Genomic DNA, 57,671 nt, shown 5'->3' on the forward strand with positions numbered 1-57,671 from the left:
CACTGATCGTGGGTGAGCCGACGTTTGGTAAAGGCACCGTACAGCAGTATCGCTCGCTGAATCGGATTTACGATCAGATGCTGCGCCCTGACTGGCCTGCGCTGGGTTCCGTGCAATACACGATTCAGAAGTTCTATCGCATTGACGGCGGCAGTACTCAGATGAAAGGCGTGACGCCTGACGTGATGATGCCAACGGGCACCGAGACGGTAGATACCGGCGAGAAGTTCGAAGATAACGCGTTACCGTGGGACAGCATCAAAGCGGCCAACTACATCAAGAGCGGCGATCTGAAAGCGCTGATTAGCAAACTGAATGAGCATCATCAGGAGCGTATCGCCAAAGATCCTGAGTTCCAGTTTGTTGCGCAGGACATTGCCCGCTACAACGCGATGAAGGATAAACGCAACCTCGTGTCGCTCAATCTTGCTCAGCGTGAGAAAGAGAATGACGACGATGAGGCGATGCGTCTGAATCGGATTAACGATCGACTGGCGAGAGAAGGTAAGAAACCGCTCAAATCGCTGGAAGATTTGCCGAAAGATTATCAGGCTCCCGATCCTTATCTGGATGAAACGGTGAAAATCGCTAACGATTTGGCGCAAGACCAGAAAGAGTAATACGCCACGTTGTTATGATCATCTTTTGACCGTCCTCAAGCGCCCTGTTGGTTTATCTGACAGGGCGCTTTGTTTTATACCCAATAGATTTCGAGTCGCAGGAAGGCGGCAACCGCAGGAATCCCCAGGAACTTACTCAAGTAAGTGACTGGGGTGAGTAAGGGAAGCCAACACACCTGCAGCTTGAAAGATGACGGGTATAGATATTGCAGGATGGTGGCGCTACTCCGCCAAGAGTGGATTAACGAATCTTGGTAGGTGAACAGCCAAAACGGGTTTTAAATCGTTCGGAAAAACGAGCCGAGGATTTATACCCACAGGCCTCAGCCAGACGTTGCATATTCCATGACGTCGTCTGTACCAACATCATGGCGTGCTGCATTCGCGTCTCCAACAGTAGCAATTCAAAACGCGTTTGCTCAGCGGATAACCTCCGGCGTAGCGTGGCTTCGCTCATCGCCAGCAAACGGCCTGCAGACTGTGCGGTCCAGTGGCGTTCCGGTTCCTCACTGATCAGCGCACGTAGCTGGGTGGAAACGCCAGGCTGTGGCGGTGCGCCAAAGCGATATCCGCGTTCTGATAGCACCAGCAGCATATCCATCAGCCGGAGTTCGAGACGTGATTCATTGAGCTCGTTGCCTGTAATCCCTTCAACCAAATACTGCAATGTGCTGGTGAGTGCGCTATCCAGCGTGAGGGTAGTGAAGGGTTGAGGATGATGCGCTGATGAGGATTCATCAGGATAGCGGAGATAAAAACGCGCCAGAAGCGTGGGTGAAAACGTCAGGAAGATTGATCGAAAAACGGAGTCATAACCGCTGGGTATTTTCGTCAGATCGGCATTCGCATCAGGTGTAATCAGGCAAAGCTGAGACGGCGTGTCGACAGTCGTTGTTTTATTCTGTTCGATAATGGTCAATTGACCCGAAAGAACCAGCAGAAGCGTGGCCTCATAAAAATGAAAACGCGTTGTTTGCTGTGGTGTGCGCAGGTGAGGCTGTGCCAATGCGCACAGACCATACCGCTGTAGCGGCTGGCCTGATGGCAAACGCCAGTCCGCCTCTTCAATGAGAGACGGAGAAGCAGGGCGTAAAGCGGTCACGCTCATAACAATTGAGGATTCAGCGTATACAGTCCGGTAAGTTTCGCTTCTGCCAATACTGGCGCGTTAGCCAGCGCGGCATGGACATTCGCCCCGTTAATCTCACCCTCTATCGCTAAAGACGGCGTCGCGAGAGCGTACAGTGTGAAAATGTAGTGATGGACGAGCGCATCGTTCCACGGCGGGCACGGGCCATCATAGCCATAGTAGGTGCCTTTCATCTGTTCGTCGGTGGCGAACCAAACGGTGTAATCGTTGACGCCGTGTCGGAGCTCTGTTGGGGCATCTGGACCTGCTTTTCCGCGCGGAGTAATGCTATCGGAATGCGAAGCGGCGGCGATCTCGCTGACGCTGGCTGGAATATCCAGCAACAGCCAATGGTAGAAATCAACACGGGGCAGAGAGGCGCTAACCTCGCGGCCTTCCTGATTCACATCATCACCGCGGCTGGGTACATCTGGGTCGTGACAGATCAACACGAAAGACTGTGTCCCTTCGGGAGCGCCGTGCCAGGCAAGGTGGGGATTGTGGTTAGAGGACAGCGAAATGTGATTGGTTGCATCCGGAATGGCAAAAGCAAATTCGCCTGGGATATTTTCGCCGTCCTGAAAACTATGGCTGGAGAGGTGTAGCATGGTGGTGATCCTTATCGTAATCCTTATGAGTGTTGGATCATTATAGAAGAAGCTGCGCGTAATTATTTTCCTAATACCGTCAGGATAATGCTTTTAGCTGTCAATATGATGGTTTTAGGTGCGAAAACTTGCCAGGTGATGTTAAAGAAATGACGTCAGATAGGGACAAACAGGGGGCTGACAAAACCCGTCGAGCGGTCATACGGATACGCTAAACGAGCGTTCAAGCCGCCTGTACACGTTAGCGCATGAACTACGTCACTTATCACTGTGAGTGTCAGACAACCCTGAAAAACAGGAAGGAGTCTGACCCGTCACTGTGCGAAATGCGGCAACGAAAGAAGATGGGCATGAAAAACCCAGTTTATAGGCCACATGTTTGACTGGCATACCGTTAGAAAGCAGGTCCATGGACACAAAAATCCGCGCCCGCTGCTTCCAGATACGAAAACTGCATCCGGTATCCGATGCTAAAAGAAAATTTCACGCTGTCATACGCACAAATCGGCATGATTGCGCTGGTTTACCAAATCACGGCCTCCCTTCTTCAACCCTGGGTTGGTTTATATACTGACAAACGTCCTAAACCCTATCTTTTACCGGCAGGGATGGTTGTTACGTTTCTGGGTATCGGCTTGTTGGCAATAGCTGACAGCTTTACCTTGTTACTCATCTCTGCGGCGTTAGTTGGTGTGGGTTCATCCACATTTCACCCTGAGGCTTCACGGGTTGCCCGAATGGCTTCCGGTGGGAAGTTTGGCACAGCTCAGTCAGTTTTTCAGGTTGGGGGAAATGCTGGCACCGCATTCGGTCCTTTGATCGCCGCACTATTGATACTTCCCCACGGGCAAATGTCAGTCGCGTGGTTGATGATCATTGCGCTCATTGCCATCGTTATTTTGACTCGCATAAGCCGTTGGACTATCGCTCACGGACATGCGCAGAGCAAAAAACACGATAGCCTCAGTGGTGAAAAGTTACCCCGAGACAAAGTCATTCTTGCCGTTGCGATTGTCAGTATTTTGATGCTGACGAAGTTCACCTATATCGCCTCCATCAGCAATTACTATACATTTTACCTGATTCAACGCTTTGATATTACCTTACGCGACGCACAGTTCTGCCTGTTTGCTTTCCTTGCAGCCGTAGCTATTGGAACGTTTGCGGGTGGACCGGTTGGCGATCGTATTGGTCGCAAGGCGGTGATCTGGATATCATTTTTAGGGGTTATTCCGTTCGCTCCGATCCTGCCGCATGCAAATTTTTTCTGGACCGTCACGCTAACACTCATCATTGGTTTTGTACTGTCTTCTGCGTTTGCTGCACTTGTGGTATACGCACAAGAAGTTGTGCCAGGAAGAACGGGCGTGGTGGCTGGAATTATGTTCGGCACCATGTTTGGTGTGGGCGGAATTGCCGCCGCCGGTTTAGGTAAGTTGGCAGATATCTATGGAATTGTGTCTGTTTATGATGCCTGTGGTTATCTTCCGTTGCTTGGACTAGCCACTTTGTTGATGCCGGATTCGCGCAAAAAATCAAAATCGCTGCCGCTGAACAATCTGTCTTGATATTTATAAGTCATTTATTGTAAGGGTGATTCGCTTTTGCATGACTGGTGAGTGCATCAGTGTTGTTAGATCTGTCACTATTTCATCACAGAAAGTCTTTGCGTTGTTTCTACCCAAAGTCACAGATAGCCAATACTTAGGATATTTGTTAAGACATTTCACCCAACAAAAAGGGGCACAATATGTTTTTCAGTCAGTATGATTCTCCAATGGGGGAAATTACGATAGCCGCCGATGGGAAAAACTTGACCGGACTCTGGTTTGTCGGTCAAAAATATTATGCCCAGTCCCTTCAAGTCGAACTGTCGATAGGCTCCGAACTTCCGCTTTTTTCTGCCATTAGACGATGGTTAGATGCTTATTTCTCTGGCCATAACCCTTCCCTCGATGCTCTGCCATTGGCACCAAGCGGCAGTGATTTTCGACTGGCTGTTTGGCAACGATTATGTCAGATCCCGTATGGTGAATATGTTACATACGGAACCGTAGCCAAAGATGTTGCGGCTGTTATGGGTAAAACCAGCATGTCAGCGCAGGCTACCGGTGGGGCGGTTGGTCACAACCCAATATCTATTATCATTCCTTGCCACCGGGTCATAGGCACCAATAACAGCTTGACCGGGTATGCTGGAGGTATCGCAAAAAAAATTCAGCTACTTGAACTAGAAGGTGTTAACACCGTGAATATGAGCGTCCCTATCAAAGGGACGGCTTTATGATAATAATCGTCTCTAGCCGATCGGATAAAGAAGCAGCATTGCTATCGCGTGACACGGTATCTCGCGATTAACGCCCGGCTTTTAGCTGCTGAAAATAGGTTTCATACAACGTGCTGGCGCTGCCAACGTCGTTCTGCCATTCGCCTTTGGCGATGGTTTCATCATCTGGGTACAGTGTTTTGTCACTTGAAACCTCCGGTGGCAGTAATTTTTTCGCCGCCAGATTCGGCGTCGGATAGCCGATGGTTTCTGCAACCTGCGCTGCCACTTCTGGGCGCAGTAGGAAGTCGATCAGCTTCATCGCACCGTCAACGTTTTTGGCGTTGGCCGGAATAGCCAGGCTGTCCATCCAGAAGATACCGCCTTCTTTTGGCCAGATGACATCCAGCGGTGTGCCGGCCTGACGTGCCACGTAGGCAGAACCGTTCCACACCATACCCAGATTAACCTCACCCTCAATGAACGGGTTACCAGGGTTATCCGAATTGAACGTCAGCACGTTCGGCATCAAGGTTTGTAGCGCTTTATAGGCCGCCTCAATCTCTTTGGGGTCGGTGGTGTTCGCTGAGTAACCCAACTTACGCAGGGCAATTTGGAACACTTCACGTGCATCGTCCGTCAGCAGGAGACTGTCTTTGTATTTCTTGTCCCACAGATTGGCCCAACCGGTGACGCTAGCAGGGTCAATCACTTCATGATTAATGCCAATCGCCGTTGCGCCCCAGATATAGGGAATCGAGTAATCGTTGTTCGGATCGAAAGATTTGTGCAGCAGGTTCGGATCGAGATTATGGAAGTTGCTGAGCTTGCTGGTATCAATCTTTTGCAGCATGCCTTCTTTGCTCATCTTGGAGATGAAATAGGTCGACGGCACGACTAAATCGTAGGCACTGTCTTTATAGGTTTTCAGCTTGGCGTACATGCTCTCGTTGGATTCATAGGTGGAGTAAATCACCTTGATTCCCGTTTCTTTAGTGAACTGCTCCAACAGGCCCGGCGGCACGTATTCGGTCCAGTTATAGAAATAGAGCGTTTTCCCGTCGTTGGCATTGGCGGTACTGATACCAAACATCATCGCGCAGGCTGCCAGTAGGTGTGGCCACTTTTTCATTATGTTTACCTCCTTATTAGTCCCAAAGAAAATACCTGCCTGATGCCGACAGGTATGAAAATAACGGTATTTATCGTGCGAGCTGCAATCTTATTTTCCGGTGCGGTCGCGTAAAATTAGCTGGCTACTGAGCACCAACACGAGCGACAGAATCAGCAGGATCGTCGCCAGCGCATTGACTTCCGGAGATACGCCGACCTTTACCATCGAGTAAATCTTCAAGGGCAGAATTTCATACGCGGGCCCGGTGACAAACGAAGAAACCACCACGTCATCCATCGACAGCGTAAAGCTGAGCAACCAACTGGCCGCTACCGCTGGCATCGCCAGTGGCAGAATGATCTTGCGCAGAATAATCACTTCGCTGGCACCCAAATCGCGCGCGGCTTCCAGCATCCGTACGTCAAACCCTTTCAGACGCGAGTAGACGGTCACCACCACAAACGGCAGGCAGAACGTGATGTGGGAAAACAGCAGCGACCAGAACCCGAGCGATATGCCCAGCAGCATGAAGAGCACCAGCAGGGAGATTGCCATCACGATATCCGGCGACATCATCACCACGAACAGCATGCCGCCGACAAAAGGCTTGCCGCGAAAGCGGTAGCGATACAGTGCGACAGCCGTCAGGGAGCCAATCAGCGTGGCAAACGTCGCGGAAAACACAGCCATCGTCAGCGAGTGCTGTGCGGCCTGAAGCAAGCTGTCGTTATTCATCAACAGCCGATACCAATCCAGCGTAAATCCTTGCCAATTGATACCGAAACGCGCCTGATTAAACGAATTCACGATCAGAATAATGATCGGAATGTACAGGTAAGCGTAAATGATGGACATAAATCCACCGCGGATTAAGCGTCCAGTCATTCCAGCTCTCCCTTTTTATTCAGCAGGCGGGCCGTGCGGTAGTAGATAAACAGCAGTATACCCATGACCAACGTCAGGCAGATGCTGGTGGCGGCACCAAACGGCCAATCGCGGATATTAAGAAACTGGCTTTTGATGACGTTACCGATCAGCAAATTCTTGGCACCGCCCATCAGGTCGGCCACGAAGAACAGCCCCATTGCGGGCAGCAGCACCAGTAGACATCCAGCGATAATCCCCGGCATGGTCAGCGGGATCACCACACGAATAAAGGTTTGCCATTTATTGGCACCCAGATCGCGGGCGGCTTCAAGGTAGGCTTTATCGAGCTTTTCAATACTGGAGTAGAGTGGCAGCACCATGAAAGGCAGCAGGATATAAATCAGACCGAGAATCACTGCCTCTGAGGTGTACATAATCCGCAACGGCGTATCGATAAGGCCGATCCAGAGCAGGAATTCATTCAGATGGCCGCGTGTACTGAGGAAAATTTTCAGCCCGTAAATGCGGATCAGTGAGTTAGTCCAAAACGGCACAATCAGCAGAAACAGCATCAGTGGCTGAATTTTTTTCGGTAAGCGCGCCAGAATAAAGGCAAACGGATAGCCTAGCAGCAGACAGCAGAGCGTGGCGATAACGGCCATATTCAGCGAATGCAGTAGGACTGAAGCATAAAGTGGATCGGCCAGTCGCGTATAGTTTTCGAGCGTAAAGACCAGACTGACGAAATGGGTGTCATCGCGCGTCAGAAAACTGGTTCCGATGATCATCAGATTGGGCAGGAAAACAAACAACACCAGCCAGGCAACGATGAGTGTGATAATGATATTTTGAAAGCGTTTACGCGACGTCTTCATCGTGCAGGACTACCTCCCAACTTTCCACCCAGGTAACGTCCACTTTCTGGTTGAGTGAATGATCGAAGTCGGGATCGTCTTCGTTAAAGAACTCGCTGACCATGACCATTTTGCCGTTTTCCAACTCGATATTGGATTCCAGCGTCATACCTTTATAGTTGCGCTCGCGCACGTAGCCAACCATCCCTTCTGCCTGCATGCCATCGCCAAGCTCTTCAACGCGTAAATCTTCCGGCCGCAGCAGCACGTTGAGGTGTTGGCCGATGTTGACCAAAAAGCTGACGGTGATAACACATTCGTGGCCTTCGACCAGAGCGCGCACTCGCTGTGCGTCCAACTGTTCCAGTACGATGGCATCAAAAATATTGATTTCACCGATAAAACTGGCGACGAATAGATTTTTCGGTTCTTCGTAGATTTCACGCGGCGTGCCGTCTTGCTCGATGCGGCCATCACGCATCACCACGATGCGGTCGGACATGGTCAGGGCTTCTTCCTGATCGTGCGTGACGAAAATAAAGGTAATGCCCAGCTTACGTTGCAGCGCTTTCAACTCGTTCTGCATCTGTTTACGCAGCTTATAATCGAGTGCGGACAGAGACTCATCCAGCAGCAGAACCTTTGGCTGGTTGACGACGGCGCGGGCGATAGCGACGCGTTGTTGCTGGCCGCCGGATAATTGGTGTGGGCGCCGTTGCGCCAGCTCGTCCAACTGCACCATTTTTAGCGCTTCAATCACGCGCGGAGTCATTTCTGCGGCGGGTGTTTTCTGCATACGCAGACCAAATGCTACGTTTTCAAACACGCTGAGATGAGGGAACAATGCGTAACTTTGGAATACGGTATTAACGTGCCGCTGCTCGGCGGGCTGGTGGGTAATATCCTGCTTTTCCAGCATGATATTGCCGCTATCGACTGTTTCCAGACCGGCAATCAGACGCAGTACGGTGGTTTTTCCGCAGCCGGATGGCCCGAGGATCGTCAGGAACTCACCGTTATTAATAGTGAGATTAAAATGCGAAATGATGTCTTTGCCATCAAAGCCTTTATGGACGTTGAGCAATTCAACGACCGGCACAGTCAGGGAGTTTTCTTTCATTAAGGTATAGCTCTGCTTCCTGATTTGGCAGATCAACGGCATCTCCGTTGCGATCGTGCCAAGGGTTATCACCTTTCAGCTAGCGTGTGCGGTTAAGGGCTGCATTTTACGGGAAACGCTGCCTAACGCCAACTTGTGTGGCCCGACTTCCCGTAAATGGATTCGTGAATGGCGGTGACTAGGTCAATGAATTAGCGCACATGTTTCCTGATTGTTACCTGATTTGGGCACACTTCGTGACGCTGTCGCCGCTTTTTGCTCTGAATTCTGGTCCTATGGTTTGTTAAATCGGGAAAAAACTGACCTGACGCAATATCTGCCGTGGTAGCCCTATCCATAATGCCTTTCAGGGTTCAGGGGGCATAAGATGGATAAATTACTCGACAGATTTTTAAACTACGTTTCGTTTGATACACAATCTAAATCCGGTGTTCGGCAGGTGCCGAGTACCGACGGCCAGTTGAAACTGGCGCGTGTGTTGCAGCAGGAACTGCTCGAACTGGGATTTGAACAGATAGTACTAAGCAAGCAGGGTTGCTTGACGGCGACGCTTCCGTCGAACGTTGCCTGGTCAGTACCCGCCATCGGTTTTATTTCACATATGGATACATCGCCGGACTTTAGCGGCAAAAATGTTAATCCACAGATTTTGGAAAACTATCGCGGCGGCGACATTGCCTTGGGCGTGGGAGATGAAGTGCTGTCGCCTGTGATGTTCCCGGTGCTGCACCAGCTACTGGGGCACACGCTGATTACGACAGACGGCAAAACGCTGCTGGGGGCGGATGATAAAGCAGGGATCGCGGAAATTATTACCGCACTGGTGCGCCTGAAAAAGAGTCAACTGCCGCACGGGGATGTTCGCATTGCCTTTACGCCTGATGAAGAAATTGGCAAGGGCGCGCAGTTTTTTGATGTCAAAGCGTTTAACGCCCAGTGGGCTTACACCGTAGACGGCGGTGGCGTCGGCGAACTGGAGTATGAGAATTTTAATGCCGCGTCGGTTCAGGTGAAAATTGTCGGTAACAATGTACATCCTGGTAGCGCCAAAGGCGTGATGGTGAACGCGTTGACGCTGGCCTCTCGCTATCATCAGCATGTACCGGAGAGTGAATCACCGGAGCAGACGGAAGGCTATCAGGGTTTTTACCATCTTCACAGCATGAAAGGCTCTGTGGAGCGGGCTGACCTGCACTATATCGTCCGGGATTTTGACCGCAACGGCTTTGAACAGCGTAAACAGACAATGCTGGATATAGCAGAAAAGGTCGGCGCGGGGCTGCATCCGGATTGCTACATTGAAGTCACGATTACCGATACCTACTACAACATGCGTGAGCAGGTTGAGCAGCATCCGCACATTATCGCGTTGGCACAGCAGGCGATGCGGGATTGCAACATTGAACCAAACATGAAACCGATTCGCGGTGGTACTGACGGCGCGCACCTGTCATTTCAGGGATTACCGTGCCCGAATCTGTTTACCGGTGGCTACAACTATCATGGTAAACATGAATTTGTCACGCTGGAAGGGATGGAAAAGGCTGTGTCTGTGATTATGCGGATTGCAGAGTTGACGGCGCTGCGTGCGAAGCCGTAAGCGAGTCCATTTTGCAGATATGAGTAAGGCGGGAAATTCCCGCCTTATCTTTGTGCGAACGATTAGCTTGGTCTGTTTTTAATCTGCGAAATACCAGTAACCGCTGTTAATCAGTATCGTGAGCTGTGCGAGGAAAGAAGGATCTTCTAACGCGTCACCCAGTCGCTCTGCATCAATGGCGGGGTGCTCAGCCAACGCAAACAGCGCAGCCTTGTGCGTACTGTTCACTTTCTCCCCGTTAACAAAGCAGCCATCCCCAACGCAGATGACACGCAGCCCGCCTAAACGGCGCAGTGGTTCACCCTGTTGCAGATACTCATACACTTCGCCAGCCTGATAAGGCGGTTCCGGCGGAGAGAGGTCAAGCTCATGACGAGACTGGGAAATAAATTCACCAAACCAGTTCTGGAAATGTTCCGGTTGCTGCACCAGCTCCAGCATCATTTTTTGCAACGCATCCAGCTCTTGCGGTAGCACGCTGGCAATATGCTCACGGGATGGGATATTGGGATCGCTGTAGCGATAGCTGCCGAGTTCGCGGGAAAGCACATAATCCGCAAAGCCGCTAACCAGTTCGCGAGCGTTTGGTGCCCGGAAACCCACTGAGTAGTTCAGCGAATTCTCTAGCGAATAGCCTTCGTGTGGGAAGCCCGGTGGAATATACACGATATCACCCGGTTCCAGCTCTTCATCAATAATGGCTTCAAACGGGTCGACTTGAAGCAGGTCTGGATGCGGACAGTGCTGCTTCATTGGTATTTTTTCACCGACACGCCAGCGGCGACGTCCCGTTCCCTGAATGATGAAAACATCATACTGATCCAGATGTGGCCCTACGCCACCACCGGGAACGGAAAACGAAATCATCAAATCATCAGTACGCCAGTCTGGCAACTGTCGAAACGGCTGCATCAAGGCGGAAGAGGGTTCATGCCAGTGATCGACTGCCTGTACTAACAGCGACCAGTTGCTTTCACCCAGATGGTCGTAGCTCTCGAAAGGACCATGGCTCACCTGCCAGCGTCCGTTCTGATGGCTGACTAGTCGGCTATCAACCTCGTTTTCCAACGCCAAACCCGCAAGTTCGTCGGGCGAAATCGGATCGATAAAATGAGTGAAGCCGCCTTTAATCAGGAGCGGACGTTTTTGCCAGTAGTTCGCTAAAAAATCCTGCCAGTCGAGATTAAGCTGATAGTCCATACTGTTTTCCAGAAATTAGTTTTTTGAGGAAATGACTGTTCTTGAAGACATGAATTTTCTTAAAGTAATCCGTATTTTAAAACAATCCGCATTTTGGCACTAAGTATAGCGGAAGCATCGCTCGCTGTACGGCCTTTCACCCCTCGTTCTGGCTAAGGTTCTGGCGGGAGAAAATGGCTTCGACTCGGGCTCCACCCAGTGCGCTGTCGCTGATGAGTATCTCACCCTGATACTGCTCGATAATTTCGACGGCAACGGCGAGGCCAATACCTTGTCCGGGGCGCATTCGGTCGGCGCGTTGCCCACGCAGGAAGATCATTTCGCGCTTGCTTTCGAGAATGCCGGGGCCGTCGTCATCGATAATCAGATGCAGCTTGTGATCGGAATATTGCACGCTGATTTCGACAAATTCCAGGCAGTACTTGCAGGCGTTATCAAGGATATTGCCCAGTACTTCCATGAAATCATTCTTCTCGCCCACGAAGGTCAGCTCGGGCGGAATATCGAGCGTCAATACCACGCCCTTGCGCTGATACACCTTATTTAATGCTGAACACAGGCCATCCAGCAGCGCTGGAACCGAGTGTACTTCACGTATCAGAAGGTTATGTTCTGAGCGCACGCTGGCGCGATGCAGGTAATAGCCAATCTGCTGTGAGATGCGGCTGATCTGCGCCAGCATGATCGGCTCAGCCTGATCGATAGTGATCTCTTTGCCGGTACGCAGCGCGCGTAATGTGGTCTGCAAGACCGCCAACGGCGTTTTCAGGCTGTGGGTGAGGTCGGTGAGCGTCGTGCGGTACTTATGGTAGCGCTGGCGTTCGTTATTCAGCAGAATATTCAGGTTTTTCACCAGGCTAAATAATTCACGCGGCGGATTTTCATCCAATTGATCGCGAGTGCCTTTCTCTAGTTCAGCAATTTGTTTTACCAGATGCTGAATAGGGCGCAGGCTCCAGTGAGCGCCAAGCCAAAGTAAGGGAAGCACCAGAAGAAGGTTGGCGATCAAAACATAGCTGAACCATTCCCACACCACGTCCTCCTGTTGCAATTCCTGCGGGATACGGTCGACGACGACAATGGTGATGGAGGGAAGATGCTCGGTCTTCGGATAAACGTTCACGGCGATGGAATGAGTTAGCGCATTGCTATGCGCGCCATTCAGAGCCCGTAGGCTGCTCAGTAATAAGGTGTTGCCCGTTAATACCGCGCTGCTGGTATCGGTGTCGGTATCCAATTCGTGATAGGCGGTCTTGCTCAGCCACTCTGGTTTTATCAGTGCTTCCAGCTCGGGAACGTGCTTTTCGCGCCAGAGTACGTTGCCATTCTCATCGTATATCAACACCAGCGTGGGGAAATTGATGTCAACATCGGGAGGGGTGACGATATTCAGCTGATTATCGCGCCACTGCGCAAGGCTGTAGTAAAGGTTACTTTCGCCACGCAGTAGGCGGAATGAGGTTTTATCAAAGTTGACGCTGTAGCCGATAATAGCGACAACGCCATAGGCCAACGACAGCGCTAACACGATGGCCGCTGTCGCGAGTAGAAAACGAATGCGAAGCGAGAAGGGCAGCTTCTTATCACTCATGCCGGGCCTGAGGGCGTATCAATATCAAAGCGATATCCTTGTCCGCGTACGGTAGTAATCACATCCGGCGCTTCAGCCTGTTGGATTTTCTTGCGTAACCGTCCCATTAGTACATCAATGGTGTGGCTTTCCCGCAGCTCCGCATCCGGGTACAGCTGTAGCATCAGCGACTCTTTGCTGACGACTTTACCTTTGTTGCGAATTAACGTCTCGATAATCGTGTATTCAAACGCTGTCAGCTTGATCGGAGTGCTATTGATCATCAGTTCGCGGCGTGACAAATCGATCTCGAAGGGCGGTAGGCTGATAATTTGCGACGCCAAACCACTGTTGCGTCGCATCAGCGCCTGCAAGCGCGCCACAACTTCTTCCATATGGAATGGTTTGGTCACGTAATCGTCCGCACCCGCTTCCAGTACGGCCACTTTGTCCTGCCAGCCTTCACGGGCAGTCAGCACCAGAATAGGAAGTTTGACCTGATGCGCGCGCCAGCGACGAATCATGCTCATGCCGTCTTCATCGGGCAATCCGAGGTCGACAATCGCGATGTCCGGCATATTCTCATGCAGGAAATAATCCGCTTCTTTAGCGTCAGACGCCGCGTCAACCTGATGTCCCATTTCGTTCATCTGAACGGTTAAATGATGGCGTAGTAATACATTATCTTCAACGACCAGAATCCGCATCGTTATACCCTCTGTCGAATAGAAATGGTTATTGCAACGAACTTATGCACCATGTCTTTCACGTATTTCGCCTCCGCGTATCATAATTGTACACGGGACAAATAGTTTATTTTATTTGCTAAATTATCCACAGGAAGGGTAAACCGAGTGTAAACAGGCTGGAAATGGTCATACTCGTCATACTTCGAGTTACATGCGTGTTGAGTGAGCGAGAAAACTGGCGGGCAGGGCGCCCGCCAGAGGGAGTACGAAATTTGTTTGAGAACGCTTATTTCAAGTCATCAACCATGGCGATAGCGCGGCCAATATAGTTGGCTGGCGTCATCGCCTTCAGACGCGTTTTTTCCGCTTCAGGTAATTCAAGACCATCGATGAATGCCTGAATGCCTGCCGCGTCAATGCGTTTGCCGCGCGTCAGTTCTTTCAGTTTTTCGTAAGGTTTTTCAATCCCGTAGCGGCGCATCACGGTCTGGATCGGTTCTGCTAACACTTCCCAGTTATGATCCAGTTCATCAGCCAGACGATCGCGGTTCACTTCCAGTTTGCTGATGCCTTTCATTGTGGCCTGATACGCAATCAGCGCATAGCCCACACCCACGCCCAGATTACGCAGCACGGTAGAGTCGGTGAGGTCGCGCTGCCAGCGAGAAACCGGCAGTTTGCTAGCCAGATGTGCCAGCACGGCGTTCGCCAGCCCCAGATTGCCTTCCGAGTTTTCGAAGTCAATTGGGTTAACTTTATGTGGCATGGTGGAGGAACCGATTTCGCCCGCAATGGTTTTTTGTTTGAAGTGATTCAGTGCGATGTAGCCCCAAATATCACGGTCAAAGTCGATCAAAATGGTGTTGAAACGCGCGATGCAGTCGAACAGTTCGGCGATGTAGTCGTGCGGTTCGATCTGTGTGGTGTACGGGTTCCAGTTGATGCCCAGCGAGGTGACAAAGTTTTCGCTGAACTGGTGCCAGTCCACTTCTGGGTAGGCAGCCAGATGGGCATTATAGTTGCCGACGGCACCATTAATTTTACCCAGAATTTCAACCTGTTGCAGTTGACGATATTGGCGCTCCATACGGTAAGCCACGTTGGCGAATTCTTTACCGATGGTGGATGGTGTAGCGGGCTGACCGTGTGTACGGGAAAGCAGCGGGATATCGCGATATTCCTGTGCCCGCGTTTTCAGGGCATCAATAATTTGACGCCAGTGGGGCAGAATGACGTCGCGGCGAGCAGTATCCAGCATCAGCGCGTGAGACAGGTTGTTGATGTCTTCTGAAGTACAGGCGAAGTGAATGAATTCGTTAACAGCATGCAATGCTGGAATAGCGGCGACTTTCTCTTTCAGAAAATATTCAACGGCTTTCACATCGTGGTTGGTCGTACGCTCGATAGTTTTAATGCGTGCCGCATCTTCTTCGCTGAATTCGGCGACAATTTTATCAAGGAAAGCGTTTGCGTCAGCGTCAAATACAGGAACTTCCTGGATCTCTGCACAGGCTGCCAATTTTTGCAGCCAACGTACTTCAACCTGCACACGGAATTTCAGCAAACCGAATTCGCTGAAAATGGTGCGCAATGTGCTGACTTTATCGCCGTAGCGTCCATCAATAGGGGAAACGGCGGTCAGTGAGGATAATTCCATCGCAAGCAACTCCTGAGATTGGTTTCAATAACAATTATTTTCAAGAATAATTAGTTTCAATAACAACTAGTTTCGATAGTAACTCGTTTCAACAACTGACTTATTTCGATACAGCCAGTTTTAATACGGAATCGATTATCGCAACGCTGGCGTTAATCACACTAGCGTCAGCCGTAATGGCAAGAATACCATCAAACGGATTGGCAACGCGCCAATATCTGTTTCGCTTCTTTGACCAGTTGGCTGCGTGAGAACATCAGTTGCAAGCGTCCGCCGCCAATCTGTTGCCAAAGCACCGTAGAGCGGATACCGGCCAGCAGCGCGGCGCGTACTTTCGCCTGCACCTGACTGTTTTTTAGCACTTCCGGTGAACCGGTAACTTGAATACGTGGCCCCAACGTACTTATGACATCCACGTAAATTGCGGCCAGCGCGCTTACAATCGTTTCGGAAAGCAGCTCAAAATGCTCTAGTTGGCGTTCCAACTGCCCGATGCGCTTACCCAATTCGTCCAGCGCGGCAGATTTCGCATTTAGCTTACGTTCTAACGCAATCATGCTAAATGCATAACGTGAGAGTTCCGCGCCAGGGCCTTTGGTGCTGGTGTTCAGAATGCCCAGCAGCGTTTCCAGCCCAACTTTCAGGTTCTGCTCGTCATTGCCGTAAACGGCCAACGTGGATGCTGGGTTGAGGTTCAATACGCTGTTCAGCGAGGTATGCAGCACATCGTTATTACAGTTCCCCGTGTGGGCCAACTGCTGGACTAAATGCGCCGATTGGCAAACGCCCGCTAGCGCCAGCGTGATTTCATAATAATTCTTAGCCACGGTTACTCCTGTAAGCGTTCTTCGATGATGCCGCCGCCAAGGCAAACGTCGTCCAGATAAAAGACGGCGGATTGACCCGGAGTTACGGCTGCGAAGGGCTCATCAAAACGCACGGTAATGCGATCGTCGCCAAGTGGGGTGACAGTGCAGGAAATATCCGCCTGACGGTAACGGGTTTTCACCGTGCAGCGTAATTCAGCGGTCAGCGGTTGGCGATCGACCCAGTGTAACTGCTGTGCGATTAAGCCGTACGACATCAGGCGAGGGTGTTCGTGACCCTGCGCGACATACAGAATATTGTTGGCGACGTCTTTATCCACCACGTACCAAGGATCTTCGCCGCCGTCCTTGACGCCGCCAATCCCCAGTCCTTTGCGCTGCCCCAGCGTGTGGTACATCAGTCCCTGATGTTGTCCCATCGGTTTATTGTCGTCGACGGACAGAATTGGGCCGGGCTGTGCGGGAAGGTAACGCGCCAGAAAATCGGTGAATTTGCGTTCGCCGATGAAGCAAATACCCGTAGAGTCTTTCTTCTTCGCGGTAGCCAGTTCAAGTTCTTCGGCGATCTTGCGCACCTGTGGCTTTTCCAGTTCGCCGACGGGGAACAGACTTTGTGCAATCTGTTCATGGCTCAGCGTATAAAGAAAATAGCTCTGGTCTTTGTTGCCGTCCATGCCGCGCAGCAAACGGCTTTTGCCGTCAACGTCGTGACGACGGACGTAGTGGCCTGTCGCGATATAGTCCGCCCCGAGATCCTCGGCAGCGAACTCCAGGAAGGCTTTGAATTTGATTTCTTTATTGCACAGGATATCGGGATTGGGGGTGCGGCCCGCTTTATATTCTTCAAGGAAGAGTTCAAAAACGTTATCCCAATATTCCGCGGCAAAATTGACGGTATGTAATTCGATACCCAGTTTGTCGCAAACGGCCTGTGCATCAGCAAGGTCAGTGGCCGCTGAGCAATATTCCGTGTCGTCATCCTCTTCCCAGTTCTTCATGAACAGGCCTTCAACATGATAGCCCTGTTGCTGTAACAGGTAAGCGGAAACGGAGGAATCAACACCGCCGGACATACCGACAATCACTTTTTTCTGGCTGTTATCTGACATGGGAGTCTCACGAACTGAAATTTACTGGCGCATTGATGCGAAAAACAAGCGGCATATTTTAGCATGTTGAACCGAGGGCTGCATCGCTATTCCTGCCGCGTGGTGGTTAGCTCACGCGTGGCAGGAATGGCAAGATGTCTAAAAAGGCCAGTTAAACGCGCCCAATACGGTTAACGGATAGCGTTCTGGCTGCTGATAGCAGCGAATACTTTCGGCCACTAGCGGTGAACGAAGCTGACGAGAATGCAGAATTTCTTCGGCGGTCACCCAGCGACAGCATTCGATGTCGCTGTCGTGCGGTTGGGTGTCGGCCCGCTGAGGCAGATCGAGCGCGAAGCAAAAGCGTAAAAACGGTGTGTTATCTGGGGCAATCCATTGATGCAGACGCAAGAAACTGTGTGGCGCTGCCTGAATGCCGGTCTCTTCCCATAGCTCACGGCTCGCCGCCTGAATCAGCGTCTCGTCGGCTTCCAAATGGCCCGCGGGTTGGTTCCACAATAATTTGTCGTTAATTAACTCTTCGACGACCAGAAAATGGTTCTCGGCCTGTACCACACAGGCAACCGTTACATGGGGTTTAAACATCCGCTATCTCCTTCCATTCTCCGGGTAACAGGTTTTCTACGGTTTGATTGGCCATGCTGTATCGAATCAGACGCAGGGTAGGATACCCGATATTCGCCGTCATACGACGGACTTGCCGATTACGACCTTCATACAGCGTAATTTTTAGCCAGCAGTCAGGAATGCTTTTACGTTCGCGTATTGGAGGATTACGCGGCCACAGCCAGTCAGGTTCCGGCACGATCTCCGCGCCCGCGGGCTGCGTTTTGCCGTCATTCAGCTCCAGACCAGTACGAAAGCGCGTCAATATGGCGTCATCAGGAATGCCTTCAACTTGCACATAGTAAATTTTGGCCGTTTTTTTCGTTGGCTGAGTTAGCTGTGCTTGAAGTTTGCCGTCATTGGTGAGAATCATCAGGCCTTCGCTGTCGCGATCCAGACGCCCGGCGGCATAAATACCGCTAATCGGAATGTAATCTTTCAGCGTGCTACGTCCGGCTTCATCAGTGAATTGTGGCAAGACATCAAAGGGCTTATTGAACAGAACAATCCGGCGCGGCGTATTGTCAGGCTGCCTTTTTCTGGCTGGCTGTGAGCTGAATCGTTTAACTTTGTGATTTTTAACAGGGAATTTATTCATCATCTTTATAGTCGCGGGTAACAAAAGCATTATACTCGAAATGGTTTGCGATTGGCGCGGGCTAAATATTCAAGTAGTATTGACACGCATCTTACAAGTCATTAACAAAATTGCGCTCGAAGGAGAGGTTAATGGAAAGCAAAGTAGTGGTACCGACAGAAGGTCAGAAAATCACGGTTGATGCTCAAGGTAAACTGGTTGTTCCAAACAATCCGGTTATCCCGTTTATCGAAGGTGATGGCATTGGTATCGATGTAACGCCAGCCATGATCAACGTAGTGGACGCCGCCGTGAAGAAAGCCTATCAGGGCAAGCGCGCGATCTCCTGGATGGAGATCTACACCGGTGAGAAATCCACGCAAGTTTACGGTAAAGATGTCTGGCTGCCAGACGAAACGCTGGATCTGATCCGTGAATATCGTGTGGCGATTAAGGGCCCGCTGACAACGCCAGTCGGTGGTGGTATTCGTTCTCTGAACGTTGCACTGCGCCAACAGTTGGACCTGTATGTTTGCCTGCGTCCGGTACGCTACTACGAAGGTACACCTAGCCCGGTTAAACAACCTGAACTGACCGACATGGTGATCTTCCGCGAAAACGCCGAAGACATCTATGCAGGTATTGAGTGGAAAGCGGGTTCTGCTGAAGCAGACAAAGTGATCAAATTCCTGCGTGAAGAAATGGGTGTTAGCAAAATCCGTTTCCCTGAGCAGTGTGGTATCGGCGTGAAGCCGTGTTCCGAAGAAGGTACCAAACGTCTGGTTCGCGCTGCGATCGAATACGCGATTACCAACGACCGTGATTCCCTCACGTTGGTACACAAAGGCAATATCATGAAATTCACCGAAGGCGCGTTTAAAGACTGGGGCTACCAGTTGGCGCGTGAAGAATTCGGCGGTGAGCTGATCGATGGCGGCCCGTGGGTGAAAATCAAGAACCCGAACACAGGCAAAGAGATCGTTGTAAAAGACGTCATCGCCGATGCATTCCTGCAACAAATCCTGCTGCGTCCTGCTGAATATGACGTAATCGCCTGTATGAACCTGAACGGTGACTACATTTCTGATGCGCTGGCAGCACAGGTTGGCGGTATCGGTATTGCTCCGGGTGCGAACATCGGTGACGAATGTGCACTGTTTGAAGCCACGCACGGTACGGCACCTAAATATGCTGGTCAGGATAAAGTGAACCCAGGTTCCGTTATTCTGTCCGCTGAAATGATGCTGCGTCACATGCAATGGTTCGAAGCGGCTGACCTGATTGTTAAGGGCGTTGAAGGCGCGATCAAGAACAAGACCGTGACTTACGATTTCGAACGTCTGATGGAAGGCGCTACGCTACGGAAATGTAGCGAGTTTGCGCAGGACATTATTGATAATATGTAATCTGCTATTTAGTGCAGATGAATGATAGGGGCCGATTTGGCCCCTTAATTTTTCCCTCAGATTCCTTTCCCCAAAGCCATCCTATTTTGTATTAACCACCGTTGACCTCATTCTCTCTTACGGGTGACCAATGCTCTGTGACCCGGGGATGAGTCGGAAGTACATCTGTTCGGGAATCGGACTGTCCCAGCCGCCGATGTACATTGCGAAGCCGATCATGCCGAAAAGGATGCCGAGTACCAGTACAGTCATCGCAATACCGGATAGTGCGGTTTGTCGCCATAGCGGTTTGGCTGCCTCACTCCCTTTTTCCTGAGATCCTGAAGGTTGAATCAATGAGAAATGGAGTGTCGATGCCACCGGACAGGATTCGACGCAGGTCATGCAGGCTGTGCATTCTGCGGTTCTCACCTGAATCAGCTTATCCACCGGAATGTTAGATGGACAGGCCTTGGCGCACTTGCCGCAATCGATACAGCTGGTGGCATTTCGGCGGATTTTGAAGGGTGACAGCAGTGAAAACATTCCCAAGAGCGCACCGTAAGGACATAGATAACGACACCAAAAGTGGCGGACGAACAGGCTGGCAAGCATAAAGAGAAAAACGCAGACCAGCGTGATGGTGCCGATATTACGGAAGAAACCGAGCATTTTGACGTCGGCGATTAGACCGTAAGGTGACATCAAAAACATATAAATGCTCTGTGCTGGCATTGATAAGGCGATGTAGAGGAAAAAGCTCAATAACAGGTATTTCAGACTACGCAACGGAATATCCAGCCACCTCGGAAGAATGAAGTGGCGGCCAAACATTTTTCCCCCCAATGCACCCACCCACTCGGAAATCGTGCCTACAGGGCACAGCCAGGAGCAGAATGATTTCTTCAGCAACAGGCTGGTGAGAATAAATGCGAGAAGTAATAGCATTGACGCAAGATGGATTGGAGGAAAACTGCCCGTTTCCCACGTGAACTTAGCGTTCATCAATCCGGCAATCGGTAGCCAGCCCTCAATGCCGCCCGGTCTCGACATATAAAGAGTCGTGCCGCCGGTTTCAAAGTAGCGTACCCAGAAATAGAAAGTGACACCGATATAGACATTGATCGCCAGTAGCAGAATTTGTGTGGCTCCGCGCCAGGTCAGCGCGTTACGCCAGTCGTTCCAGGGAAGTTTACCGCCAGTGGTTCCGGGTCGGCGTTGCCACCGTTTTCTTACTTTTTCGCTCATTGCTCTCAATTACCCCCATTTATTTTTTTCACTCGGTGTTTTCAACCTACCGAAGGGATCGTGGGGCAACGTTATCATGCTCTTAACGGTTAAAAATTGATTTGTGCATTGTAAATGCATGTTTTTGGGGTCGGCTGATTGATTTGTATAAGAAGCTAGGAAAATAACGTGATTGACATGACATATGTATTGAATGACTTGATACAGTGTTGGAGGGGAGGGCCGTAAAAGATAGAGATTTATATATAAATAGAATGGGTACGGTTGAGTACCCATTCTATTAATTACCTAGCGGCATTATAGTTGAATATATCTGTAATATTTTAAACTGCGCATATTAGCCGGAGTCAGCGTATAGGAATGCCTTACCGCATTCGCCGCAACTCGAATTTTTAATTTGTATTTAATTAAGTAATTTATCTGTTATTTTTTATTTTAATTTATTTCTGATGTTTTAATTTCTTACCATTTACATTACGCCTGATTTTTTTGTTTTGCCTGTAGCTCATCTTTTCGCATGGTTCTGACAATTTTATAAATCCATTGCAGTGAGACATTATATTTCTTAGCCAGAGCACTATGATTGCGGCCATCAAACTCCTCATAGATTTGAAGATCGCGCTGAGAGGCACGCCACGATATTCCCATCGGAAAATAAACATTTTGCCCGCCCCATACGGTCATCATATGTTTGGCAACGGCATTGCCGACCAGCTCAGCAGTTTGTGGATCCAACTCTGTGACGTTTTTGACCGTATCGGCAACGTGTTGAGAAAGTTCGACCAGAAGCTCAGGGCCTTTACTACGAAATTGTGGCTCAGTCATAAATTACCTTATCCTTAAAGAAAATAATTACTGCCTATGTGAAGATTCGAGGATTGCTATCTTGGAGGGATAACAACCGCGTTATGTGTTCATATAAAACTATAGTTGTTTTTGTGTCAACATCTTTAGTTTTAATTCAGGTTGTTTTTGGTTGTAAAAGAAGAGTTCCACTACAAAGTGATATGTAGAAAAGAGGCCACAGAGAAGCAAAAAAATCCCGCCATAGGGCGGGAAAGCAACACATAGACAGGAGGAATAACACAACATCAACAAGGGGTAATAAAACCATAGCATGGTGATTGTATAAAACTGTTGTGCGTGGGTAAGGTTATCTGGGTGAGGGTAAACGTTTTTGAAGTATGGAGGAAAGCCGGTGCTCGCATTGGCTCACCGGCTTTAGTTAGAGGAAAAATGCGATAGCTACTACGTAAGCGAAAAACCACCTACGTCGGACTATAACAGTACCGAATACCAGAACACACGGCCGATGATTTCGACCTCTGATTCGTAGGCTTCTTCGTCAGCATCGCGGTTAAAGCTATGGATGACGAGTAGGCCGCCAGGCTTGCGGTAAAGTTGTTTGATTCGCTTGAGCTTATCATTGCCGCTGCCCTCTTGAGCAATAGCGTAGAGCTTCCCATCGATGATGCGCTTGTTGTTGGTATCAACTGCGACGGTGGTGCCATCCGGGATGATGGGTTCCATACTGTCACCCGCTGCCGGGAAACAAAGAACGCCTGAACCGTCAGTATTTGCACCGACCTTGCGCAGCGTGGCTTTGGAAAAACGGAGCTTAAAGCCGTTGTAATCCTCACTTTGAATGCGCCCGTCGCCGCAGGCAAACTCAATATCCTTTAAAAAAGGCACTTCCACCTCGTCCTCTGATAGTTTTGTCGTGCTGTCCCAAGCTGATACGGTGCCCCATTTTGATGTTGGCGGAATGCTTGATTCCTGGAGTGATCGAACCACCCTGTCGCTATGCATTGGTCCTCCGCCATTTGCCAACCATTCAGGGCGAATATGCAGTGCATTAGAAAGCTCAACAATTTTGGTTGTTTGCGACGCTTTCCCCACCTCAATCTTCTGTATGGCGGCCTGAGATACACCAATCATGTCGCCAAGTGCTTTTTGGCTAAGCCCTTGTGCAGTCCTGGCGGTCTTTAATCGTTCTGCAAGTGTCGTTTTCATTCGTTCAATTTACAACCTAGGTTGTAATTTATCAAGTGGATATTAATCTTGTTTAAAAAAAGCAAAGCTATGTATCGTTGGTGTGCAAAGGACATCATAAATACAACCATGAAAACAATTTAAGTTGTTATTCCGCGAAGGGAAACCCGTGCGGATGTATGAGATAACATCAAAATAATGCTATCGCCTGACTATCAAAAATTCTAATAAATGTCAGGCTGTCATAGTATCGTCTTATTCCATCTCCTGATTTGACTTAAACATGTGTGTAGATTGATCTAAATCACAATCTGACCGTATGTATTTTGCTCTTATGGAAATCCCGTTGTGGGAAATATAATCAATAAATTCGTTTCATTAAGCATGCGCATGATTGCGTGTCGCGGAGGATGTATGTCTGTAATTCGCACGTGTTTAAGTCTGTTTGGCGGTGATACGGTAATTGTACGGTGTGCTAATACATTTGAAGTGAAAATGAGTAATGGTGAACAGGAAACCATGACCGAAAAGAATAGTGCTACGCAGGATTCTATTTGCCGTCATGCTGAAGGAGAAGTGTATTTAACCGTGCCTTATACAGGAACTTGGGATGTCGTGATTCGAGCAAGAAATGACACACCTGAGCATTCAATAACCTATTTCCCCGCCTGATAGTTCCTTGGTTGGTTATATTCTGTTAATGACTTGATAATATATTGTCGTTATCCGGTAGTGAGTCTCTGAATATACCAACCTTTTCCTTTCTTTTCTGCCTGCATTGCTCAACGTTGTGAGTGCGTCGGTATCTTTCTATTTCGTTTTTCATCTATCATTTTAATTGATACTTCCACTTGTTATTATTAATGATTCGAAAGGATGATAGAGTCTGGATCTTTTGCCATACTCACACTCAGCCACCATGCGTCTTGGCTCTTGGCAAGAGAGGGAGCGTTGGTTTACTCATGCTGGCCTGTTGCTCTTGTCGTGCTCATTGCTGCAACATTTTGGATTTATAGCTAAATTTTGTCTAATCTGAACATTAATACGATGGGAGGGGGGAACCCATGAGCCGTGCCCCAATAAGCAAAGATGAAGACAAACGTCTTGCTGCTCTTCGTGAGTATGGCATTAAGAACGTATTATTTGACCCAGGTCTGAGTAACCTGATTAGTCTGGCCGCTAACATCTTTAGTGCGCCTATTGTTTTGGTGTCGTTGGTAGAGGCTGAACGTCAACTGTTTGCCGCCAGCGTGGGGGTTCCTTTTTGTGAAACGCCTCGCGATATCTCTTTTTGTGCCCACACGATCCTAAAGAAAAAGATCATGGTGGTGCCTGATGCGCTCAAAGATGCGCGTTTCAAAAATAACCCGCTGGTTGTGGGCATTCCCTACATTCGTTTTTATGCAGGTATCCCACTAATTACGCCGTCCGGACATGCCATCGGTACGCTGTGCATTATCGATTTGAAACCCAGAACGACCTTCACCAAGCGTGATGAGCACAATATGCAGGATCTGGCTTCATTGGTCATGGACAAGCTGGAAATGCGACGCCTTGAACTCGCGCGTAAAGCCAGTCAGGTTCGTTTTGAAAATATTGCTAATACCTCACCTGATACGATTTTGTGCGTTAATGAGAAGGGGATGATTACCTTCTGGAATACCGCTGCGGAACACATGCTGGGATACAGTGACGAAGACATTATTGGTCGCAATATTAATACTATCGTGCCTGATGCCTTTATCGTGCAGCTCAACCATTTAGTCACCGATCGTGATTCACTGATGAAAGGAGTGATGCTGGAACTGAATGTGCAAGCTAAAAGCGGCAGTTTGGTACCGGTTGAATTGTCGGTTTCTATGTGGGAAGACAACGACAATGTTAGCTATGGCGCGATATTGCGTGACATTACAGAGCGCCGCCGCAATGAAGAACGACTATTTTTGTTAGCGCATATGGATCCGCTCACGGGTTTGGCAAACCGGACGTTATTAACATCCAATCTCGAAACCGCGCTAAAGAATGAACCTGCGGTCTGTATCATGATGGTCGATCTGGACGGATTTAAAGATGTTAATGATAGTCTGGGGCATTCCAGCGGCGATGATATTCTGGTGCACGTCGCTAAAAAAATAAAAGCGGCGGTCCGTTCCGGTGATGTCGTGGCGCGAATGGGCGGGGATGAGTTTGCACTGCTGTTTCCCGGCCTGAGTGATAAAAAGGTCGCGGGAAAAATTGCCGAGCAAATCATTCATGAAATTTCGCAGGCGATGATTATTGACGATCACCAAATCAATATTAGCGCCAGCATCGGGGCCGTGCTGTATCCCGACTATGGATTGACCGTGCAAGATCTTTTGACCAGCGCCGATTTAGCTCTGTATCAGGCGAAGTCCGAAGGTCGAAATTGTTACCGTTTTTTCACACGTGAACTGCTTGAAGTCTTTCAGGCCAAGCATGCTTTTCAGCTCGAGTTTGTGCGAGCCTACGAGCAGCATGAATTTGAAATGTTCTATCAGCCACAGGTAAAACTGGCGACCAATGAGATTGTTGGTGCGGAAGCACTGCTGCGCTGGCGTCACCCAGAAAGAGGATTGCTTGGCCCAGCCGCATTCCTCACCGCACTGGAAAATGGCCCGTGGGCTGAGCGAATCGGTGATTGGATCGTAGAAACGGCATGTAAGCAGGCCGCAGAATGGTGTCAGACTAGCGACAAATATTTTCGTATCAGCATTAACCTTTTCAGCGCGCAGTTTCGTACCGGCCTTCTGGCGCAGAAGATTATGGATACCCTTGCTCGAACAGGGTTGGAACCAAGCTCGCTGGAGCTTGAAATAACGGAGAATATAATTCTGCGTTACGATGAGAATATGTTGCAGCCGTTAAAGATGTTGCGGGAAGCGGGAATCGGCATCGCATTTGACGATTATGGGACGGGCTATGCATCTCTCAGCATGCTTAAAAACTACCCAGTGACTCGACTGAAGATCGATCAAACCTTTGTCAGAACCATGTGTGAATCTCCGCCGGATGCGGCGATTGTCAGGGCGATCTTATATCTTGGCAAAAGTTTTGGTCTGGGCGTGATTGCCGAGGGTGTGGAAACATTAGAGCAGAGTGAGCGGCTACGGGGCAAAGGGTGTGAGGAAGCGCAGGGATATCTGTTTGGGCATCCGATGCCTGCGGAGGAATTCACTCAGCTACTGAAATTGAATAAGCCGATAGACGTGTAAATGGTCGTGCCATGCCAGTTTTCCCTAAAAGCCAGCGTCTGCTGGCTTTTATACTTTGCGCTTCCCACTCGGTTAACAGACTAAAAAGTGGAATGTGGATCACATTTTTCCTATAGTGCAGGCTTGTAACCCAGTACCGGATGTCCCGTGCACGAAATATTTGAAATGCTCCTTGCGGTCTTTGACCGCGCCGCCCTGATGCTGATTTGTTTATTTTTCCTGACAAGAACGCGCCAGTTCCGGCAATTACTGCAAAAAGAGCAACATTCTCCGAGAGAACGGGTGATGGTGACAGCCATCTTTTCACTGTTTGCGCTGTTTGGTACGTATTCCGGTATTAATGTTGAAGGGTCGCTTGTCAACGTGCGCGTGATTGCCGTGATGTCTGGCGGTATTCTCTTTGGCCCTTGGGTGGGGATCGCGACAGGTATCATTGCGGGGGCACACCGTTATTTAATTGATATTGATGGCATCACCTCTGTACCTTGCTTGATTACCAGCATCATCGCCGGTATCACTTCTGGCTACATCAATAAGAAAGTCAAAAAAGAGCAGCAGTGGAGCATAGGGATTCTGGGCGGGATGCTGTGTGAGTCATTAACTATGTTGCTGGTTGTAGCATGGGCGACGCCGATCGAGTTAGGGCTGGATATTGTTTCAAAAATTGCCGTGCCGATGATTCTTGGCTCCATCTGTATTGGCCTGATTGTACTGCTGGTGCAGAGTGTAGCGAATGAAAAAGAGGTGATTGCCGCTAGGCAGGCCAAACTCGCACTCGATATCGCACACAAAACACTGCCGTATTTCCGCAATATCAACAGTGATTCACTGACGGCCATTTGTAGAATCATCCGTACTGAAATTAATGCGGACGCAGTAGCGATAACGAACACGCAGCACATTCAGGCTTATGTGGGGATTGGGGAAGACAAATATAATATCGGCCACGACATTATCAGCCCGATGACGCAGCAGGCGATTCATGACGGAAAAATCATCATTAAAAATAATGATGAACAGCATCTTACGCCGGAAATTCATTCGATGATTGTCATCCCGCTGTGGGAACATGGGCAGGTGACAGGCACGCTGAAAATCTATTATCGCCATGCACATAAAATTACCTATTCATTACGCGTGATGGCTGTCGGCCTATCGCAAATCATGTCAACGCAAATTGAGGTTTCCCGTACAGAACAACTGCGCGATATGGCAAATAAGGCGGAATTGAGAGCGCTGCAAAGTAAAATCAATCCGCACTTTCTTTTTAATGCTCTGAATGCGATCTCCTCGTCCATTCGAATTAATCCCGATACGGCGCGCCAGTTGGTCATCAATCTGTCTCGCTATTTGCGCTATAACCTTGAGCTCAATGACGATGCGCTGATCGATATAAAAAAAGAGCTGTACCAAATACAGGATTATATCGCGATTGAGCAGGCGCGCTTTGGCGCTAAGTTGACGGTGATTTACGATATTGACGACGATGTGGCGTACAAAATTCCTAGCTTATTAATTCAGCCGCTGGTGGAAAATGCGATTGTGCATGGTATTCAGCCTTTCAAAGGAAAGGGAACCGTAGTGCTGTCCGTGAAAGAGCAGGGCGATAAGCTGCTGGTGGCGGTAAAAGATACAGGCCACGGCATCAGTCAGGAGACGATAGATCGCGTCGCGCGCAATGAATTGCCGGGGAATAAGATTGGCCTGCTTAATGTTCATCACCGAGTCCGCTTGCTCTATGGTGATGGCTTACATATTCGCCGTTTGGAACCTGGGACTGAGATTTATTTCTATATTCCACGAGAAGATAAAACCCCGTCGGCATTGCCGGATACCGTGCAGGTGCCGTCATCAAGATATTCTGCTGAGAAAACAGGAGGCAACCCATGAAAGCCATTATTGTTGAAGATGAGTTCCTCGCGCAGCAAGAGCTGAGTTATCTCATCAAACAGCACAGTGATATTACGATTGAGTCAACATTTGATGACGGGCTGGATGTCCTGAAGTATCTGCAACATAACGAAGTCGATGCGATCTTTTTGGATATCAATATCCCGTCGTTAGACGGTGTTTGGCTGGCGCAAAACATCAGTAAATTTGCGCATAAGCCTTACATCATTTTTATTACGGCGTACAAAGAACATGCGGTCGAGGCGTTTGAAGTCGAGGCCTTCGATTACATTCTCAAGCCATATCATGAATCTCGTATCATCACGATGTTGCGTAAGCTGGAAGCGGCCTGGCAACAGCGGCAAGTTGCACCTGCTGTCGAAACGGGCGCGCATGCGGGTGCACCAAGAGGCGCACAGCAAACGATTAATCTGATGAAAGATGAACGGATTATCGTCACGGATATTAACAATATCTACTACGCTGCCGCGCAGGAAAAGGTCACGCTGGTTTACACCCGACGTGAAGAGTTCATCATGCCGATGAATATTACGGAGTTTTGTAGCCGTTTGCCGGAAGACTATTTCTTCCGCTGCCATCGCTCTTACTGCGTCAACCTGACGAAAATCCGTGAAATTGTGCCGTGGTTTAACAATACGTATATCCTGCGATTGAACGATCTGGATTTTGAAGTCCCGGTCAGCCGGAGCAAGATAAAGGAGTTCAGGTCATTGATGCGCCTTTAAAGGCATTTCATTCCGCGTTTCAGGCATCTCATTCCCCATTCGATCAATCACTGTCAGCCCGCTTGTATACTGGCCTCAGCCCATAAGCTGACAGTGTTTTGATGGATTTTTTCTTCTCCACATCAGCTTATATTTTTAGTGTGCCGAGTGAATCGGACCAATTTTTGATGTAGGGGAAAATCCATGAATACCAAACCTGTTAATCGGGGATTGATTGTCCTCGGTACCATTATCACCCAAATGGGACTCGGCACGATTTACACCTGGAGTTTATTCAATCAGCCTCTCGTGGACAAATTTGGCTGGGCGCTGAGCTCCGTTGCGACGACGTTTTCAATTACCAGTTTCTGTCTGGCATTTGCAACGCTATTTGCCGGTAAGTTTCAGGAACGTATTGGCCTGCGCCGCTTGACCATGATCGCCGGCATCGCGCTGGGTGCTGGTCTGATGGCGAGTGCGGTGAGCCCATCGCTGACACTGATTTATCTGCTGATGGGGGTTGTTGTCGGTTTTGCTGATGGCACGGCTTACATCACGACGCTGTCCAATTTGATTAAATGGTTCCCTAACCGCAAAGGGCTGATCGCGGGTATTTCGGTTGGCGCATTTGGTACCGGAAGCCTGTTGTTCAAATATGTAAACAGCTTTTTGATTGCGGAAGTGGGTGTATCAGAAGCCTTTTTCTACTGGGGAATTATCGTTATGGCGATGATTCTGGTCGGGAGTTCATTGCTGAAAGAGCCTGCTGCGGTGCCAGTACAACAGGTTGCGGTTCAAGGGCAGACGCGTGATTTCTCTCTTGCCGAGATGTTGGCGACCAAAGAATCGTATTTGCTGTTTATTATCTTCTTCACTGCGTGCATGAGCGGCCTGTATTTGATCGGTATCGTGAAAGATATCGGCGTGCAAATGGCTGGGATGGATATGGCGACGGCGGCAAATGCCGTGTCTGCGATTGCGATTTTTAATACCGTTGGGCGTATTGTGCTTGGCGCACTTTCCGATAATGTCGGACGTATACGAGTCATCACCTTTACGCTGTTTGTGACGATTCTGGCGGTGTCCGTGATGACGTTTCTGCCGCTTAGTCCCATTCTGTTCTTTATCTGTGTCAGCGCGATTGCTTTCTGCTTTGGCGGTAACATCACCGTGTTCCCAGCGATTGTCGGCGACTTCTTCGGCCTGAAAAATCACAGTAAAAACTACGGCGTGATTTATCAGGGATTCGGTATCGGCGCGTTGTCTGGATCGTTTATCGCCGCACAACTCGGGGGCTTCCAGGCGACATTTATGGCAATTATCATTATGTCTGTCGTCTCGCTGCTGATTACCCTGTGGATTAAACCGCCTAAACATCAGCCCGTTGCTGCCTCAATGCGTGTGGATATGGTACACGCACAGAGCTGATAGAACGCCACGCTAACAGAACATCGCGCTGGGCTCCACATGCTGCCCAGCGCGATTTTTTTTCCCCTTTCCTGCCACCAAATCCCCTCTCTTTACCTGCTGAAATATCGCGATACAGTTCATCACTTTCCCAGTCATCTACGTGTCACAGGCGAACCCTAGCGTCGTTATCGGCACGTCTTTTTCCTAAAACGCGCTTTCGCTATAAATGACTTCCCTTTGAAAATGAAAAGTAACCGGAGAAAACACCATGATGATTCGGTTTAGGTTCACATCTGTTTTTTTGATGCTATTGAGTATGGTTTTACTTGTCCCCCTGTCTGCCAGAGCTGCCGTTGAACTGACGTTTTGGCATGGCATGGACAGCAACCTGAACACGGAATTGATACGGCTGGTCAATCGGTTTAATGAATCTCAGACGACGTATCATGTTGAACCGATCTATAAGGGCAGTTATGAGCAGACGCTGGCTGCTGGTATTGCCGCTTATCGCACGGGTAACGCGCCGGATATTTTGCAGGTTTATGATGTCGGCACACCGAATATGATGCATAGCGGGGCGATTATCCCAGTGTTTGATCTGTTCAAACAGGTCGGTATCGATAATGACGAAAAAGCCTTTCTGCCCGCCGTGGCGCTGTTTTATAGCGACAGCCAGACCGGGCATCTGATTTCCCAGCCGTTTAATAGCTCAACGCCTGTTCTTTACTACAACAAAGATGCGTTTATCAAAGCGGGACTCGATCCCGATAAACCCCCTCGGACCTGGAATGAGCTGGCGTACGATGCGGCGCGGTTGCGACAGAGTGGGATGACATGCGGTTATACGAACGCAGGGCAGCAAGGCTGGATATTATTGGAGGCTTTTAGTGTGTGGAATGGGCTGCCGATTGCGACGAAAAACAATGGCTTCGACGGTGTCGATGCGCATCTATTGGTGAACGGTCCGTTGCAGGTCGCACACGTTGCTCAGCTTGCAGAAATGATGAAGAAGAAGGAATTCAGCTATTTCGGTCGCAATGACGAGGGCACTACACGCTTTTATAACGGTGATTGCGGCATATTGACCACCTCATCGGGTGGGCTACGCAAGATTCAGAACTATGCCAAATTTCACTACGGTGTAGGAATGTTGCCTTACAGCGAAGAGGCTAAAGGCGCGCCGCAGAATACATTCATTGGAGGCGCAAGCCTCTGGGTCATGAAAGGGAAAACGGCATCGCATTATCAAGGGATTGCGGAGTTTCTACATTTTCTGACGCTACCGGAAAATGCCGCCGAATGGCATCAGATGACGGGCTATTTGCCGGTGACGCAGCCTGCCTACGATCTGACGCGCGAGCAGGGGTTTTATGCCAGATACCCCGGCAGTGATGTTGCCATGAAACAGATAACAAATAAGCCACCATTGCCTTATACGCGCGGATTTCGATTAGGCAATATGCCGCAAATTCGCACCATCATGGACGAGGAGTTGGAGAAAGTCTGGGCAGAGCAGGAAACGCCGCAGCAGGCGCTGGACAATGTGGTTTCGCGCGGTGATCTTCTGTTGCAGCATTTTGCGCAGTCGGTTTCCCGTCATCCGTGATATTTCTCGTTTATGTGGAGTTTTCGTCTGATGACAAGGCAAAGTAAAGGTATAACTCAGGAATTGATTGCGGCGCAAAACACGACGGTTCTGACAGTAGCACATCGCGGTGTCTGGGCGTCGGCGCCGGAAAATTCGCTGAAGGCACTGCGGGAAGCCATTCTTTTGGGCGTGGATATTGTGGAAATAGATGCGCAATTAACGGCAGATAGTCACGTTGTCGTGATTCATGATGACACGCTTGATCGCACGAGTGATATGAGCGGTAGCATTGGTCGGATGACGCTGGCGGAGATTCGTCAGGCGTGTCTACGTGGAAGTGACGGCGGTTCGGCATGGCCGCTGAGTAACGAACAGGTCCCGCTGTTGTATGAGATTCTCGAAGAGGCGCGAGGGCGTGTTGCCATCAATGTGGATGTTAAGCACGATCGCGAATTTGGTGCTATCGCACGCGATATTCGTGATAAAGGCCTTAGCGCGGGCGTGATCATGAAAAGCCCGATGAATCTTTCTTCAGCCTGTTTTCCTATTGCCTCTCCGTCTCAGGATACCCAGATACCTTATATGCCGTTGATTCGCCTTCAACGGGGGATAACCGTCGATATTCTGCGGCAGGTTGACGATTTTGGTGTTGCCATTGTGGAAGCCAATTTTGACCACATTGAGGCAGTGGTTGAGACGTCTGCCGAATTTCAACGGCTTGGCGTACGGATTTGGGTGAATACGCTGGATTGCGCGCATTCGCTCGACTATAGCGATACGCGAGCCTTAGCCGATCCTGACGCGGTGTGGGGAGCATTAATTCGCGCTGGCGTGGGCGCGATTCAGGTGGACCACGCCGCAGCATTTATCGATTTTCGGTCAACGCTGTCGCGCTGATGCATAAGGATTACCAGTAGGCAGGACGCCGCTTTCCTTTTGAAAAGTGTAAAGTTATGTGGATTTAGTAACTGAAAAGTTAAGAATGCTTGAAAATGCCACGGCAACCCATACGATGTAGGTGTTGCAAACTTTATCTTTCTGCGAGAGGAAATCAGACTTTTATGATGCGTATTGCGCTTTTCCTGATCACCAACCTGGCGGTGATGTTGGTTTTCGGGCTGGTACTCAGCCTGACGGGAATTCAGTCCAGCAGTGTCCAGGGCTTAATGATAATGGCTGGGCTGTTTGGCTTTGGCGGTGCGTTTGTTTCACTGCTGATGTCTAAATGGATGGCGTTACGGTCCGTTGGCGGTGAAGTCATTGAACAACCACGTAACGAAACCGAACGTTGGCTGGTAGAAACCGTTCGTTCACAGTCACAGCAGGCTGGGATCGCGATGCCACAGGTGGCAATCTATCATGCACCTGACATCAATGCGTTCGCAACGGGAGCTCGTCGTGATGCATCGTTGGTGGCGGTAAGCACCGGTTTGTTGCAAAACATGAGCCGTGATGAGGCTGAAGCGGTTATCGCGCATGAAATCAGCCACATTGCAAATGGCGACATGGTGACGATGACGCTGGTTCAGGGGATAGTTAACACCTTCGTTATCTTTATTTCTCGTCTGATCGCTCAGGTTGTTTCCGGTTTTCTGTCCGGTAACCGCGATGAAGGCGAAAGTAGCAACGGCAACCCGATGGTTTACTTTGCTGTCGCAACTGTGCTGGAACTGGTTTTTGGTATTCTTGCCAGCATCATCACCATGTGGTTCTCACGTTACCGTGAATTCCATGCGGATGCCGGTTCCGCCAAGCTGGTGGGGCGTGAAAAAATGATCGCTGCACTGCAACGCTTGAAGACCAGTTATGAGCCGCAGGAAGAGGGCAGCATGATGGCTTTCTGCATTAACGGCAAATCGAAATCCTTCAGTGAATTGTTTATGTCGCACCCGCCGTTGGATAAGCGAATTGAAGCGCTGCGCTCCGGCGAGTATCTGAAGTAATTTACGATAGTTTCTTTCCAAAGGCCCATTCGGGCCTTTGTTATTTCAGCGTTTATTGATTCATCAAACCTGCGCTTTCTCTGCTCGAATGTTTTCACGAGATCTGAAACAGGTGGTGAAAACATGAAGAATGTTTTATAAAATAAAACCACGATCACGGAAAAATGAAACATTGTTTCTATAATACCGATATGACAGGCGTCTCGCGTGAGATTTGTGGCCTGATTTTTGAACAACCGGTGTCGGGGTGACCGATTCGTCGGACGTTCAGTAATGTCAGGTTATCGAAGCGTATGCGTGTGTGGCGTCAAATTCTTCATGATAAGTTCTAAGGATTTACGGATGGCCAAAGGTAATAAGATCCCCCTAACGTTTCATACCTACCAGGATGCAGCAACCGGCACCGAAGTTGTGCGTTTAACCCCGCCCGATGTTATCTGCCACCGCAACTATTTCTACCAGAAGTGTTTCTTCAATGACGGTAGCAAGCTGCTGTTTGGCGCTGCATTTGATGGCCCATGGAACTACTATCTGCTGGATTTAAAAGAGCAGAACGCCACACAGTTGACGGAAGGCAAAGGCGACAACACCTTTGGTGGTTTCCTGTCTCCGAACGACGATGCGCTGTATTACGTTAAAAATACCCGTAATTTGATGCGTGTCGATCTGACTACGCTGGAAGAGAAAACGATTTATCAGGTGCCTGACGATTGGGTCGGCTACGGCACTTGGGTTGCCAACTCCGATTGCACCAAAATGGTCGGTATTGAGATCAAGAAAGAAGACTGGAAGCCACTGACCGATTGGAAAAAATTCCAGGAGTTCTACTTCACTAATCCTTGCTGTCGTCTGATTCGCGTCGATTTGGTAACGGGCGAAGCGGAGACTATTCTTCAGGAAAACCAGTGGCTGGGCCACCCAATCTACCGTCCGGGTGATGACAACACGGTTGCTTTCTGTCACGAAGGCCCGCATGACCTGGTTGATGCTCGTATGTGGTTCATCAACGAAGATGGCACCAACATGCGCAAAGTGAAAGAGCATGCAGAAGGCGAAAGCTGCACCCACGAATTTTGGGTGCCGGATGGCTCCGCGATGATTTATGTCTCTTATCTTAAAGACGATACCAACCGTTATATTCGCAGCATCGATCCCGTTACGCTGGAAGATCGCCAACTGCGTGTAATGCCGCCGTGTTCTCACCTGATGAGTAACTATGATGGCACACTGTTGGTCGGTGATGGTTCCGATGCACCGGTCGACGTGCAGGATGATGGTGGCTACAAAATTGAGAACGATCCGTTCCTGTATGTTTTCAACCTGAAAACTGGCAAAGAACATCGTATTGCGCAGCACAATACATCCTGGGAAGTGTTGGAAGGGGACCGTCAGGTCACTCACCCGCACCCGTCTTTCACGCCGGATAATAAACAAGTTCTGTTTACTTCTGACGTAGATGGAAAACCTGCGTTGTATCTGGCGAAGGTTCCTGATTCAGTCTGGAACTAATAATACTAATAAATCCGCGTCACGTTTCATGGCGCGGATTATTTTAAAATATTTACTTACATATTATTTTATTAAGTCTCTGACGCGGTTATTTCTCAAACTTAACTTGATTATCGTTGTTGCTCCATTGCCATAATCAAAGCGTTCCCTTTATACTAAAACCATTGTTCTATTTTTTTTAAAACAAAAAAACCTGAGTAGGGTAACCACAAAAATGGCTAGTGCAGATTTAGATAAACAACCCGATTCCGTGTCGTCCGTTTTAAAGGTTTTTGGTATTTTGCAGGCATTAGGTGAAGAGAGAGAAATTGGTATTACCGAGCTTTCTCAGCGAGTCATGATGTCTAAGAGTACCGTTTACCGTTTCTTGCAGACGATGAAATCCCTGGGCTATGTCGCGCAGGAAGGTGAATCAGAGAAGTATTCGCTAACGCTCAAGTTGTTTGAACTTGGTGCAAAAGCATTGCAGAACGTAGACTTAATCCGCAGTGCGGATATACAGATGCGCGAGTTGTCTGTGCTGACGCGGGAAACGATTCACCTTGGCGCGTTGGATGAAGACGGCATCGTTTATATCCACAAGATTGATTCTATGTATAACCTGCGTATGTATTCGCGCATCGGTCGCCGTAATCCACTACACAGTACCGCAATTGGTAAAGTGTTGCTGGCTTGGCGCGATCGCGGTGAAGTGGAAGAGGTTCTGTCGACTGTCGAATTCACGCGTAGTACGCCACACACATTGTGTACTGCTGAAGATCTTCTCAATCAACTGGATGTCGTGCGTGAGCAAGGCTACGGGGAAGATAAAGAAGAGCAGGAAGAAGGGCTGCGTTGTATCGCTGTGCCAGTATTCGATCGTTTTGGTGTGGTGATTGCCGGCCTCAGTATTTCCTTCCCAACGATTCGTTTTTCAGAAGAAAACAAACACGAATATGTGGCCATGCTGCACACCGCAGCTAGAAATATCTCTGAGCAAATGGGCTACCACAATTTCCCTTTCTGATATTTCCTATCAATTCCTGAGCCTGTCTTTACCGACAGGCTTTTTTATGGCGTGCCATCGCAAGCGACGTTGAAAAACGTTCCCCCACGTTTTTGATTTTTGTACCAATACGATAGCGATGTGCATCAACACGATGTGGTTAACGGATGGTTTGGGTATCGAACTTGGCTACGCCACGGTGTTAAGATAGCCAGCAGGTACCTGTCATAGTGGTTATAGTGGAGTCGTTGTGAACATATTAGAAGTGGTTTTTGTCTTGCTGGTTGTGCTGCTGGCTGCGCTGGTCTGGTTTTTTGTCAATCGGGCGAGTGTCAGAGCGAATGAGCAAGTGAAATTGTTGCAAGAGATCGTAGAGCAGCAACGTCAGCAGTTAGCATTATTGAAAAAACTGCTGCCCCAGAATGTAGAGCAAAGTGAGCCTGAAGCGCTTGCCGTCGAGCTCGATCGTGATGATGTAGAGCTAACGTTTAAAAATGTCATCCCTGAACGTTAATGGCTTAGTCTCTGTGTAGCACTTTTACCTGTTTACGCCATATTTTATGCTGATGGCGTGAGTAGGTATTGATATAAAAATGAAGAAAGCTTTACAGGAAGCACAAAAACAACATGGCAAATGATCAACAGGAACTGGTTTTAAAACGAGGGTTAAAAAACCGACACATTCAGTTGATTGCGCTGGGTGGCGCTATTGGTACAGGATTGTTTTTAGGGATATCGCAGACTATCCAAATGGCGGGGCCGTCCGTCTTATTAGGCTACGCTATCGCCGGAATGATTGCGTTTCTGATTATGCGACAGCTGGGTGAGATGGTGGTGGAAGAGCCGGTAGCGGGTTCGTTTAGCCACTTTGCTTTTAAATACTGGGGTGATTTTGCAGGTTTTCTGGCCGGCTGGAACTACTGGGCGATGTTTATTCTGGTCGGGATGGCAGAACTGACGGCCGTAGGGATTTATATCCAATATTGGTGGCCTGATACACCGACTTGGCTGTCCGCAGCGATATTCTTTGTGCTGATTAACCTTATCAATCTGGTTAATGTGAAGATGTTTGGGGAAACAGAATTTTGGTTCGCTATTATCAAAGTACTTGCCATTGTCGGGATGATTGTCTTCGGCAGTTGGCTGTTGCTGAGTGGTAATGGCGGCGAAACGGCAACGGTACGTAACTTATGGATCCATGGCGGATTCATGCCGAATGGCGCAAGCGGATTGATCATGGCGATGGCGGTGATCATGTTTTCATTCGGCGGCTTGGAGTTAGTTGGAATCACAGCCGCTGAGGCTGCCGATCCGAAGCGCTCTATTCCTCAGGCGACCAATCAGGTGGTGTACCGTATCCTGATTTTCTATATCGGCGCATTGTCTATTTTATTGTCGCTCTACCCGTGGGGTAATGTGGTCGGAGGCGGTAGTCCGTTTGTCCTGATATTCCAAGCACTTAACAGCAATATAGTGGCGAACGTGCTCAACGTCGTGGTTCTGACAGCAGCGCTATCAGTGTATAACAGCGGCGTATATTGCAATAGTCGGATGCTGTACGGCTTGGCAAAACAGGGAAATGCGCCGAAATCTCTCGCTAAGGTCAATGCGCGCGGTGTGCCCGTTCGTTCAATCGCGCTGTCGGCGTTGGCGACATCGCTCGGTGTGGCGATTAACTATGTGATGCCGGGTAAAGCCTTTGAACTGTTGATGGCACTGGTGGTGTCAACGCTGGTGATTAACTGGATCATGATCTGCTTTGCACACCTGCGTTTTCGTCAGGCAATGATGGAGAAGGGGATTGTGCCCGCGTTTAAAGCTTTCTGGTATCCGTGGAGTAACTACCTGTGTCTGGCGTTTTTGGCGGGGATTTTGGTGATTATGCTGCTGTCACCGGGGATTCGCATTTCGGTAATGTTAATTCCGTTCTGGATTGCCGTTATTTGGCTTGGCTTCCGGTTCTCCCGCAAAACCTATTCTCCCGCAAAAATAGTGCCGCGATGAAATCCACTCAAACGCAGTAAACGCTTTTGTGGCCTGTTCATTACGATGCAAAGATGAGCAGGCTACCCATCCGGCTTTAACACATAACTTATAAGGTGTATTATTGCCGCGACGTTTTCCATGTCACGCTAATGCGCACCTGCAGTCGTGTGCTTCATGTGTATATATTTCGCAGAGTACAGAGAAATAGCATGGTTAACACTTTTTGATTTTCAATTGATATGCGATTTTTGCATGTGAGCTTTCGTGTGGCTCACCACTGTAAATAAGGGAATTATAATGCCAGTTATCACCCTTCCTGATGGAAGTCAGCGTCATTACGACCACGCCGTTTCTCCCCTGGATGTTGCACTTGATATCGGTCCTGGTCTGGCAAAAGCCTGCATCGCCGGACGCGTCGATGGCGAGTTGATTGACGCCAGCGATAAGATCGACACTGATGCGCAGTTAGCCATCATCACCGCTAAAGATGATGCGGGTCTGGAAATTATTCGCCACTCCTGTGCGCACCTGTTGGGTCATGCGATCAAGCAACTATGGCCAGATACCAAAATGGCGATCGGTCCGGTTATCGACAACGGTTTTTACTATGACGTTGACATCGACCGTACCCTGACTCAGGAAGACATTGAGCTGCTCGAAAAGCGTATGCACGAGCTCGCTGACACCGACTATGACGTAATCAAGAAAAAAGTCAGCTGGCAGGAAGCGCGCGATGCGTTCGCTGCACGCGGTGAGACCTACAAAATTGCAATTCTGGATGAGAACATCAGCCACGATGATCGTCCGGGTCTGTATCACCATGAAGAATACATCGATATGTGCCGTGGTCCGCACGTACCGAATATGCGTTTCTGCCATCATTTCAAATTGCAGAAAACCTCCGGCGCTTACTGGCGTGGCGATAGCAAAAATAAAATGCTGCAACGCATTTACGGTACCGCGTGGGCGGATAAAAAGCAGCTGGCTTCTTACCTGCAACGCCTTGAAGAAGCCTCTAAGCGCGACCATCGCAAAATTGGCAAACAGCTTGACCTGTATCACATGCAGGAAGAAGCGCCGGGTATGGTGTTCTGGCACAACGACGGTTGGACGATCTTCCGCGAGCTTGAAGCGTTTGTACGTATGAAGCTGAAGTCGTACCAGTATCAGGAAGTGAAAGGTCCATTCATGATGGATCGCGTGATGTGGGAAAAAACCGGCCACTGGGATAACTATAAAGAAGCGATGTTCACGACTTCATCAGAGAATCGTGAATACTGCATCAAACCGATGAACTGCCCAGGCCACGTACAAATTTTCAATCAAGGATTGAAATCCTATCGCGATCTGCCGCTGCGTATGGCTGAGTTCGGTAGCTGTCACCGTAATGAACCGTCAGGCTCTCTGCATGGTTTAATGCGCGTGCGCGGTTTCACTCAGGACGATGCGCATATCTTCTGTACGGAAGAGCAGGTGCGTGATGAAGTGAACAGCTGTATCAAGATGGTGTATGACATGTACAGCACCTTCGGTTTTGAAAAAATCGTGGTGAAACTGTCTACACGTCCTGAGAAACGTATTGGCAGCGATGAAATGTGGGATCGCGCTGAAGCCGATTTGGCCGCTGCGTTGACTGAAAATAACATCGAATTCGCCTATCAGCCGGGTGAAGGGGCGTTCTACGGCCCAAAAATTGAATTTACCTTGCATGACTGTTTGGATCGTGCGTGGCAGTGTGGTACGGTGCAGCTCGACTTTTCATTACCGGGTCGTCTGAGCGCGTCTTACGTTGGCGAAAGCAACGAGCGTCAGGTGCCGGTTATGATTCACCGGGCTATTTTGGGATCAATGGAGCGTTTCATCGGTATTTTGACCGAAGAATTTGCTGGTTTCTTCCCAACTTGGTTAGCTCCGGTTCAAGTGGTTATTATAAATATCACCGATAGCCAGTCTGATTATGTCAACGAATTGACCCAAAAACTGCAAGAAGCGGGCATTCGTGTAAAAGCAGACTTGAGAAATGAGAAGATAGGCTTTAAAATCCGAGAACACACTTTACGACGTGTTCCCTATATGCTGGTTTGTGGCGACAAAGAGGTCGAGGCAGGAAAAGTTGCTGTCCGCACTCGTCGTGGTAAAGACCTGGGGAGCCTAGACGTCAGTGAAGTTATCAGTAAGCTGCAGCAAGAAATTCGCAGCCGTAGTCTTCATCAATTGGAGGTATAGGTATTAAAGGCGGAAAACGAGTTCAACCGGCGCGTCCTAATCGCATCAACAGAGAGATTCGCGCAAATGAGGTACGCCTGACAGGCGTCGAAGGCGAACAGCTGGGCATCGTAAGTCTAAATGAAGCATTAGAAAAAGCCGAAGAAGCAGGTGTTGATTTAGTTGAAATCAGTCCGAACGCCGAGCCGCCGGTTTGCCGAATTATGGATTACGGCAAGTTCCTTTATGAGAAGAGTAAGGCTACAAAGGAACAGAAGAAAAAACAAAAAGTTATTCAGGTCAAGGAAATCAAATTCCGACCTGGTACCGATGATGGCGACTATCAGGTCAAACTACGCAACCTGATTCGCTTTCTTGAAGATGGTGACAAAGCTAAAATCACACTGCGTTTCCGCGGTCGTGAAATGGCACACCAACAGATTGGTATCGAAGTGCTTAACCGCGTTCGTGACGATCTGAGTGAACTGGCAGTTGTCGAGTCCTTCCCATCGAAGATCGAAGGCCGCCAGATGATCATGGTGTTAGCACCGAAGAAGAAACAGTAAGGCATTCAAGTAGCAATGCCGTGCGGCCTCTGTATTGTACGGTTTTGTTCGCCTTATCTGATTCGTTTTATTAACAATGCGAAGTGGAAATAACAATGCCAAAGATTAAAACAGTACGTGGCGCCGCTAAACGCTTTAAAAAAACCGCCGGCGGCGGTTTCAAGCGTAAGCATGCTAACCTGCGTCATATTCTGACTAAAAAGTCGACTAAGCGTAAACGTCATCTGCGTCCTAAAGGTATGGTTTCCAAAGGGGATCTGGGCCTTGTGATTGCATGTCTGCCGTACGCATAAGTAACCTTTTTTTAATTCAGAATAAGACTTTAGGAGAGAGCATATGGCTCGCGTAAAACGTGGTGTAGTTGCCCGTGCACGTCACAAGAAAATATTGAAACAAGCGAAAGGTTACTACGGTGCCCGTTCGCGCGTTTATCGTGTTGCCTTTCAGGCAGTAATCAAAGCTGGTCAATACGCTTACCGCGACCGTCGTCAACGTAAACGTCAATTCCGCCAGCTGTGGATTGCACGTATCAATGCAGCAGCCCGTCAAAATGGCTTGTCTTACAGCAAATTCATCAACGGCCTGAAAAAAGCCTCTGTTGAAATTGACCGTAAGATCCTGGCTGATATCGCAGTATTCGACAAGTTAGCGTTCAGCGCTCTGGTCGAAAAAGCGAAAGCGGCACTGGCGTAAGTCAGTTAAGAGAGGGAGCTTTGGCTCCCTTTTTTCGTTAAGTACGACCATTATTTGTTATTTACAAGGCTTTTTATTATCCACATGATCAAGGTCACGCAAGTATGAACGCTGCTATTTTCCGTTTCTTTTTTTACTTTAGCGCCTGAACTCAGGGGGCTTTGCGCGTAAGAAAAGAAACGAAAAGTAGCGCTTAAGCCTCCCTCAGGGAGGCTTTTTTGTTTATAATTATCGGTTTTTACTATCGTTTTTAGTAAAACGACATTCTTCAATCATGACCGTTGGCCGCATAGGCAGAAAAAGAGGAACACAATGCCACATCTCGCAGAGCTGGTTGCCAAAGCCAGAACAGCTATAGAAGAGGCCCAGGATGTTGCCGCACTGGAAAATGTGCGTGTCGAATATCTGGGTAAAAAAGGTCACTTAACCCTTCAGATGACCTCGCTGCGCGAGTTGCCGGCTGAAGAACGTCCTGCCGCTGGCGCCGTTATTAACCAAGCTAAGCAAGACGTTCAGGACGCGCTGAATGCCCGTAAGCAAACGCTGGAATCCGCTGAGTTAAATGCGCGTCTGGCGCAAGAAACTATCGATGTCTCCTTGCCGGGGCGCACCATTGAGAATGGTGGTTTGCACCCAGTGACGCGCACCATCGATCGTATCGAAACTTTTTTCGGCGAGCTGGGTTTTTCGGTGGTTACTGGGCCAGAAATCGAAGACGACTATCACAACTTTGATGCGTTAAATATTCCAGGTCATCATCCTGCACGTGCCGACCACGACACGTTCTGGTTCGATGCTAAACGCCTGCTGCGTACACAGACTTCTGGTGTCCAGATCCGGACCATGGAAAAGCAGCAGCCACCTATTCGTATCATCGCGCCGGGCCGCGTTTATCGTAACGATTACGATCAGACCCATACGCCGATGTTCCATCAGATGGAAGGGCTGATTGTCGATAAAGACATCAGCTTCACCAATCTGAAAGGCACGCTGCATGATTTCCTGCGTAATTTCTTTGAGGAAGATTTGCAGGTTCGCTTCCGTCCGTCTTATTTCCCGTTTACCGAGCCATCCGCAGAAGTGGATGTCATGGGTAAAAACGGTAAATGGCTGGAAGTGTTGGGTTGCGGCATGGTGCACCCGAATGTCCTGCGTAATGTCGGTATCGATCCCGAAGTGTATTCCGGTTTCGCATTTGGTATGGGCATGGAGCGTCTGACGATGCTGCGCTATGGCGTGACCGATCTGCGTGCATTTTTCGAAAACGATCTGCGTTTCCTCAAACAGTTTAAGTAAGGCGGGTATACATCATGAAATTCAGTGAACTCTGGTTACGCGAGTGGGTAAACCCGGCAGTTGACAGCGAAACGCTATCCGAACAAATCACGATGGCCGGGCTGGAAGTGGATGGCGTTGAGCCTGTTGCTGGCGCATTCCACGGTGTGGTTGTCGGTGAAGTTGTTGAATGTGGGCAGCACCCGAATGCAGATAAACTGCGTGTGACAAAAGTCAATGTAGGCGGTGAACGCTTGCTGGACATCGTCTGCGGTGCTCCGAACTGCCGTCAAGGCCTGAAAGTGGCGGTAGCGACAGTCGGTGCTGTGTTGCCGGGTGATTTCAAAATCAAAGCAGCCAAACTTCGTGGCGAACCGTCTGAAGGCATGCTGTGCTCATTTTCCGAATTGGGCATTTCCGACGATCACGATGGCATCATTGAACTGCCAGCAGATGCACCGATTGGCACCGATATTCGTGACTATCTGAAGCTAGATGACAACGCGATTGAAATCAGCGTGACGCCAAACCGGGCGGATTGCTTAGGCATCATCGGTGTGGCGCGTGATGTCGCTGTGTTGAACCAGTTAGCGTTGAATGAACCGACTATTGAACCGGTTGCCGCGACGATTCAGGATACCTTCCCGATTCAGGTCGAGGCACCACAGGCATGTCCGCGTTATTTAGGCCGTGTTGTGAAAGGCATCAACGTTAAGGCCGCAACGCCGCTGTGGATGCGTGAAAAACTGCGTCGCTGCGGTATTCGTTCTATCGATCCCGTAGTTGACGTGACGAATTACGTTTTGCTGGAACTCGGCCAGCCGATGCATGCATTCGATCTTGACCGTCTCAACGGCAGCATTATCGTGCGTATGGCGGAAGAGGGCGAAACGCTGACGCTGCTGGATGGCAACGAAGTGAAGCTGAATGCGGATACGTTAGTTATTGCTGACCAACAGAATGCGCTGGCGATGGGCGGCATCTTTGGCGGCGAGCATTCCGGCGTCAATGAAGAAACGCAAAACGTTCTGTTGGAGTGTGCCTATTTTAACCCGCTGTCGATTACCGGCCGCGCACGTCGTCACGGTTTGCACACCGATGCTTCTCACCGCTACGAGCGTGGCGTCGATCCGGCGTTACAACACAAAGCCATTGAACGCGCCACTCGTCTGCTGATCGATATCTGTGGTGGCGAAGCGGGTCCGGTAGTTGATATCACCAGCGACGCTGATTTGCCAACGCGCGCAACGATTACGCTGCGTCGTGAGAAGCTGGATCGTCTTATTGGCCATGTGATCGCCGATGAGCAGGTGAGCGATATCCTGCAACGTCTGGGCTGTAACGTGGTGAAAACCGACGCTGGTTGGCAAGCGACTGCACCGAGCTGGCGCTTTGATATGGAAATTGAAGAGGATTTGGTTGAAGAAGTCGCGCGTATTTACGGCTACAACAACATTCCGAATATTCCGACTCAGGCTCCATTGATCATGACCTCGCATCGCGAAGCGTCGTTGGCATTGAAGCGCGTGAAGACATTATTAGTCGATCACGGCTACCAGGAAGCAATTACTTACAGTTTTGTTGACCCGAAAATTCAGGGACTAATTCACCCTAATGAGGCGTCACTGAGCTTGCCGAGCCCGATTTCCGTAGAGATGTCGGTGATGCGTTTATCGCTGTGGAGCGGCTTGCTGAGCGCGGCGGTGTATAACCAAAACCGTCAACAAAGCCGCCTGCGCCTGTTTGAAAGCGGTCTGCGTTTTGTACCGGATGCCAGTGCTGACTTGGGTATTCGTCAGGATCTGATGCTGTCTGGTGTGATTACTGGCACGCGTTATGAAGAGCATTGGGATCTGGCGCGTCAGGCCGTTGACTTCTATGATTTAAAAGGCGATTTGGAAGCGGTACTGGCATTGACGGGTAAGTTGGATGAGGTCGAATTCAAGGCTGAAAATAATCCGGCATTGCATCCAGGGCAAAGTGCTGCTATTTATCTGTGCGGAGAACGCATTGGATTTATTGGCGTTATTCACCCAGAACTGGAGCGCAAGTTGGATCTGAACGGGCGCACCGTGGTGTTCGAATTGTTGTGGGATAAGGTCGCAGACCGCGTATTGCCTGATGCGAACGAGATTTCCCGCTTCCCTGCGAACCGTCGCGATATTGCTGTTGTGGTAGCTGAAAATGTCCCCGCGGGAGATATTTTGGCCGAGTGTAAGAAAGTTGGCGCAAATCAGTTAGTTGGCGTAAACTTATTCGACGTGTACCGAGGGAAGGGCGTAGCGGAAGGTTATAAGAGTCTGGCTATCAGTCTGACCCTGCAAGATACCACGCGTACACTGGCAGAAGAGGAAATTGCCGCTACCGTTGCAGAATGCGTAGCAGCATTAAAACAGCGATTCCAAGCATCCTTGAGGGATTGAACCTATGGCGCTTACTAAAGCTGAAATGTCAGAATACCTGTTTGAGAAGCTCGGGCTGAGCAAACGGGATGCCAAAGAACTAGTCGAGCTGTTTTTTGAAGAAGTTCGTCGCGCTTTGGAAAATGGCGAGCAGGTCAAGTTGTCAGGTTTTGGCAATTTTGATTTGCGAGACAAGAACCAACGTCCGGGGCGTAACCCAAAAACTGGCGAAGATATTCCGATTACGGCGCGCCGTGTGGTCACGTTCCGTCCGGGGCAAAAGCTAAAAAGTAGGGTAGAGAACGCCTCTCCCAAAGAGTAACAGTGTCACCCAAAAAGGCCGCGTAAGCGGCCTTTTCCTATCTATACACTTTTCACTTTATCAGCGTCATTGTCTGCTGATGTAGCGTGCTGCGTTGCTAAACGAGCTGCTCGTCCGGTTGACGTCTTTGACGATGTTCCTCTTTTGGGATAATCCGGCACTGGCCGATGATCGTCAATCAAATGGCGTATCGCCAGAATCGGGTGGCGTAGCAACATTCGTGGCCCCGACCAGCGCATAATCGCTTTGATCGCCTCGCGTCTTGCGGGTTGATAGCAGTGAATAGGACAATGCTTACACGCGGGTTTATCTTCACCGAAATGACAACGCTCCAGACGCTTGATGGCGTAGCTGAATAAGTCGTTATACTGCGTACTAGCGTCGGTTTCAGGGTGGCGTTTTTCATACAATGCGATCATCAATCCGACGGTACGAATCTCCCGCTGTCGATATTTTCCCAGGGGTTTTCTCGCCATGTGCGTCATGTCCTGATGAAATCATAATAGATGCATTTTAAATGCAATTTATTGCAAGGGGAACCACTGAAGTCACATCTATGTTTAAAAGAAGGAGGGGAAAAGGCGAGGAGACCCTCGCCGAAGAAAGGTGGGAATCAGGCCTGGCCGAACTGTGCCTGATGTAGTCTGGCATAGATGCCACTTTGTTCCAGCAGTGTCTGGTGGCTACCTTGCTCAATGATACTGCCGTTATCCACCACCACAATACGTCCCGCGTTCTGTATGGTTGCTAGCCTGTGGGCGATGACTAGCGTGGTGCGCCCCGTGGAAAGCTCGCTGAGCGACTGCTGTATCGCTTGCTCCGTCGCGGTATCCAGCGCGGATGTTGCTTCGTCCAGAATTAGGATCGGCGGATTTTTCAGGAAAATTCGGGCAATAGACAAACGCTGTTTTTGCCCGCCAGAAAGTTTAACGCCGCGTTCGCCGACCATAGTATCCAGCCCCTCAGGGAGATTCTCGATAAGTTCATCTAACCTGGCTTGTCGTGCGGCTTCCATGATTTCGCCGTCGCTGGCGCCAAGTTTGCCGTAAGCGATGTTTTCCCGGATGGTGCCGCCGAACAGGAAGACATCTTGTTGTACGATGCCGATTTGGCTACGCAAGGATGCCTGTGTCATCTGGCGGATATCCATGCCGTCAATGGTGATGGTACCGTGGGTTAAATCGTAGAAGCGCGGTAACAGAGAACAAAGCGTGGTTTTGCCCGCGCCTGACGGGCCAACAAACGCGACTGTTTCCCCTGCGCGAACCGACAGGTCGATATTGCGCAGAATCGGGCGGTCGGCGGAATAACCAAAACTAACCTCATTAAACTGGATGTCGCCTTTCAACGGGCCGGCATCACGCGCATCGGGCGCATCAGCAATCTCGGGAATCGTATCGATCAGTTGAGTAAAGCGTTTGAATCCCGCAATGCCCTTGGGATAGCTCTCTAGCACAGAGGTAATTTTGGCGATCGGACGGAAGAAAACTTCAATCAGCAGCAGGAAGCCAATAAAACCGCCGTAAGTGAGCTCGCCCTGAATGACATACCAGATACCTGCTAGCATTACGATAAGCTGTATCAGGCGTGTGCTGAGGTAGCTGAGCGTCATGCTGGCTGTCATGATGCGATAGGCCTGCAATTTGGTACGGCGGTAGTTTTCGTTATCGTGAGAGAACAGTTTCTTCTCATGGGCTTCATTGGCAAAAGCCTTAACGACACGGATACCGCCCACACTCTCTTCGATTCGGGCGTTGAAATTGCCGACCTGACCGAAGAGTTGGCGCCAGGTTTCCGTCATGCGTGCGCCATAGCGGCTGACGAGATACCCCATGAAAGGCACGATAATAATCGTCAGCAGCGCCAGATTCAGGTGAACCGTTGCCATCAGAATGAACGCGCCAATAAACGTCATGATAGCGAGAAAGAGGTCTTCCGGGCCGTGGTGGGCGATTTCACCGACTTCTTCCAGATCTTTGGTGACGTGAGTGATGATATGCCCGGTCTTCATATTGTCGTAGTAACGGAATGGCAAATTTTGCAGATGCTCAAATGCCTGTCGACGCATGTCGGTTTCAATTCCCACGCCCAGCGCATGTCCCCAATAGTTGACGATGGCCATCAGCGCGGTATTCAGCAGATACACTGCCAATAGCGCCACCGACGCTAACAGGATCAGAGACCAATCCTGAGCTGGTAACAATTTATCGATGAACGCTTTAATCGCCATCGGAAACCCTAGTTCAAGCAGGCCAGCGATAATAGCGCAGCCAAAATCGAGGACGAATAACCCCTTGTAAGGGGAATAATACGAAAAGAAACGCCTTAACATGTATGACTTTTTTAGGTAACGAAATGTGAAGGTGACTATAACAGGTTAGCGAGAAGAATGTGACCGCGTGCAAATTAGGGTTTTTAGTGGCCGAGAAGCCCGGCCGAAAACGGATCAGCGAGTGGACGATCGTGTTGCATACCAACAAAGCAGTGAGCCGGCAGTTACCATTGCGACGCCTTGCCAGAACGAAATGGCCGGTGTGATGTTGAGCCAGAGCGCGGCCAGTAATGTGGAAAGCACGGGCGTAAAGTAAGAGGCGGTTGCCAGTAACGTCAAATTGCCATACTGAATACCGGCATTCCATGCTGAATAGGCCAATGCGGCTGAAGCACCCATAAAGAGCAATTCCAGCGAACTTGGCAACGTTAATGAAATTGGCCCTTCGGCACTGAAGGAATACTGAATCCATAACACGAGCGAAGCGATGAAAAAGAACAGCGACACGCCACTTTTTCCCTGCCCATAACGCTTGGTGATATTGCAGTATAGCGCCCAGGTCAAGGCCGCAGAAAATGCCAGGCTGTAGGCTAGCGGGTTAGCAAGAATGTTGTTCCACAGTAGCTCTGGCGTCCAGTCACTTTCTCCTTTCATAATCCACACGATGCCGCCCAGCGAGATCACGAGGCCGGGCCAGAGCAGGAAACGACTTTTCTGCTGATTGATAAAAAGAGAAAAGAGTATGGTTAAACTGGGCCACAAATAGTTAATCATCCCTATTTCCATCGCCTGCATGCGGCTATCGGCTAATCCGATGGATAGAGACAGAAATATTTCATAGCAGACAAATAGTGCACCGCCCGCGAACAAATAGATTCTGGGTAATGTTTTAATGCGTGGAAGACCATAAAAGACCAGTAGACACAGCGTGCTGGTGGAGTAAATCATCGCGGCGCCCCCAATGGGGCCGAGCGCTTCGGTCAGACTGCGAATAAGCCCAACGGATGTGCTCCATAGAATGATAGCCAGCAGGCCCGTGAGTGTGGCGCGCTGTGGCGTCATGTTTATACCCGTCATGCTTCACGTTGCCTGTGCGTTGGTTTTCCTGCCACTCGAATGATGAGGGAATCGATGAAGAGTGCGCAGAAGGAATCAATAGCAATCCGGACGCCGTATCTGCGTCCGGTGATATTCATAGCGATAGCTTACTGCCAGAAGTCATCAAAAACAGTAATCGGTGGGCGACGCTTGTGCTCGGTTTTGCGATACCAGTTTTCGATAGTGGCTGCATCACTAGCATCGATCTGCTTGCCTTCCAGATAGTCGTCGATCTTTTCATAGGTGACGCCCAGTGCGACTTCATCAGGGAGAGAGGGACGGTCTTCTTCCAGATCGGCGGTTGGGGCTTTCGTATAAAGATGAGAAGGGCAGCCAAGTTCGCGCAGCAGCGCTTTCCCCTGACGCTTGTTCAGTCGGAAAATCGGGTTGATATCGGTACCGCCGTCGCCGTATTTGGTGAAAAAGCCCGTTACCGCTTCTGCTGCATGATCGGTACCCACAACAAGTCCGGCATTCATACCCGCGATACTGTACTGCGCCTTCATGCGTTCTCTGGCTTTCTCGTTGCCTTTTACAAAATCGGAAAGTTCCACGCCAATGGCTCGTAAGGTGGCTTCACTGGATTCGATCGCGGGCTTGATGTTTACGGTTAATACGCGGTCAGGTTGGATAAAGGCGATGGCATCCTGACAGTCAGCTTCATCAGCCTGAACGCCGTAAGGCAGTCGAACAGCGATGAACTGATAGCGAGATGTCCCCGTTTCATTACGTAATTCCGTGATAGCCGTTTGGCACAGTTTGCCTGTCAACGTAGAATCCTGACCGCCGCTGATACCCAAAACTAACGACGTAATGAACGGGTGAGCATTCAGATAATTCTTTAAAAAATCAACGCTAACACGAATTTCCTGTGCTGGATCGATGCTGCTTTTCACGCCTAACGCAGTGATAATGTCGTTTTGTAGTGACATGCCATCTCCCTCCTGAACTTATTGATACTGCAAAAGAATTATTACGATTGCTTGAGTGTAAAACGAATCGACGTGAAGAAAAAGGACAAGCTGTCAGGTAGTCCTTTTCCCTATAGATAACCTGTTTTTGACTATCGACCAATATGTTACATACTCGCGTTATAATTTGAAAAAGTGGTCGCCGCCGACTAGCCTTAGTGTGACCCATAATAATGAGGTGATGAGATGAAGAATAATAGATTATTAGTGTGTATTGCGGCAGCTGGCGCTGTCCTGTTGGCGGGATGTACGGCTTATAACAAGGCAGAAAGCTATGTTAACGAGCCGGTGGTAAAAGATGTGAAAGTGGGAATGACGAAGCAGCAGGTCCAGCAACTTGCAGGCAGCGGAATGGAAAAACGGTTGGTGAATGCTAAGGGAACCTGTAGCGATTATCTGCTTAAGAACCGCGATGGTACCGCGCAGAACTATTTCGTGAGCTACAACGACACGGGCAATGTTCTCAATAAAGGTTTCCAGACTTGCCAGGCTTATGACACAAATCCACAGCGCTAAGTAACCTGATTGCACGAAATCGTCATCAAAAAGAGCATGTGAAGACGTCATAAATAAAAAAACGCCGACAGCATCAGCCGTCGGCGTTTTCTTTTATGTAGCAGCGTGGTTTAGCGATGTGTCAACTCAGCGTCATCCTGCGCGTTGAAAATCGTCTTATCTGTCTGCTTCATCAACTGGCTGGTGACGGTACCGGCCGTCATCGATCCGCTAACGTTAAGTGCAGTACGGCCCATATCGATAAGCGGCTCAATGGAGATCAGCAGCGCGACGAGGGTCACTGGCAGCCCCATCGCGGGCAGGACGATTAACGCGGCAAAGGTTGCGCCGCCGCCCACACCGGCCACACCGGCAGAACTGATGGTGACGATACCGACCAGCGTCGCGATCCAGACGGGATCCAGCGGGTTGATTCCCACCGTTGGTGCGACCATCACAGCCAGCATCGCCGGGTAAAGCCCTGCACAGCCGTTCTGACCGATAGTGGTACCGAAAGAAGCCGCAAAGCTGGCGATAGATTGCGGTACGCCAATGCGGCGTGTTTGCGCTTCAATGCTGAGTGGGATCGTGGCGGCGCTGGAGCGACTGGTAAATGCGAACGTCAGTACTGGCCAGACTTTACGATAAAAACGCGCTGGATTGACACCCGTGAAAGACAGGATCAATGCATGGACACCGAACATAATCGCCAGTCCCAAATAGGACGCGACAACGAAGCTGCCCAACTTGAGGATATCTTGCAGGTTAGAGCTGGCGACCATTTTGGTCATTAGCGCCATAACACCATAAGGTGTCAACTTCATCACCAGACGAACAAGCTTCATTACCCAGGATTGCAGCGTATCAATCGCGGTTAAAACACGTTCGCCTTTCACTGCGTCATCTTTCAGCAGTTGTAGCGCTGCAACGCCAAGGAAAGCGGCGAAGACGACGACACTGATGATAGATGTTGGGTTAGCACCGGTCAGCTCAGCAAACGGGTTTTTAGGAATGAATGACAGGATAAGCTGTGGAACGTTAAGGTCGGCGACTTTACCAGCATAGTTGCTTTCAATCGCCGTTAATCTCGCGGTTTCCTGCGCGCCCTGCACGAGCCCGGTTGCCGTCAGACCAAACAGATTGGTGACAAAAACGCCGACTAACGCAGAAATTAGCGTGGTGATCAGCAGGGTAGACAGCGTCAAGACGCTGATTTTCCCTAATGACGAGGCATTATGTAGTTTGGCAACGGAATTGAGGATGGAAATAAATACCAGCGGCATCACGATCATTTGTAACAGCTGCACATAGCCATTACCCACGATGTTAAACCATGAGATGGACTGCTTAACAACGGGATTGTCGCCGCCATAAATCAGATGCAGCGCCAGACCAAATAACACCCCGACAACCAAACCCAACAACACTTTCTTTGCCAGACTCCAGGATGGGTTGCGGCTGACGTAACCTAATCCGAGTAGTAATGCGATAAATAGCAGAATATTTATGAGTAGCGGAAAATTCATCCGGCCTTGCTCCCTATCAGTGAATCGCTTTGCGTCACACTGTCCACGAATGTGCAACAACGTACAGCGCTGTAAGCGACAGTATGATCTTTCGCGATAAAAAATAACAAAGACGCACAGGATAACAGTTCTTTTGGCATTGTGTTACACCGATATGGGTGCAGCAGATAACGTCACTATTTCACGTATTGGAAGAAGTACGTCTGTGCTGACTGCAAGAAGCGAAATGATTGTTCGTAGGTGCAGCAATCCAAATTTTTTTGCGGTTGATACAGCGAAAAGCCGATACAGGCAATACACAGGAAGCGTTCTAATTGGTTGCCTTTTTGACTGTTTAAAATCGGTAACCTGAAACGCCAGCGGCAAGGCCAGAGTAGGGGAACGCCTGAGGGGGTCAACATATCAGCGAGAATGTGGCTCAGATAACCGACGATCATGGCATGGTAGGCATCTGTCGGAATCGGCCAATCTGGCGGCAGACGCGTCTGAATAAAGAAAATACCGGCGACGATAGCAAGAAGGCTGTGGGTAAATCCTCGATGCCCAAAGAGGCGGGCAATCGGTGCTGAAAGCCACTTCAGGCGTTGCCCGAGAACGGATTTTGGGTGATCGATGTCAGGCAGCAGCGCGGTAAGGAGTGCACCGGGAATAATGTGCCACCAGTCTCCGGCAGCCAGCGCTGGCGATAGCTCAACTTTTTTAGCCAGAATCGCGCAGGCAACAGAAAACAGCAGGTGTCCTTCCGCAGTCATGAAACTTCTCAAATAAAACTGTTATTTTATACAGTATAAGAGATTATCCCTGTCTGCGGAAGCGGTGACGGCGTAACGATTTATTTCGGTTACGATGTTTGCTATACCTTATGGCGCGGCTTTCGGCAATTCGTTGCTTGCAGGTAAAGCGCGTAGCCAGTTGTCCAGCAGTTGAGGCCAGGCAGCGGCAGGAAGCCCCTTGGTGCCGCGGAGACCGAAGCCGTGTTTACCTTTCTCAAAGAGATGCATTTCGACCGGAATCTGCTTTGCCCGCAGCGCGCTAAACATCACCAGGCTGTTATCAACCGACACTGACGGATCGTCAACCGCATGCACCAAAAACGTGGGGGGAGTCTGATCAGTAACCTGTTTCTCAGGAGAATAACGTACCGCTTGTACTTCCATCGGTTGCTCGCCGATTAACTGTTTACGTGAACCGGCGTGCGCAATATCTGCCTGCATAGAAATTACGGGGTACATCAACACCATGAAGTCAGGGCGTGCGCTTACGTTATCAACGGCGTCCATCGCGGGGTAAACGGACTGTGCGAATCGGGTTCCAAGGCTGGCGGCAACGTGACCACCGGCGGAGAACCCCATAATACCGATGCGCTGCGGGTTAATGTGCCACTTTTCGGCGTTGGCTCTCAGTGTTCTGATGGCTCGTTGGGCATCGGCTAGCGGAGCGTCAGCGCCTTCTTTATGGCCTTCACCGGGCATACGATAGGTCATCACGAAAAGGGTGTAGCCTTGTTGATTAAAGAAAGGGGCTAGATCGCTGCCTTCTTTATCTAGCACGACGCGCTGATAAGAACCGCCCGGCGTAATGAGTAATGCCATGCCATTGGGTTTCTCTGCCGGATAAACGGTAATTTCAGGGCTGCGAATACCCGTTGCGGCTCGATCGGGAAGAGAAGGATCTTTACTCCGTTCGACCACTTGCGGCTGTGCCGTTGAAGAAGAGGCACCCGGTGCTTCACCGTGTGGCCAGACAGAGAAAACAGGTTGTGCGTAACTTAATCCATTTACAGACATCATAATGGCCCCGACAAGCAGAGAACGAACAATCATGATAGATCACCTGACAAAGGGAATGAGGGGGGAATCGTTGGGCGGTGGTAAAAAATAGGGTAGCCATCACATCGGAGAAAAAATGACTACCCTGAACCGCAAATTTTAATAAAGAAATAACATTCATACACGAAGAGGGTAAATCAGACACAGCAATTACAGCAGCTAAAACGCATATAACTAAATCATGTACAACAAAGAAACGTAACTAACCTGCTTAACCTACAACGGACACCATAATAAAGGGATGTTAATGATAAAAGTAGATCTGAGTAAATCGATTAACAATAACATCCCTTCTGCTACCTAATAACGCTTATTTAAATAACAAGGCCGTTATTAGAAGCTGTATTGCACACCAACACGGTAACGAGTTTGACGATGATCGTTGGTGCCGGAATCTGCAACATTACCTACAGCCATATAAGGCTTCCAGTTTTTATCCATTTTATAAGACAATTTTACATCATGGTCGAAATTGTATGTTTCATTGTCGTATTGATACGCACCGGCTTTATTTGCTTTTTTGTAGTCCAGTTCGTAATCAACTTGGAAATCTTTCAGGAATTTATAGCTGAGAACGGCGGTTAGGTTATAACCATTCTCTTGGTTGTTTTTTGATGCATTTGGAACATCACCGCTGTTACGTTTGTAGTAAGGACGATAACGTAAAGAGGTAGAAAGATCGTCAGTGATATTCACTTTACCGCGCAGATAAGGGCGATAGTTGTTAGAGGTAGAGCTTGAATCTAAAGAGAAACCTGGCTCCAGAGAAAAAGTTTTGTTGAAGTTGTAAACATAGCTGGCGACAACTTCAGTACCGTTGCTGACGGTTTCATTAAATGGTTTATTCGGTGTGCTGTCAGCACTGGATTGACGCCATTTTGCTTCAACGGATAAACCAAAGCCATTGGCAAAACGGTGTGACATTGACAAACGATCGCGGTGATCATTTTTCGGTGTATCTTTCATTTCATGACGGTAATCGATAGTTACAGCCATTGCATTCACACTAATTAATGATGTAACAGCCAGAGCTAATAATTTAAATTTCATTGTTATATTCCCCATTGGTTAGGACTGTGCTTAATACTTTAATTCGAAAGGCGCATTATGTTTTTTGGGACAAGTTCTATTCTATTTATTATTAAATTACGTTCTGTGATCGAGATCGTTTTGAGTAACAAAAAGTAAAATAGGGTTTCAAATTGTGAGGGAGATCGAATTGAATATAGAGGATGTTTTAATTTAAATGAAAAATCCCTGCCGTCGGTGCGGCAGGGATGAATTACAGGGTAAATCGAGTGCTACATTATTTCATTGCGCGTTTCAGAACACGCTCAGATTGACGCTGGAAGTATTTCGCTGCGTCTTCCACAGATTTCTGACCATAATCGATAGATTGGATGGTATCACCAAACAGAGAAACGATTTGTGGGTCGTCGAAATAAGGAGAAACAGCAACTTCATGCGGCAGAGACAGCGCCAGCTTCAACCCGGCAACTGCTGGAGCATCATCTTTGATGATGCCATCAGCGGTCAGCTGAGCCACAGCCGCTTTACTCAACGGTACACCACGTTCCAGACCCAAAGCCTGAGCACCTTCTTTGCTGTTCAGCAGGAAGTTGATCAACTGAGCAGACTCTTTAGGATGCTTGGTTGACTTACCGATAGACAGCATTTGTGCAGGTTTGAAGAACAAGCCAGCATCTTTTGCACCAGGCAGCATTGGGTAGTTACCTAACGCCAGTTTTGCTGGTGGTTGCAAGTTGTCAGAGTACTTAGTGATAGTGGAGTTCCACATGTAAGTACCAGACCACTCGCCATTGATCCATGGCTTCATCTCATACATGTTGCTCTTACCGAAAGAGGCATAGTATTTCGCATCAGGCATGACATGGCTGTCGATCAGTTTCTTATACATGCCAAAGAATTCAACCCATTGTGCATCGGTATAGGCGAATTTCTGACTTTTCACATCAATAGCAGGAATGTTGTATTTTTGAACCATGTAAGAGTTCAGCAGTGCCAGAGAATCCTGGTGTTCCAACACGATAGGGTAGTATTGGTCGCCCAGCTTCTCTTTGAACACTTTACCGGCGTTCAGCAGTTCGTCCCACGTTTTCGGGTATTCCAGTCCCGCTTTTGCCCAGCTTTCGTTGTTGAAATAGAACACGCGAGCGGTAACAGAAATAGGAATACCGTTCAGCTTGCCGTTAACCGTGGTGTTTTGCAGTTCTTTTGCTTCGAACTGGGTCAGATCCAGAGAATCTTTCACTTTGTTCAGATCATAAAAACCATCGCCGTTTTTGGAGAAAATCGGCAGCCAGTTCCAGTTAGTCTGCATCACATCTGGCTCAGTGTTACCGGCAATCTGTGTTGTCAGACGAGACAGGTGACCATCCCATCCGGTGTATTCCGCTTTCACGGTGATGTCTGGGTGCTGCTTATGGAACTCTTCAATCGCCTTGAGCGTCTGTTGGTGACGGCTGTTGCCGCCCCACCAGGACATTCTCAACTCAACCTGATCGGCTGCCAGAGATGGCATTGCAACTAATGCCAAAGATGAAGCTATTAACGTGTGTAGGATCGCTTTTTTCATCGGTTACTACTCCTGTTAAAGAGAGATATTTTTTTCTGTTTTTGCATCAAAAATATGGCATTTTTCCATGTCGAACTGGAAATATACCGGACGATGCAGTCCCTTCTCGATAATCAGCCGACCTTCGTCATAAGGAATGCGGCTGGTTAATTCAAAGCCATCGACTTTAATGTACATAAAGAATTCGTGACCCATGTTTTCTACGCGAACCAGTTCACCCTGTGAGTGGCTGCCTTCAAATGGCGTATCTGACAAGGAAACATAGTCTGGGCGAACGCCGAAGAATACGTCTTGTCCTACGTAGCTGCGCACTTTATCTTGTTTTTCAGTATTTAATACCAGCGCGTTATTACCCACAACAACGCCAATCTGACCGTCTTTCTCGACCAGTTTGCACGGCTTAATGTTCATTTCTGGTGAGCCAATGAAGCCAGCAACGAACATGTTGACAGGGAAATGGTACAGGTTATCCGGCGTATCGACCTGCATGATGTGACCCAGCTTCATAACGCAGATACGGTCGCCCATGGTCATGGCTTCAGTCTGGTCGTGGGTAACATATACCGTCGTTGCCGCTTTACCGCTTTTCTTCAACTGCTTATGCAGGTCAGAAATACGGATACGCATGGAAGCACGCAGTTTGGCATCCAGGTTAGATAACGGTTCATCAAACAGGAAAACATCCGGCTTTTTAACGATGGCACGGCCTACGGCCACACGCTGCGCCTGACCACCAGATAGCTGGCGTGGCAGACGATCCATCAGGTCTTCCAGCTCCAGAATTTTGGCTGCTTCCGTTACTTGCGCTTCAATTTGATCTTTAGGCATTTTGCTCAGCTTCAGACCAAACGCCAGGTTCTCTTTTACCGTCATATGAGGGTAGAGCGCATAGTTCTGGAACACCATTGCAATCCCACGCTCTTTCGGTGCCAGATTGTTAACAACGCGCTCGCCGATGCGAACTTCACCGCCGCTGATGGTTTCCAGACCCGCTAACATACGCAGCGTCGTTGATTTCGCACAGCCTGACGGGCCGACGATAACCATGAACTCACCGTCTTTAATGGTCAGGTCGATGCCGTGAACCGCTTTGAAGCCGTTGGTGTATACTTTT

Annotated in this window: 52 protein-coding genes, 3 pseudogenes and 1 other annotated feature (2 of these 56 running past the window's edge); of the genes and pseudogenes, 27 read left to right on the top strand and 28 right to left on the bottom strand. The window is 49.2% G+C overall.

The annotated features are described in order from the left end of the window. Nucleotides 1–620, top strand: the final stretch of a protein-coding gene (prc, locus tag GZ59_RS10120) for a carboxy terminal-processing peptidase (RefSeq protein WP_011094009.1). 1,396 nt of this gene lie to the left of the window's left edge; only the last 620 of its 2,016 coding nucleotides appear in the window; the start codon falls outside the window, past its left edge; the stop codon is at nt 618–620. A gap of 241 nt (nt 621–861) precedes the next feature. Here the strand turns inward: prc and GZ59_RS10125 are convergent, their stop codons facing one another. The 3 genes and pseudogenes from GZ59_RS10125 to GZ59_RS22875 form a co-directional block, all read right to left on the bottom strand. Continuing rightward, a complete protein-coding gene (locus GZ59_RS10125; RefSeq protein WP_011094008.1) occupies nt 862–1,728 on the bottom strand; it encodes an AraC family transcriptional regulator in 867 nt (288 codons plus the stop codon). Next, a complete protein-coding gene (locus GZ59_RS10130; protein WP_011094007.1) occupies nt 1,725–2,357 on the bottom strand; it encodes a YbhB/YbcL family Raf kinase inhibitor-like protein in 633 nt (210 codons plus the stop codon). Before GZ59_RS10130 ends, GZ59_RS10125 begins: the two co-directional genes overlap by 4 nt. A gap of 258 nt (nt 2,358–2,615) precedes the next feature. Then, a pseudogene (locus GZ59_RS22875) lies at nt 2,616–2,834 on the bottom strand (helix-turn-helix domain-containing protein); the annotation flags it as partial. A gap of 32 nt (nt 2,835–2,866) precedes the next feature. On the opposite strand from GZ59_RS22875, the gene GZ59_RS10135 reads away from it, so the two are divergent. Both GZ59_RS10135 and GZ59_RS10140 read left to right on the top strand, forming a co-directional pair. After that, nucleotides 2,867–3,925, top strand: coding sequence for an MFS transporter (locus GZ59_RS10135; protein ID WP_244167467.1), 1,059 nt, complete (start codon nt 2,867–2,869; stop codon nt 3,923–3,925). Nucleotides 3,926–4,107: 182 nt separating this feature from the next. Further along, the gene (locus GZ59_RS10140; protein ID WP_039291553.1) at nt 4,108–4,644 is read left to right on the top strand and encodes a methylated-DNA--[protein]-cysteine S-methyltransferase; all 537 of its coding nucleotides are present in this window, start codon (nt 4,108–4,110) and stop codon (nt 4,642–4,644) included. A gap of 67 nt (nt 4,645–4,711) precedes the next feature. Here the strand turns inward: GZ59_RS10140 and potD are convergent, their stop codons facing one another. From potD to potA, 4 genes are all read right to left on the bottom strand, one after another. Then, nucleotides 4,712–5,755, bottom strand: coding sequence for a spermidine/putrescine ABC transporter substrate-binding protein PotD (gene potD, locus GZ59_RS10145; RefSeq protein WP_039291556.1), 1,044 nt, complete (start codon nt 5,753–5,755; stop codon nt 4,712–4,714). Nucleotides 5,756–5,845: 90 nt separating this feature from the next. Continuing rightward, a complete protein-coding gene (gene potC / locus GZ59_RS10150; RefSeq protein ID WP_011094002.1) occupies nt 5,846–6,622 on the bottom strand; it encodes a spermidine/putrescine ABC transporter permease PotC in 777 nt (258 codons plus the stop codon). Next, the gene (gene potB, locus GZ59_RS10155; RefSeq protein ID WP_039291559.1) at nt 6,619–7,479 is read right to left on the bottom strand and encodes a spermidine/putrescine ABC transporter permease PotB; all 861 of its coding nucleotides are present in this window, start codon (nt 7,477–7,479) and stop codon (nt 6,619–6,621) included. The genes potC and potB overlap by 4 nt, the downstream gene beginning before the upstream one ends. After that, nucleotides 7,463–8,620: a spermidine/putrescine ABC transporter ATP-binding protein PotA gene (gene potA / locus GZ59_RS10160; protein WP_373365826.1), complete on the bottom strand. Its 1,158-nt coding sequence runs from the start codon at nt 8,618–8,620 to the stop codon at nt 7,463–7,465. Before potA ends, potB begins: the two co-directional genes overlap by 17 nt. A gap of 325 nt (nt 8,621–8,945) precedes the next feature. On the opposite strand from potA, the gene pepT reads away from it, so the two are divergent. Continuing rightward, nucleotides 8,946–10,178 carry a peptidase T gene (pepT, locus tag GZ59_RS10165; protein ID WP_039291564.1) on the top strand — a complete coding sequence of 411 codons (1,233 nt, stop codon included), beginning with the start codon at nt 8,946–8,948 and terminating at the stop codon, nt 10,176–10,178. A gap of 78 nt (nt 10,179–10,256) precedes the next feature. Here the strand turns inward: pepT and GZ59_RS10170 are convergent, their stop codons facing one another. The 8 genes from GZ59_RS10170 to rluE form a co-directional block, all read right to left on the bottom strand. Next, complete coding sequence (locus tag GZ59_RS10170) at nt 10,257–11,378, bottom strand: ribosomal protein uL16 3-hydroxylase (protein ID WP_039291567.1); 1,122 nt, start codon at nt 11,376–11,378, stop codon at nt 10,257–10,259. Between the two features lie 136 nt (nt 11,379–11,514). Beyond that, the gene (gene phoQ / locus GZ59_RS10175) at nt 11,515–12,969 is read right to left on the bottom strand and encodes a two-component system sensor histidine kinase PhoQ (RefSeq protein ID WP_039291572.1); all 1,455 of its coding nucleotides are present in this window, start codon (nt 12,967–12,969) and stop codon (nt 11,515–11,517) included. Beyond that, nucleotides 12,966–13,655 (bottom strand): two-component system response regulator PhoP, encoded by a 690-nt coding sequence (gene phoP / locus GZ59_RS10180; protein WP_039291574.1) that lies wholly within the window; start codon nt 13,653–13,655, stop codon nt 12,966–12,968. Before phoP ends, phoQ begins: the two co-directional genes overlap by 4 nt. Nucleotides 13,656–13,923: 268 nt before the next feature. Further along, nucleotides 13,924–15,294 (bottom strand): adenylosuccinate lyase, encoded by a 1,371-nt coding sequence (gene purB / locus GZ59_RS10185; RefSeq protein ID WP_039291577.1) that lies wholly within the window; start codon nt 15,292–15,294, stop codon nt 13,924–13,926. A gap of 191 nt (nt 15,295–15,485) precedes the next feature. Beyond that, nucleotides 15,486–16,121: a high frequency lysogenization protein HflD gene (gene hflD, locus GZ59_RS10190; protein ID WP_039291580.1), complete on the bottom strand. Its 636-nt coding sequence runs from the start codon at nt 16,119–16,121 to the stop codon at nt 15,486–15,488. Nucleotides 16,122–16,123: 2 nt separating this feature from the next. Next, a complete protein-coding gene (gene mnmA / locus GZ59_RS10195) occupies nt 16,124–17,230 on the bottom strand; it encodes a tRNA 2-thiouridine(34) synthase MnmA (protein WP_011093993.1) in 1,107 nt (368 codons plus the stop codon). Nucleotides 17,231–17,368: 138 nt separating this feature from the next. Next, nucleotides 17,369–17,815 (bottom strand): NUDIX domain-containing protein, encoded by a 447-nt coding sequence (locus tag GZ59_RS10200; RefSeq protein ID WP_011093992.1) that lies wholly within the window; start codon nt 17,813–17,815, stop codon nt 17,369–17,371. Next, nucleotides 17,808–18,464: a 23S rRNA pseudouridine(2457) synthase RluE gene (gene rluE, locus GZ59_RS10205; RefSeq protein ID WP_011093991.1), complete on the bottom strand. Its 657-nt coding sequence runs from the start codon at nt 18,462–18,464 to the stop codon at nt 17,808–17,810. Before rluE ends, GZ59_RS10200 begins: the two co-directional genes overlap by 8 nt. Before the next feature lie 101 nt (nt 18,465–18,565). On the opposite strand from rluE, the gene icd reads away from it, so the two are divergent. Beyond that, nucleotides 18,566–19,819: an NADP-dependent isocitrate dehydrogenase gene (gene icd, locus GZ59_RS10210; RefSeq protein ID WP_039291585.1), complete on the top strand. Its 1,254-nt coding sequence runs from the start codon at nt 18,566–18,568 to the stop codon at nt 19,817–19,819. A gap of 117 nt (nt 19,820–19,936) precedes the next feature. On the opposite strand, the gene GZ59_RS10215 is transcribed toward icd, so the two are convergent. The 3 genes from GZ59_RS10215 to GZ59_RS10225 form a co-directional block, all read right to left on the bottom strand. Continuing rightward, nucleotides 19,937–21,046, bottom strand: a complete 1,110-nt coding sequence (locus GZ59_RS10215) for a 4Fe-4S binding protein (RefSeq protein ID WP_039291588.1) — start codon at nt 21,044–21,046, stop codon at nt 19,937–19,939. A 474-nt stretch (nt 21,047–21,520) separates the two neighbouring features. Further along, nucleotides 21,521–21,871 carry a Mor transcription activator family protein gene (locus tag GZ59_RS10220; protein WP_011093988.1) on the bottom strand — a complete coding sequence of 117 codons (351 nt, stop codon included), beginning with the start codon at nt 21,869–21,871 and terminating at the stop codon, nt 21,521–21,523. 453 nt (nt 21,872–22,324) lie between these two features. Further along, entirely contained in the window at nt 22,325–23,059 is a 735-nt protein-coding gene (locus GZ59_RS10225) for an XRE family transcriptional regulator (protein ID WP_039291591.1), read from the bottom strand. Nucleotides 23,060–23,452: 393 nt separating this feature from the next. Between GZ59_RS10225 and GZ59_RS22880 the strand changes: the two genes are divergently transcribed. The 21 genes and pseudogenes from GZ59_RS22880 to ihfA all read left to right on the top strand — a co-directional run bounded on the left by GZ59_RS22880 (nt 23,453) and on the right by ihfA (nt 45,770). After that, a complete protein-coding gene (locus GZ59_RS22880; protein WP_071598454.1) occupies nt 23,453–23,710 on the top strand; it encodes a hypothetical protein in 258 nt (85 codons plus the stop codon). Between the two features lie 392 nt (nt 23,711–24,102). Then, entirely contained in the window at nt 24,103–26,271 is a 2,169-nt protein-coding gene (locus GZ59_RS10230) for a sensor domain-containing phosphodiesterase (RefSeq protein ID WP_011093985.1), read from the top strand. Between the two features lie 147 nt (nt 26,272–26,418). Further along, nucleotides 26,419–28,161, top strand: a complete 1,743-nt coding sequence (locus tag GZ59_RS10235) for a sensor histidine kinase (RefSeq protein ID WP_011093984.1) — start codon at nt 26,419–26,421, stop codon at nt 28,159–28,161. Continuing rightward, nucleotides 28,158–28,512 (top strand): annotated as a pseudogene (locus tag GZ59_RS24070) (response regulator); the annotation flags it as partial. The gene GZ59_RS10235 and the pseudogene GZ59_RS24070, both read left to right, overlap by 4 nt. A 107-nt stretch (nt 28,513–28,619) precedes the next feature. Beyond that, a pseudogene (locus GZ59_RS24075) lies at nt 28,620–28,907 on the top strand (LytTR family DNA-binding domain-containing protein); the annotation flags it as partial. A gap of 183 nt (nt 28,908–29,090) precedes the next feature. Continuing rightward, entirely contained in the window at nt 29,091–30,314 is a 1,224-nt protein-coding gene (locus GZ59_RS10245) for an L-lactate MFS transporter (protein ID WP_011093982.1), read from the top strand. 250 nt (nt 30,315–30,564) lie between these two features. After that, nucleotides 30,565–31,902 carry a sn-glycerol-3-phosphate ABC transporter substrate-binding protein UgpB gene (gene ugpB, locus GZ59_RS10250; RefSeq protein WP_011093981.1) on the top strand — a complete coding sequence of 446 codons (1,338 nt, stop codon included), beginning with the start codon at nt 30,565–30,567 and terminating at the stop codon, nt 31,900–31,902. A 30-nt stretch (nt 31,903–31,932) separates the two neighbouring features. Beyond that, nucleotides 31,933–32,781: a glycerophosphodiester phosphodiesterase family protein gene (locus GZ59_RS10255; RefSeq protein ID WP_039291594.1), complete on the top strand. Its 849-nt coding sequence runs from the start codon at nt 31,933–31,935 to the stop codon at nt 32,779–32,781. 164 nt (nt 32,782–32,945) lie between these two features. Further along, nucleotides 32,946–33,827, top strand: a complete 882-nt coding sequence (htpX, locus tag GZ59_RS10260; protein WP_011093979.1) for a protease HtpX — start codon at nt 32,946–32,948, stop codon at nt 33,825–33,827. A 342-nt stretch (nt 33,828–34,169) separates the two neighbouring features. Then, nucleotides 34,170–35,336 (top strand): oligogalacturonate lyase, encoded by a 1,167-nt coding sequence (gene ogl, locus GZ59_RS10265; protein ID WP_011093978.1) that lies wholly within the window; start codon nt 34,170–34,172, stop codon nt 35,334–35,336. A 214-nt stretch (nt 35,337–35,550) separates the two neighbouring features. Continuing rightward, nucleotides 35,551–36,342, top strand: coding sequence for a DNA-binding transcriptional regulator KdgR (gene kdgR, locus GZ59_RS10270; RefSeq protein WP_011093977.1), 792 nt, complete (start codon nt 35,551–35,553; stop codon nt 36,340–36,342). A gap of 229 nt (nt 36,343–36,571) precedes the next feature. Beyond that, nucleotides 36,572–36,835, top strand: a complete 264-nt coding sequence (locus tag GZ59_RS10275; protein ID WP_011093976.1) for a YebO family protein — start codon at nt 36,572–36,574, stop codon at nt 36,833–36,835. Nucleotides 36,836–36,948: 113 nt separating this feature from the next. Then, the gene (locus GZ59_RS10280) at nt 36,949–38,325 is read left to right on the top strand and encodes an amino acid permease (RefSeq protein ID WP_011093975.1); all 1,377 of its coding nucleotides are present in this window, start codon (nt 36,949–36,951) and stop codon (nt 38,323–38,325) included. Between the two features lie 279 nt (nt 38,326–38,604). Continuing rightward, nucleotides 38,605–40,533 (top strand): threonine--tRNA ligase, encoded by a 1,929-nt coding sequence (gene thrS, locus GZ59_RS10285; RefSeq protein ID WP_011093974.1) that lies wholly within the window; start codon nt 38,605–38,607, stop codon nt 40,531–40,533. Between the two features lie 2 nt (nt 40,534–40,535). After that, on the top strand, nt 40,536–41,078 hold the full coding sequence (gene infC, locus GZ59_RS22885) for a translation initiation factor IF-3 (protein ID WP_011093973.1): 543 nt from the start codon (nt 40,536–40,538) through the stop codon (nt 41,076–41,078). A 95-nt stretch (nt 41,079–41,173) separates the two neighbouring features. Beyond that, on the top strand, nt 41,174–41,371 hold the full coding sequence (rpmI, locus tag GZ59_RS10295) for a 50S ribosomal protein L35 (protein WP_005968897.1): 198 nt from the start codon (nt 41,174–41,176) through the stop codon (nt 41,369–41,371). A 43-nt stretch (nt 41,372–41,414) separates the two neighbouring features. Beyond that, nucleotides 41,415–41,771 carry a 50S ribosomal protein L20 gene (gene rplT / locus GZ59_RS10300; protein ID WP_005968887.1) on the top strand — a complete coding sequence of 119 codons (357 nt, stop codon included), beginning with the start codon at nt 41,415–41,417 and terminating at the stop codon, nt 41,769–41,771. A gap of 99 nt (nt 41,772–41,870) precedes the next feature. Beyond that, nucleotides 41,871–41,994: a sequence feature (Phe leader region), on the top strand. After that, nucleotides 41,876–41,920 (top strand): pheST operon leader peptide PheM, encoded by a 45-nt coding sequence (pheM, locus tag GZ59_RS23505; protein WP_106120997.1) that lies wholly within the window; start codon nt 41,876–41,878, stop codon nt 41,918–41,920. Its footprint overlaps the feature before it by 45 nt. 89 nt (nt 41,995–42,083) lie before the next feature. Beyond that, nucleotides 42,084–43,067: a phenylalanine--tRNA ligase subunit alpha gene (pheS, locus tag GZ59_RS10305; protein WP_011093972.1), complete on the top strand. Its 984-nt coding sequence runs from the start codon at nt 42,084–42,086 to the stop codon at nt 43,065–43,067. 14 nt (nt 43,068–43,081) lie between these two features. Further along, nucleotides 43,082–45,469, top strand: coding sequence for a phenylalanine--tRNA ligase subunit beta (pheT, locus tag GZ59_RS10310; protein WP_039291606.1), 2,388 nt, complete (start codon nt 43,082–43,084; stop codon nt 45,467–45,469). Nucleotides 45,470–45,473: 4 nt separating this feature from the next. Beyond that, complete coding sequence (gene ihfA, locus GZ59_RS10315) at nt 45,474–45,770, top strand: integration host factor subunit alpha (protein ID WP_009112984.1); 297 nt, start codon at nt 45,474–45,476, stop codon at nt 45,768–45,770. Between the two features lie 41 nt (nt 45,771–45,811). Here the strand turns inward: ihfA and GZ59_RS10320 are convergent, their stop codons facing one another. From GZ59_RS10320 to nadE, 4 genes are all read right to left on the bottom strand, one after another. Continuing rightward, nucleotides 45,812–46,246 (bottom strand): nitrous oxide-stimulated promoter family protein, encoded by a 435-nt coding sequence (locus tag GZ59_RS10320; protein ID WP_039291608.1) that lies wholly within the window; start codon nt 46,244–46,246, stop codon nt 45,812–45,814. 137 nt (nt 46,247–46,383) lie between these two features. Further along, nucleotides 46,384–48,102: an ABC transporter ATP-binding protein gene (locus GZ59_RS10325; RefSeq protein WP_039291611.1), complete on the bottom strand. Its 1,719-nt coding sequence runs from the start codon at nt 48,100–48,102 to the stop codon at nt 46,384–46,386. A 114-nt stretch (nt 48,103–48,216) separates the two neighbouring features. Next, the gene (gene yddG / locus GZ59_RS10330; RefSeq protein ID WP_039294945.1) at nt 48,217–49,104 is read right to left on the bottom strand and encodes an aromatic amino acid DMT transporter YddG; all 888 of its coding nucleotides are present in this window, start codon (nt 49,102–49,104) and stop codon (nt 48,217–48,219) included. Nucleotides 49,105–49,247: 143 nt separating this feature from the next. After that, nucleotides 49,248–50,072, bottom strand: a complete 825-nt coding sequence (gene nadE / locus GZ59_RS10335; protein ID WP_039291613.1) for an ammonia-dependent NAD(+) synthetase — start codon at nt 50,070–50,072, stop codon at nt 49,248–49,250. Between the two features lie 225 nt (nt 50,073–50,297). On the opposite strand from nadE, the gene osmE reads away from it, so the two are divergent. Continuing rightward, complete coding sequence (osmE, locus tag GZ59_RS10340) at nt 50,298–50,627, top strand: osmotically-inducible lipoprotein OsmE (protein WP_011093966.1); 330 nt, start codon at nt 50,298–50,300, stop codon at nt 50,625–50,627. Nucleotides 50,628–50,737: 110 nt separating this feature from the next. Here the strand turns inward: osmE and GZ59_RS10345 are convergent, their stop codons facing one another. The 6 genes from GZ59_RS10345 to GZ59_RS10370 all read right to left on the bottom strand — a co-directional run. Beyond that, the gene (locus GZ59_RS10345) at nt 50,738–52,132 is read right to left on the bottom strand and encodes an L-cystine transporter (protein ID WP_011093965.1); all 1,395 of its coding nucleotides are present in this window, start codon (nt 52,130–52,132) and stop codon (nt 50,738–50,740) included. Nucleotides 52,133–52,308: 176 nt separating this feature from the next. After that, nucleotides 52,309–52,884 carry a metal-dependent hydrolase gene (locus GZ59_RS10350; RefSeq protein WP_039291619.1) on the bottom strand — a complete coding sequence of 192 codons (576 nt, stop codon included), beginning with the start codon at nt 52,882–52,884 and terminating at the stop codon, nt 52,309–52,311. Nucleotides 52,885–52,992: 108 nt separating this feature from the next. Further along, complete coding sequence (gene paeX / locus GZ59_RS10355) at nt 52,993–53,955, bottom strand: pectin acetylesterase PaeX (protein ID WP_011093963.1); 963 nt, start codon at nt 53,953–53,955, stop codon at nt 52,993–52,995. Nucleotides 53,956–54,294: 339 nt separating this feature from the next. Beyond that, on the bottom strand, nt 54,295–55,011 hold the full coding sequence (locus GZ59_RS10360) for an oligogalacturonate-specific porin KdgM family protein (RefSeq protein WP_011093962.1): 717 nt from the start codon (nt 55,009–55,011) through the stop codon (nt 54,295–54,297). A 256-nt stretch (nt 55,012–55,267) separates the two neighbouring features. After that, complete coding sequence (locus tag GZ59_RS10365; protein WP_011093961.1) at nt 55,268–56,557, bottom strand: ABC transporter substrate-binding protein; 1,290 nt, start codon at nt 56,555–56,557, stop codon at nt 55,268–55,270. Between the two features lie 15 nt (nt 56,558–56,572). Continuing rightward, a protein-coding gene (locus GZ59_RS10370; RefSeq protein ID WP_011093960.1) for an ABC transporter ATP-binding protein crosses the window boundary here: on the bottom strand, nt 56,573–57,671 show its 3' portion. It continues 29 nt past the right edge of the window; the window shows 1,099 of its 1,128 coding nt (coding positions 30–1,128); its start codon lies off the right edge, out of view — the gene reads right to left on this strand; it ends in the stop codon at nt 56,573–56,575.

The sequence above is a fragment of the Pectobacterium atrosepticum genome (genome assembly GCF_000740965.1).
GTDB lineage: Bacteria > Pseudomonadota > Gammaproteobacteria > Enterobacterales > Enterobacteriaceae > Pectobacterium > Pectobacterium atrosepticum.

Coding starts and splice junctions, on each gene's coding strand:
- GZ59_RS10125 (WP_011094008.1), bottom strand. CDS start 1,728: ATGAGCGTGACCGCTTTACGCCCTGCTTCTCCGTCTCTCATTGAAGAG.
- GZ59_RS10130 (WP_011094007.1), bottom strand. CDS start 2,357: ATGCTACACCTCTCCAGCCATAGTTTTCAGGACGGCGAAAATATCCCA.
- GZ59_RS10135 (WP_244167467.1), top strand. CDS start 2,867: ATGATTGCGCTGGTTTACCAAATCACGGCCTCCCTTCTTCAACCCTGG.
- GZ59_RS10140 (WP_039291553.1), top strand. CDS start 4,108: ATGTTTTTCAGTCAGTATGATTCTCCAATGGGGGAAATTACGATAGCC.
- potD (WP_039291556.1), bottom strand. CDS start 5,755: ATGAAAAAGTGGCCACACCTACTGGCAGCCTGCGCGATGATGTTTGGT.
- potC (WP_011094002.1), bottom strand. CDS start 6,622: ATGACTGGACGCTTAATCCGCGGTGGATTTATGTCCATCATTTACGCT.
- potB (WP_039291559.1), bottom strand. CDS start 7,479: ATGAAGACGTCGCGTAAACGCTTTCAAAATATCATTATCACACTCATC.
- potA (WP_373365826.1), bottom strand. CDS start 8,620: ATGCCGTTGATCTGCCAAATCAGGAAGCAGAGCTATACCTTAATGAAA.
- pepT (WP_039291564.1), top strand. CDS start 8,946: ATGGATAAATTACTCGACAGATTTTTAAACTACGTTTCGTTTGATACA.
- GZ59_RS10170 (WP_039291567.1), bottom strand. CDS start 11,378: ATGGACTATCAGCTTAATCTCGACTGGCAGGATTTTTTAGCGAACTAC.
- phoQ (WP_039291572.1), bottom strand. CDS start 12,969: ATGAGTGATAAGAAGCTGCCCTTCTCGCTTCGCATTCGTTTTCTACTC.
- phoP (WP_039291574.1), bottom strand. CDS start 13,655: ATGCGGATTCTGGTCGTTGAAGATAATGTATTACTACGCCATCATTTA.
- purB (WP_039291577.1), bottom strand. CDS start 15,294: ATGGAATTATCCTCACTGACCGCCGTTTCCCCTATTGATGGACGCTAC.
- mnmA (WP_011093993.1), bottom strand. CDS start 17,230: ATGTCAGATAACAGCCAGAAAAAAGTGATTGTCGGTATGTCCGGCGGT.
- GZ59_RS10200 (WP_011093992.1), bottom strand. CDS start 17,815: ATGTTTAAACCCCATGTAACGGTTGCCTGTGTGGTACAGGCCGAGAAC.
- rluE (WP_011093991.1), bottom strand. CDS start 18,464: ATGCTTTTGTTACCCGCGACTATAAAGATGATGAATAAATTCCCTGTT.
- icd (WP_039291585.1), top strand. CDS start 18,566: ATGGAAAGCAAAGTAGTGGTACCGACAGAAGGTCAGAAAATCACGGTT.
- GZ59_RS10215 (WP_039291588.1), bottom strand. CDS start 21,046: ATGAGCGAAAAAGTAAGAAAACGGTGGCAACGCCGACCCGGAACCACT.
- GZ59_RS10220 (WP_011093988.1), bottom strand. CDS start 21,871: ATGACTGAGCCACAATTTCGTAGTAAAGGCCCTGAGCTTCTGGTCGAA.
- GZ59_RS10225 (WP_039291591.1), bottom strand. CDS start 23,059: ATGAAAACGACACTTGCAGAACGATTAAAGACCGCCAGGACTGCACAA.
- GZ59_RS22880 (WP_071598454.1), top strand. CDS start 23,453: ATGTCTGTAATTCGCACGTGTTTAAGTCTGTTTGGCGGTGATACGGTA.
- GZ59_RS10230 (WP_011093985.1), top strand. CDS start 24,103: ATGAGCCGTGCCCCAATAAGCAAAGATGAAGACAAACGTCTTGCTGCT.
- GZ59_RS10245 (WP_011093982.1), top strand. CDS start 29,091: ATGAATACCAAACCTGTTAATCGGGGATTGATTGTCCTCGGTACCATT.
- ugpB (WP_011093981.1), top strand. CDS start 30,565: ATGATGATTCGGTTTAGGTTCACATCTGTTTTTTTGATGCTATTGAGT.
- GZ59_RS10255 (WP_039291594.1), top strand. CDS start 31,933: ATGACAAGGCAAAGTAAAGGTATAACTCAGGAATTGATTGCGGCGCAA.
- htpX (WP_011093979.1), top strand. CDS start 32,946: ATGATGCGTATTGCGCTTTTCCTGATCACCAACCTGGCGGTGATGTTG.
- ogl (WP_011093978.1), top strand. CDS start 34,170: ATGGCCAAAGGTAATAAGATCCCCCTAACGTTTCATACCTACCAGGAT.
- kdgR (WP_011093977.1), top strand. CDS start 35,551: ATGGCTAGTGCAGATTTAGATAAACAACCCGATTCCGTGTCGTCCGTT.
- GZ59_RS10280 (WP_011093975.1), top strand. CDS start 36,949: ATGGCAAATGATCAACAGGAACTGGTTTTAAAACGAGGGTTAAAAAAC.
- thrS (WP_011093974.1), top strand. CDS start 38,605: ATGCCAGTTATCACCCTTCCTGATGGAAGTCAGCGTCATTACGACCAC.
- rpmI (WP_005968897.1), top strand. CDS start 41,174: ATGCCAAAGATTAAAACAGTACGTGGCGCCGCTAAACGCTTTAAAAAA.
- rplT (WP_005968887.1), top strand. CDS start 41,415: ATGGCTCGCGTAAAACGTGGTGTAGTTGCCCGTGCACGTCACAAGAAA.
- pheS (WP_011093972.1), top strand. CDS start 42,084: ATGCCACATCTCGCAGAGCTGGTTGCCAAAGCCAGAACAGCTATAGAA.
- pheT (WP_039291606.1), top strand. CDS start 43,082: ATGAAATTCAGTGAACTCTGGTTACGCGAGTGGGTAAACCCGGCAGTT.
- ihfA (WP_009112984.1), top strand. CDS start 45,474: ATGGCGCTTACTAAAGCTGAAATGTCAGAATACCTGTTTGAGAAGCTC.
- GZ59_RS10320 (WP_039291608.1), bottom strand. CDS start 46,246: ATGGCGAGAAAACCCCTGGGAAAATATCGACAGCGGGAGATTCGTACC.
- GZ59_RS10325 (WP_039291611.1), bottom strand. CDS start 48,102: ATGTTAAGGCGTTTCTTTTCGTATTATTCCCCTTACAAGGGGTTATTC.
- yddG (WP_039294945.1), bottom strand. CDS start 49,104: ATGACGCCACAGCGCGCCACACTCACGGGCCTGCTGGCTATCATTCTA.
- nadE (WP_039291613.1), bottom strand. CDS start 50,072: ATGTCACTACAAAACGACATTATCACTGCGTTAGGCGTGAAAAGCAGC.
- osmE (WP_011093966.1), top strand. CDS start 50,298: ATGAAGAATAATAGATTATTAGTGTGTATTGCGGCAGCTGGCGCTGTC.
- GZ59_RS10345 (WP_011093965.1), bottom strand. CDS start 52,132: ATGAATTTTCCGCTACTCATAAATATTCTGCTATTTATCGCATTACTA.
- GZ59_RS10350 (WP_039291619.1), bottom strand. CDS start 52,884: ATGACTGCGGAAGGACACCTGCTGTTTTCTGTTGCCTGCGCGATTCTG.
- paeX (WP_011093963.1), bottom strand. CDS start 53,955: ATGATTGTTCGTTCTCTGCTTGTCGGGGCCATTATGATGTCTGTAAAT.
- GZ59_RS10360 (WP_011093962.1), bottom strand. CDS start 55,011: ATGAAATTTAAATTATTAGCTCTGGCTGTTACATCATTAATTAGTGTG.
- GZ59_RS10365 (WP_011093961.1), bottom strand. CDS start 56,557: ATGAAAAAAGCGATCCTACACACGTTAATAGCTTCATCTTTGGCATTA.